Origin of the sequence: Bradyrhizobium sp., assembly GCF_049519115.1 — a bacterium.
In the GTDB taxonomy this organism is placed as follows: Bacteria; Pseudomonadota; Alphaproteobacteria; order Rhizobiales; family Xanthobacteraceae; genus Bradyrhizobium.
The window spans coordinates 1-57,671 of sequence record NZ_JBEKRB010000002.1 but is presented as its reverse complement, the minus strand read 5'-3'; the positions used below and the strand labels follow the sequence as shown (position 1 = coordinate 57,671).

Genomic DNA, 57,671 nt, shown 5'->3' with positions numbered 1-57,671 from the left:
CAGCCCGGTGACATCGATTTCTGGGTAGTGCGGGAAAACACCGAAGGCGAATATTCATCCGTGGGCGGGCGGATGTTCCCGGATACCGAGCGCGAATTCGTTACCCAGCAGACGGTGATGACGCGGACCGGCGTCGATCGGATTCTGAAGTTTGCGTTTGAACTCGCAGCATCCCGGCCGAAAAAGCATCTGACCTCGGCGACGAAATCCAACGGCATCTCGATCACGATGCCCTATTGGGACGAGCGCGTGGAGGCGATGGCCACGAACTATCCCAAGGTGAAGTGGGACAAGTACCACATCGATATTTTGACCGCGAATTTCGTGCTGCATCCGGACTGGTTCGACGTCGTGGTCGGTTCGAACCTGTTCGGCGATATCCTGAGCGATCTCGGCCCGGCCTGTACGGGCACGATCGGCATTGCGCCTTCGGGCAATATCAATCCGGAAGGCAATTTTCCGTCGGTGTTCGAGCCGGTGCATGGTTCGGCGCCGGACATTGCGGGGCAGGGCATTGCCAATCCGATCGGCATGATCTGGTCCGGCGCGATGATGCTGGAGCATCTCGGCGAGAAACAGGCCGCCGACGCCATCGTCAGCGCGATCGAGCGCACGCTCGGCGAACGCACACTGCGCACCCGCGACCTCGGCGGCAATGCCGACACTACGGCTTGCGGCAAAGCGGTCGCGGAGATGGTGGAGTAGGGCGGCCTAGCTACTGCTCTACGTCATGGCCGGGCTTGACCAGCCATCCACGTCTTTCTTTTGCTCTGTCGCGAAGACGTGGATGCCGGCACGAGGCTGGGCATGACGGGTTAAATGTCCAGGTTGCGCTTAGCTCCCCTTCGCGATCCGCCGGCAATGCTCCCACGCCGTATGAATCAGGTTTTCGCTCGCTTCCGGCGTGCGAAACGCCGAATGCGCTGACAGCGTCACGTTCGGGATTTCGGTCAGCGGATGATTGGCAGGTAACGGCTCGGTGTTGAAGACATCGAGCCCGGCGTGGCGGATATGGCCCGATTTGAGCGCCTCGATCATCGCGGCCTCGTCGACCATGGCCGCGCGTGCGGTGTTGACGAGGATGACGCCCGGCTTCATCGCGTGGATGCGCTCGCGCGACAGAAAACCGCGGGTCTCGTCGTTGAGCAGAAGATGCAGCGAGACGACGTCGCTTTGCGCGAGCAGCACCTCGAGCGAAACGAATTCGACGCCGGCAAATTGCTTCGGTGAGCGGTTCCAGGCGATCACTTTCATGCCGCTGCCAACCGCGATGCGTGCGACTTCCGCCGCGATACCGCCGAAGCCGATCAGGCCGAGCGTCTTGCCGGTGAGCTGCATGCCGTCTTCGCGCAGCCAGTTTCCGGCACGCATCTCGCGGTCCATTTTCGCGATCCCGCGCGCCGCCGCCCACATCAGCGCGATCGCGCATTCAGCCACCGCCGTGTCGCCATAGCCTTTGATGAGGTGAACTTCGATACCGAGCTCGGCGAGTTGATCGGGGTTCATGTAGCTGCGCGCACCGGTGCCCAGAAACACCACATGCTTGAGGCCGGTGCAGCGCTTGGCGACATCGGTCGGCAATGATGTGTGATCAATCACTACGATCTCGGCGCCGCCGAGCAGAGCCGGCATGTCTTCCGACTTGATGTCTGCGTTGCGGTTGACATGCACGGCCGGGTCGCCGGCCTTGTTCTGCCGTTCGAAAATATTCGCCAGCGATCCGTTGGCATCGACAAAAACCCCGCGCACGGACATCTCCTTTTGTTTTAGAATTCGGCCGCACCTGGTGCGGTGAATTGAGGTTCCTATCAGTTTCGCGGCAATCTCGTCATAGGAACCTCAAATTCCAAACCGCACTAGAAACTAGTAATTTGCTAGTGCTCCTTTTGATTCCGAAGTTCGCATAAATGGTTGCCGCGGTAGTTTGCGAACTTCGGAATCGGAGCATTAGGACGCGACGCCGGCGAGCGCCAGCACGGTGTGCATCAGAACGTTGGCGCCGGCGGTGCAGTCGGCCTGCGTGGCGTCTTCGAGTTCGTTGTGACTGATGCCGTCCTTGCACGGCACGAAGACCATGGCGGCCGGAATCTTCGTATTGAGATTGCAGGCGTCGTGACCGGCGCCGGAAGTGATGCGACGATGGGAGAAACCGAGCTTCCTGGCGGCGTCTTCCACCGCATCGACCAGTTTGGGATCGAAATGGGTCGGCGGTTTATGCCAGATCAGGTCGAGCGCAACGTCGACCTTGCGCCGGGCCGCGATCTCCTTGACGGCGGCGCGCAAATCCGAGTTCAGCGCGTCCATGATCGCGGCATCCGCGCTGCGGCAGTCGACGGTGAAGGCGATCTCGCCGGGAATGACGTTGCGAGAGGGATTGGTAATCACGGCTTCGCCGATGGTGCCGACCGCCTTGGGGCCGTGTTTTATTGCAATCGCCTCCATCGCCAGCACGATCTCGGACAAGGTCGCGAGCGCATCGCGGCGGAGTTGCATCGGCGTCGAGCCGGCATGGCTCTCGAAACCGGTGATCTTGCCGTCGTACCACAACACGCCCTGGCCGGAATCGACCACGCCGATGGTTTTGCCTTCGGCCTCCAGGATCGGCCCCTGTTCGATGTGCAATTCGACAAAGCCGGAGAATTTCTGGAAGCCGACCGGCTTGTCGCCGCGATAGCCGATGCTGTCGAGCGCTTCGCCGACGCTCACGCCCTCGGCATCCTTGCGCGACAGGATATCGTCGGTGGTGAAATCGCCGACGTAAGCGGCGGACGCCATCATCGCCGGTGCAAAGCGCGAGCCTTCCTCATTGGTCCAGTTGGCGATGCAGATCGGAATTTCGGTCTCGATGCCGGCGTCGTTGAGCGTGCGGACGACTTCGAGCGCAGCGAGAGTGCCGAGCACGCCGTCGAACTTGCCGCCGGTTGGCTGCGTATCCAGATGCGAGCCGAGCCCGATCGGTAGCTTCGACATGTCGCGGCCCTTGCGTAAGCCAAACATCGAGCCGAGCGCATCGACATGCACCTCGAGGCCGGCGGCCTCGCAGGCCTTTCGAAACCAGTCGCGCACCTGCTTGTCCTCAGGCCCCAGGGTCAGTCGCCGCACGCCGCCCTTCGGCGTGGCGCCGAATTTCGCGGTTTCGTGAATCGTGTCCCAGAGCCGGGCGGAATCGATTTGCATGTTGGATGCGGCTGTCGTCATGAAGCTGTTCCGGTGATGATGGTGCGCGCCAGTGGTCCGTCTTAACGGCCACTTTTGCGAATGTTAGAATTGGACCACTGGACGGGGCGCGTCAACGTCAGGGGTCTCCATAATCGCGGCGCTGCCTTGCGCGATTTTGGCAGCGAGATCGACCACACGTTCGACTGCGAGCATGTCGGGCGACTCAAGCCAGCTCGCAGAAAATGTCAAAGGCGGGATTTTGAGGTCGGTCGACAGCAATTGAAGCCGTCCATCCGCCAATTCGTTTTCGACGATTGAGGCAGGAATCACGGCAATGCCCAGCCCTTCGACCGCCATATGGATCACGGTGGCGAGCGAGGCGCTGGCGTGCAATCGGATTGGCGACAGCCCGGGCCGATTGAACAGGGAACGAACGATCTCGTATGGTTGCGACCTGCGCGGGAAGGTGATGATCGGAAACTTTGCGAGATCCTGTACTTTAAGGGTTTTGTAGCCGAGGCCCAGCGAAGGGCTGGCGAGAATGCCGATCGGATAATCGCATAGGACGCGGTTACGTACACCGGATGCCGACAGCGGCCCAACCAGAAAGGCAAGGTCGATTTCCTGCGCGAGCAGGCGCGTGCTGAGATCGGGCGTGATGTCGACTTCGATTTCCAACGACAGATTCGGATGCGCGGTGTTGACGCTCTTGATCAACTGCGGAAGCCAAGTGTGCACGATGGTTTCGGCGACCCCAAGCCTCAGCACGCCGCGCATCGCCGAGCGGTCGCCGACTTCCGCTATCATTTCCGCGCGGAGGCTGATCAGTTTCTCGGCGTAGAGCATCATTTGCCGGCCGCTAGGGGTCGGCGAGACCACGCGATGGTCGCGGTTCAGCAACTTCACCCCCATCTCGCGTTCGAGCTGGGCGATCCGTTGCGAAATCGCCGGTTGGGTGGTGTTGAGGCGCTGGCCGGCCCCACGGAAGCTACCGAGCGTCACCACCCACAGGAACGTCTCGATCGACTTGAAGTCCACCATCTAGTGTTCCGATTCCGAAGTTCGCATCACTGCGCGGCCCCACGTTTGCGAACTTCGGAATCAAAGGAACACTAGTAACTTTATTACTGGGGTGTGGCTTTGGTTCAGAAAGTCCGCTTGACGAACTTGCGGCGGCAGAGGTGCAGACTTTTGAACCGCCACACCACCACCACCATCCAATCGATAAGCTTGGCTTATCCAAACCGATTAAAAAGTAAGATTAGACTTTATAGTACGCGTGGGTTTCACTGATGTCGAGATCGTAGGCAGGACGACATCATGACTATTTCTGCGGCAGTCCCGTCATTCCGAGAGGGTGAAGACGTGCTTCCAAGCCGTCAGGCGAGGCTCGTCTACCGCTCCGGCATGGCGGAGTCCACCGCCGGGGTCGCAGGCGGTTTTGTTCAGGGCAATCTCGCGATCCTGCCGGAGAAGCTCGCGGCATCGTTTCACCGTTTCTGCCAGCTCAACCCCAAACCGTGCCCGATCATCGGCATGTCCGACGTCGGCGATCCCCGAATTCCGTCGCTCGGCTTCGACCTCGATATCCGAACCGATGTGCCGCGCTACCGCGTCTGGCGCGACGGCGAGGTGGTGGAAGAACCGACCGACATCATGTCGCATTGGCGCGACGATCTCGTCGCCTTCGTGCTTGGCTGCTCGTTTTCGTTCGAGGAAGCGCTGATCGCCGAAGGGCTGCCGATCCGCCATATCGAGCGCAAGGTTCGTGTGCCGATGTACCGGACCAATATTGCCTGTAAGCCTTCCGGGCCGTTTTCGGGCCCTATGGTCGTTTCGATGCGCCCTTTCAGACCAGCCCAGGCGATCCGCGCCGTGCAGATCACCTCGCGCTTTCCTTCGGTGCACGGCGCGCCGGTCCATCTCAGCCATCCGCATTCGATCGGCATCGCCGATATCGCCAGGCCCGACTACGGCAATGCGGTCCCGGTTGCCCCCGACGAAATTCCGGTGTTCTGGGCGTGCGGCGTCACACCGCAGGCGGTCATCGCCGCGGCGAAGGTGCCATTTGCTATCACGCATGCGCCGGGCCTGATGCTGGTGACGGACCTGCACAACAAGGATCTTGCCGTGCTGTAATGGGCGGCAGTTTGTGCTGTTCTTTCGGGCTTTACGCTCACCTGTTTCATCGATAGCCGCCGTACAGAGGATTCTCCAATGACCATCTCCCGCCGAAATGTTCTGCTAGGGGCCACCGCGAGTGCGGCGCTGTTGCCGGTAGCAACCCGTGCGCAGACCTCCGAAGTCGTGATCGGTGTGATCTATCCGCTGTCAGGCGCGAGCGCCCAGATCGGCGTCGATGCGCAGAAAGCTTTCGAGACCGCGGCCGAGCTCATCAACAAGAACTTCGACTTCGATCTGCCGCTGGCGCGCGGCGAGGGCCTGCCCGGTCTTGGCGGCGCCAAGGTGCGTCTTGTTTTCGCCGATCACCAGGCCGATCCGCAGAAAGGCCGGGCCGAGGCCGAACGCCTGATCACCCAGGAGAAGGTCTGCGCCATTATCGGCAGCTATCAAAGCGCGGTCGCCGTCACCATCAGCCAGACCTGCGAGCGCTATCAGACCCCGTTCATGTCGGCCGATAATTCTTCGCCGAGCCTGCACCGCCGTGGCCTGAAATTCTATTTCCGCGCATCGCCGCATGATGAGATGTATTCCAAGGCCATGTTCGACTTCTTCGACGCCATGAAGAAGAAGGGCACCAAGATCGAAACCCTGTCGCTGTTCCACGAAGACACGATCTTCGGCACTGACTCCGGCAACGCCCAGTCGAAGTTGGCCGCCGAGCGCAATTACAAGATCGTGTCCGACGTCAAATACCGGGCGAACTCGCCCTCGCTTTCGGCCGAGGTGCAGCAACTCAAGGCCGCCAATGCCGACGTGCTGATGCCCTCGAGCTACACCACCGACGGTATTCTCCTGGTCAAGACCATGGGCGAGCTCGGCTACAAGCCGCCGGCGATCGTTGCGCAGGACGCCGGCTTCTCCGAAAAGGCGCTGTATGACGCGGTCGGCGACAAACTCGAAGGCGTGATCTCGCGCGGTACCTTCTCGCTCGACCTGGCGCAGAAGCGGCCGATGGTTGGCAAGATCAACGACATGTTCAAGGAAAAGTCGGGCAAGGATTTCAACGACTATTCGTCGCGGCAGTTCATGGCGCTGATCCTGATGGCCGATGCCATCAACCGCGCCAAATCCACTGACGGCGAGAAGATCCGCGACGCGCTGGCGGCAACCGACATTCCGGGCGAACAGACCATCATGCCGTGGAAGCGCGTGAAGTACGACGAGACTGGCCAGAACAACGACGCCGATCCGGTGTTGCTGCAATATACCGGCGGCAAGTTCGTCACCATCTTCCCGCCGCAGGCGGCCGTCGCTGAAGCCACATGGCCGATGAAGTAATAGGGAACGGGGGCAGGGGGCGTGACCGCTGAGACCATCATTCAAAGTCTCGCCAGCGGCCTTTTGATGGGGCTGCTCTACGGCTTGATCGCCGTGGGGCTTGCGCTGATCTTCGGGCTGATGGACGTCGTCAATTTCGCCCATGGCGAATTTCTGATGATCGCGATGTATGCGACGTTCTTTCTGTTCGCGTTCTTCGCGATCGATCCCTTGCTGGCCGCGCCGCTGGTGGCGGCGGCGCTGTTCGTATTCGGGGCCGCGGTTTATCTTTTGATCGTGCGGTTTGCCGTCCGCGCCAAGGCCAATGCCGGCATGGTGCAGATCTTTTCGACCTTCGGGCTTGCGATCGTCATGCGCGGGCTCGCGCAATATTTCTTCACGCCGGACTATCGCAGCATCACGCACTCCTGGCTCGGCGGCAAAACCATCTCGATCGGGGGCATCTTTCTGCCGGTGCCGCAGCTGTTCGGCGCACTGGTGGCCATTGCTGCTTTCGTCGCGCTCTATTTCTTCATCAATCGCACGGACTTCGGGCGGGCGCTTGAGGCGACGCGCGAAGATGCCGGCGCGGTGGCGCTGGTTGGCATCGACAAGAACAAGGTGTTTGCGCTCGGTTGGGGCCTCGGCGCCGCGCTGGTCGGGCTCGCCGGCGCGATCATGGCGATCTTCTTCTATATCTACCCGGATGTCGGCGCGTCCTTTGCGCTGATCGCTTACGTCACCGTGGCGCTGGGCGGTTTCGGCAGCGTGTTCGGCGCCTTTGCCGGCGGTCTGGTTGTCGGCCTGGTCGAGGCCACCACCGCCCTGATCCTGCCGCCGTCGCTGAAATCGGTCGGGATTTACGCGGTCTATCTGCTCGTGGTCTTCGTCCGGCCGCGCGGCCTGTTCGGGTCGATGTGATGGATACGGCCTTCGCCCAGCGCCGCCGTCGCGATCTCATCATTGCCGCGATCTTTGCCGCGATCGCGGCGATCGTTCCGCTGTTCGTCAAGGACGTCTACGTCCAGAACATCATGGTGCTGACCCTGATGTACGCGGCCTTGTCGCAAAGCTGGAACATCCTCTCCGGCTATTGCGGGCAGATCTCGCTGGGGCATGCGCTCTATTTCGGGTTAGGGGCCTATACCACCGCGCTTCTCTTCACCAAGTTCGGCGTGCTGCCGTGGTTCGGCATGCTCGGCGGCGGCCTGATCTCGGCGGTGATCGCGATGGCGCTCGGCTATCCCTGCTTCCGTTTGCGGGGGCATTATTTCGTCATCGCCACCATCGTGATTGCCGAGACCGCGCTTTTGTTGTTTCAGAACTGGGATTGGGCCGGCGCTGCGCTTGGCATCGACATTCCCGTGCGCGGCGACAGCTGGCTCAAGTTCCAGTTCGTCCGCAGCAAGCTGCCTTACTTCTATTTTGCGCTCGCGCTTGCCTGCGTCGCCTGGCTCGTGACCTGGTGGCTGGAGGATTCCAAGTGGGGCTACTGGTGGCGCGCGGTAAAGGATAATCCGGATGCCGCCGAAAGCCTGGGCGTGGTGGTGTTCAACTCCAAGATGGGTGCGGCCGCGGTCTCGGCCTTTCTCACCGCGATCGGCGGCAGCTTTTACGCGCAATTCGTCTCTTATATCGACCCCGAAAGCGTCATGGGGTTTCAGTTCTCGCTGTTGATGGCGTTGCCTGCGGTGTTGGGCGGCATCGGCACCCTGTGGGGACCGGTGCTGGGCGCCGTCATCCTCATTCCGCTTACCGAGTTGACGCGCTCCTTCATCGGCGGCTCCGGCCGCGGCGTTGATCTGATCGTCTACGGCACGCTGATCGTTTTGATCTCGCTGGCGCGGCCCGAAGGCCTGGTCGGATTGTTTTCACCGCGGCGCAGGGAAGCGCCCCGATGACCGCGTTGCTCGAAACCCCGCTCCTTGAAACCCGAGGCATCTGGCAGCGCTTCGGTGGCCTTGTCGCCAACAGCGACGTTTCGATCTCGGTCGGGCGCGGCGAGATTGTCGGGCTGATCGGCCCCAACGGCGCCGGCAAGTCGACCTTGTTCAATCTGATCGCCGGGGTGTACACGCCCTCACAAGGCTCGATCATCCTCAATGGCGAGGATGTAACCGGCCTGTCGGCCGCCGAACGCTGCGAACGCGGGGTCGGACGCACCTTTCAGGTGGTGAAGAGCTTCGAGACCATGACGGTGATCGACAACGTCATCGTCGGCGCGCTGATCCGCACCACCGTGATGCGCGAGGCTCGCCGCAAGGCCCATGAGGTCTTGGAATTCTGCGGGCTGGCGGCGCGGGCGGATACGCTGGCGAGCCAGCTCATTCCATCGGAAAAGCGCCGCCTCGAAGTCGCGCGCGCGCTCGCTACCGAACCGAAACTGCTGCTGCTCGACGAAGTCCTCACCGGGCTGACGCCGATCGAGGCCCAGACCGGCGTCGAGCTGGTTCGAAAGGTGCGCGCCACCGGCGTCACGGTACTGATGGTCGAGCATGTCATGGAAATTGTGATGCCGCTGGTCGATCGCGCCATCGTGCTCGATCTCGGCAAGGTCCTGGTCGAGGGCAAGCCCACCGACGTCGTTCGCGATCCGAAAGTGATTAGCGCCTATCTTGGGGATCGTCATGCTGTCAGTGCATGAAGTCACCACCGCCTATCAGGGGCTGGTCGCGATCTCGCAGGTTTCGATCGAGGTCGAGAAGGGCGAAGTCGTCTGTGTTGCCGGCGCCAATGGCGCCGGGAAATCGACGCTACTGAAAACAATTGCGGGCGCCGAGCGGCCGCGTTCCGGCAGTGTCACCTTCGACGGCGACCGCATCGACGGCATGGCGCAGCACATGATCACCGCGCGCGGCATCGCCTATGTGCCGGAAAATCGCCGGCTGTTTCCGCGGCTCTCGGTGCGCGACAATTTGCGGCTTGGCAGCTATCTCTATCGCGGCAAGTCGGATCGTGAACAACCGCTCGAATTGGTGTTCAAGCTGTTTCCGCGGCTTTCCGAGCGGCTCGATCAGCGCGCCGAGACTCTTTCCGGCGGCGAGCAGCAGATGCTCGCGATCGGCCGGGCGCTAATGACCCGGCCACGGCTTCTGATGCTGGATGAGCCCTCGCAGGGCATCATGCCGAAACTCGTCGATGAAATCTTTCAGGCCGTGAGGCGCATCCGCGATACCGGGGTGACCGTCCTGATCGTCGAGCAGCGCATCGCCGAATGTCTCGACATCGCCGACCGCGCCTACATCCTGCAAACCGGCCGCTTGCAGATGCAGGGCACCGCCGACGAGATCAAGAGCAATCCGGACGTGCGCAAGGCGTATCTGGGACTGTAAGTCGCGGATTCTTATTTCTCTGTCATGCCCGGCCTTGTGCCGGGCATCCACGTCTTACTTTTTCTTTTCTGCGCGACAAAGACGTGGATGGCCGGGTCAAGCCCGGCCATGACGAAGTCGTTAGTCGTCGTGCTCCGGCAATGTCACGCCGAACACTTTCGTCAAATCCGCCACCTGCGCCGGCGTGAGGTAACGCGGGTTCAAACCCCGCAACAGCAAATAGAGCTTTGCGGTTTCTTCCAGTTCCTCGACCGCAAACACCGCGGCTTCCAGTGTATCGCCCGAGACCACCGGGCCGTGATTGGCGAGCAGCACGGAAGAATATTTTCCGGCGAGGCCCTTGATGGCTTCCGCCACGGCCGGGTCGCCGGGCCGGTAATAGGGCACGAGTGCGGTCGCACCGCATTTCATCAGGTAATAGGCCGTCATCGGCGGCAGCGCCGCGCGCGGATCGATTTCGGGCAACATCGACAGTGCGACGGAATGGGTGGAATGCAGATGCACGACCGCGCGTGCCGGTGCGCGGGTCTCGTACAGCGCGCTGTGCAGCGGCACTTCCTTGGTCGGAGCGTCGCCGGATAGAAGCCGGCCGGCCGCATCGAGCCGCGACAGCCGTGCCGGGTCGAGGAAACCGAGCGAGGCGTTGGTCGGTGTCACCAGCCAGCCGCCGTCGTCGAGCTTGGCTGAAATATTGCCTGAGGAACCCGGCGTCAGGCCGCGCTCGAACAGCGAGCGGCCGAGGCGGCAGATTTCCTCGCGGATTTTTGTTTCGCTCATGGCGGTATCCTACCAGTGTCCCCGCTCTAACATTCGCACCCCGCCGCGGCGAACTTCTTTCGCGAATGTTAGAGCGAAAGGGACACTGGCAAATATAGGTTCCTAGTACGGTTTTAGATTTGACATTCGCTATGACGGCGGCGGGAGATACTGTAGCGAATGTCAAATCTACCGTACCAGTCGCCTTGTCTCACGCTTTGGCAGCGCGGCCAAGCCGTGATAGGCAGGGACAAATTTCAAGAAGCGTCATAAGGAAACGTCGCATGTCTTCATCCGCCAAACCGCATGTCGCCGTGATCGGGCTCGGCTCGATGGGCTACGGCATGGCCAGCGCGCTCAAGCGCGCCGGATTTGAGGTCACCGGCTGCGACGTGGCGGCAGAGACGGTTCAACGGTTCGTGTCCGAAGGCGGGAAGGGCGCCACGACTCCGGCTGAGGCTGCCGAAGAAGCCGATATTGTCGTCAGCGTCGTCGTCAACGCCGCCCAGACCGAAACCATCCTGTTCGGCAAGGACGGCGTCGCCGAGACACTTGCCAAGGACGCCGTGTTTGTTTCGTCCGCGACCATGGATCCCGAGATCGCAAGACGGCTTGCCAAACAACTGGAAGCAACCGGGCGGCATTATCTCGACGCACCGATTTCCGGCGGCGCGCAGCGCGCGGCGCAGGGCGAACTGACGATCCTCGCCTCGGGCAGTGCGGCCGCTTTCGCCAAGGCGCGACCGGCGCTCGATGCGATGGCAGCCAAACTCTATGAACTCGGCGATGCCGCCGGCCAGGGCGCGGCTTTTAAGATGATCAACCAGTTGCTCGCCGGCGTTCATATCGCGGCCGCATCCGAAGCGATCGCCTTTGCCGCCAAGCAGGGCCTCGATATCCGTAAAGTCTATGAGGTGATCACGGCTTCCGCCGGCAATTCCTGGATGTTCGAAAACCGCATTCCCCACGTCCTCGACGGCGACTATACCCCGCGCAGCGCGGTCGAGATTTTTGTCAAGGATTTGGGCATCATCCAGGACATGGCGCGATCGGCGAAATTTCCGGTGCCGGTCTCAGCCGCGGCCCTGCAAATGTTCCTGATGACGGCGGCTTCCGGCATGGGCCGCGACGACGATGCCTCGGTGGCGCGAATGTATGCGCGCGTGACCGGCACGCATTTGCCCGGCGAGCCGAAGTAACATCCCATAACAAGAGGACATCGGATGCCCCGTTTTGCCGCCAATCTCACTTTGATGTTCAACGAGGTGCCGTTCCTCGACCGCTTCGAAGCGGCGGCGAAAGCTGGCTTCACCGCGGTCGAGTTCCTGTTTCCCTACGCATACCCGGTCGAAGAGATCGGCAAGCGGCTGCATGGTAACGGCCTGACGCAGGCGCTGTTCAATCTGCCGCCCGGCGATTGGGACGCGGGTGAAAAGGGGTTTGCGGCGCTGCCCGAGCGTTTTTCCGATTTGCAGGAAAGTCTGCGTACCGCTTTGCCTTATGCGCAGGCGACCGGCGTCAAGCGCCTGCATTTGATGTCGGGGCTGGCCGATCGTCACGATCGGCGCGCGGTGGATGCGTTTCGTAAATCGGTGACATGGGCGACGGAGTTCGTCGCGCCTCACGGCATCGACATCGTGCTCGAGCCGCTCAATGCGCGCAACACGCCGAATTATTTTCTGAACGACTTCGGCTTTGCGCGCGATCAAATCCAGGAATTGAACATTCCGAACCTGAAACTGCAATTCGACATCTACCACTGCCAGATCCTGCACGGCGACGTCACCATGCGGCTGCGCGAAATGATGCCCATCATTGGCCATATCCAGATTGCGAGCGTTCCCTCGCGCCACGAGCCCGATGAGGAAGAGCTGAACTATCCGTTCCTGTTCGCTGAACTCGATCGTCTTGGCTACGGCGGCTTCGTCGGCTGCGAATATAATCCGCGCGGCAAGACCACCGATGGGCTCGCCTGGTTCAAACCCTATGCGGGAGCGAAGTCGTGAAACTGGCGCTGGGCTGCATCGCCGACGATTACACCGGCGCCTCCGATCTCGCCAACACGCTGACGCGCGCCGGCCTGCGCACGGTGCAGACGATCGGCGTTCCCGCAGACGGACTCGACCTGCCTGACGTCGACGCCGTCGTCGTATCGCTGAAGAGCCGTTCGATCGAAGCACGCCTTGCGGTGTCGCGGTCGCGCGCGGCCGACAAATGGCTGCGCGGCCGCGGCGCGGACCATGTGTTGTTCAAGATCTGCTCGACCTTCGATTCCACCGACGCCGGCAATATCGGTCCGGTGATGGATGCGTTACGGGCCGATTCCGGCGATGCCATCGTTTTGGTGACGCCAGCTTTTCCCGAGACCGGCCGCACCGTCTATCAGGGCAATCTGTTCGTCGGCTCCGTGCCACTGAATGAGAGTCCGCTCAAGGATCATCCGCTCAACCCGATGCACGATTCAAACCTCGTGCGGGTGCTGGCGCGCCAGAGCCAAACCGAAGTCGGTCTTGTCGGTCTTGCCACGGTCGTTCGCGGACCGGAGGCGGTGCGGGCGCGCCTGACCGATCTGTCGGACAAGGGCGTTGGCGCGGCCATCATCGATGCGGTGTTCGATCGCGATCTGGAGACGATCGGTGACGTTGCGCTCGATCAACGGTTGTCGGTTGGCGCTTCCGGCATTGGGCTCGGCCTGGCGCGGGCCCTCGTGGCAGCCGGAAAAGCCAAAGCGGGCATCTCCGGCGCCGTATCCGAAGCGGCGATCGGCGGACCGGCGGCCTGCCTCGCCGGCAGTTGTTCGCAGGCTACGTTGCAGCAGATTGCCAATGCCGAATCCGAGATGGCGGTGCTTCACCTCGATCCCCAGCAGATTGTTGCTGGCAACGGCGAGGTTCGGCGCGCGCTCGCCTGGGCCGCGCAAAGAATCACGGAAGGGCCCATCCTGATCGCCTCCAGCTCAACGCCGGAGGAAGTCGTAGCTCTGCAATCCCGTCATGGCCGCGATGCAGCCGGGCATGCCATCGAGCAGGCGATGGCCGATATCGCGGAAGGTCTGGTGCAATCGGGTGTGCGCCGTCTAGTGATCGCCGGTGGTGAAACTTCAGGCGCGGTGGTGGATCGTTTAGGCATCCCTGGTTTCCTTGTCGGCGCGGAAATAGCGGCCGGCGTGCCTGTACTGCGCGCCGTCGGCGCAAAGGAAGGCGAGATGATTCTTGCCCTCAAATCAGGCAACTTCGGCGGTCCTGATTTCTTTTCCGACGCACTTGATCTGATGCGTTAACGGAAAACTGGCATTCTGCTGCCGGCATGTTTTGCAGGAAATCTTAACGTTCTCGCGGAAGTGAAGGGATTTGACAGGTCTGACGTTAGCCATTTTGCGGTATTTCAGGTAAATGCCGCACTGCATCATGCTCATCGTGTAACGCCCGACCCAGGAATGCCTGTGCCATGACTGAACTGGTCCGTATTGCCCTCAACCGGCCATACACGTTCGTCGTGCTGGCGCTGCTGCTCCTGATCATCGGGCCGCTGTCGGCCATGCGGACGCCGGTCGATATTTTCCCGGATATCCGGATCCCGGTCATCGGCGTGATCTGGCAGTACACCGGCCTGCCGCCGGATCAGATGTCCGGCCGCATCGTCACGCCCTACCAGCGCATTCTGACGACGACCGTCAACGATATCGAGCATATCACCGCGAATTCCTACAACGGCGTCGGCATCGTCAAGATCTTCTTCCAGCCGAACGCGGATATCCGCACCGCCAATGCGCAGGTCACCGCCGTCTCGCAGACCGTTCTCAAGCAGATGCCGCCGGGCGCGACGCCGCCGCTGATCCTCAACTACAGCGCCTCGACGGTTCCGATCATCCAGCTTGCATTGTCGGGCGAAGGACTCACCGAACAGATTCTCGGCGACATCGCCCTTAATCAGTTGCGCACCCCGTTGGTCACCGTGCCCGGCGCCGCGATCCCGTATCCTTATGGCGGCAAGACGCGTCAGATCCAGATCGACGTCGATCCACAGAAGCTGCAATCGCTGGGACTGTCCGGACAGGACGTCGCCAATGCGCTGGCCGCGCAAAACCTGATTCAGCCGGCGGGTACGTCGAAGATCGGCAGCTTCGAATACGTCATTCAGGTCAATAACTCGCCACTGAAGTCGGGCGAACTCGGCGACTTGCCCATCAAGGTCGTCAACGGCGCGACCGTTTATGTGCGCGATGTCGCATCCGTGCGCGACGGCAATCCGCCGCAAACCAATGTCGTGCACGTCAACGGCAACCGCTCTGTGCTGATGATGGTGCTGAAGTCGGGCTATACCTCGACGCTCGACATCATCGCCGGCGTCAAGGCGAAGATCGCGGCCTACAAGGATTCACTGCCGGATTCCCTGAAGGTCGGATTCGTCGGCGACCAGGGTGTGTTCGTGGCGGCCTCGATTGAGGGCGTCGTGCGTGAAGGCGTCATTGCGGCGGTGCTGACCAGCGTCATGATCCTGCTGTTCCTGGGAAGCTGGCGTTCGACGATCATCATCGCGACGTCGATTCCGCTGGCGGTGTTCGGCTCGATCATCATGCTGGCCGCCTTCGGCGAGACGCTGAACATCATGACGCTGGGCGGTCTGGCGCTCGCGGTCGGTATTCTCGTCGACGAAGCAACGGTGACGATCGAGAACATCAACTGGCATCTGGAGCAGGGCAAGGAAGTCCGCCCGGCCATTCTCGACGGCGCGCAGCAGATCGTGGTGCCGGCCTTCGTGTCGTTACTCTGCATCTGCATCGTGTTCATTCCGATGTTCTTCCTTCAGGGCATTCCCCGCTTCCTGTTCGTGCCGATGGCCGAAGCGGTGATCTTCGCGATGATCTGGTCGTTCATCCTGTCGCGTACGCTGGTACCGACCATGGCGATGTATCTGTTGAAACCGCATCAGCACGAGCATGGCGCGACGTTGCCGCCCACACGTAATCCGCTGGTCTGGTTCCAGCGCGGCTTCGAACACCGGTTCGAGCAGTTTCGTAACGGACATCGCGACCTGCTGATGCTCGCGCTGCGCCACCGGCCGACCTTTGTGATCGGCTTCCTTGCCTTTGTCGGCGCTTCGTTCGTGATGGTGCCCTATCTCGGGCAGAACTTCTTCCCCTCGGTTGATGCCGGCCAGATCCTGATGCATGCGCGCGTGCAGGTCGGCACGCGGCTTGAGGAAAGCGCCAATCAGTTTGCCGACATTCAAAAGGCGATCCGCAAGATCATCCCGCCCGATCAGATTGAGACCATGACCGACAACATCGGTCTGCCGAACTCGGGCATCAACCTGACGTATAACAATACCGGCGTGATGGGTCCGCAGGACGGTGATATTCAGATCAAGCTGAAGGAGGATCATCCTCCGACCGCAAATTATGTAAAGGCGATGCGCGAACAGCTTCCGCGCCTTTTCCCTGGAACAAGTTTTGCTTTTCTCCCTGCCGATATTGTCAACCAGATCCTGAACTTCGGCTCACCCGCGCCGATCGATCTGCAGGTCCGGGGCAACAACTTGAAGGCCAATATTGCCTACGCCACGCAGTTGCTGAAGCGCATTCGCCAGATTCCCGGCGCTGCTGACGTGCGCATCCAGCAATCGGTGAGCGAGCCGACCTTCAACATCGACGTGGACCGGACGCGCGCCCAATATGTCGGCCTGACCGAGCGCGACGTCGTCAACAGCCTCACCGTCAACCTCTCCGGCAGCGGGCAGGTCGCGCCAACCTACTACCTCAATCCCGATAACGGTGTGTCCTATTCTGTCGTGATGCAGACGCCGCAATATCAGCTCGATTCGTTGAGCGCGCTGGAAACGTTGCCGATCACGGCGACCGGGCGCGCCAACACGCCGATTCTCGGCGGCGTTGCCAATCTGACGCGGACGACGTCGAGTGCGATTGTGTCGCAATATGACATTCAGCCCACGCTCCAGATCTTTGCGGCGACGCAGGGACGCGACCTTGGAGGTCTTGCGACCGACGTCAAGAAGATCGTCGCGGATACTGCCAAGGATGTGCCGAAGGGCTCGACCGTCGTGCTGTCGGGCCAGATTCAGACCATGAACAGCTCGTTTTCCGGTCTGCTCTTCGGTCTGCTCGGAGCGATCGTTCTGGTTTATTTCCTGATCGTCGTGAACTTCCAGTCGTGGTCGGATCCATTTGTGATCATCACCGCACTGCCGGCGGCGCTGGCCGGTATCGTCTGGATGCTATTCCTGACCCATACGACCATATCCGTCCCGGCATTGACCGGCGCTATCATGTGCATGGGCGTGGCCACCGCCAACAGCGTGCTCGTGATCAGCTTTGCCCGCGAGCGCTATGAGGAACTGGGTGACCCGGTCGCCGCCGCCATCGAAGCAGGCTTTGTGCGTATCCGCCCGGTCCTCATGACGGCGCTCGCGATGGTCATCGGCATGCTGCCGATGTCGCTCGGTCTGGGTGAGGGCGGCGAGGCCAACGCGCCGCTGGGCCGCGCCGTGATCGGCGGTCTGATGTTCTCAACCGTCGCGACATTGATGTTTGTTCCCGTCGTTTTTAGTATGCTGCACAAGAAGCAGGACGCCAAAGCCGCCGTCCTATCGGAGAGAGATAATGTCCACTGAACCTAAGCCGGCTGGTTCCCGCCGGAAACTGGGCATCGTAGGCGTCGTCGCAGTCGCCGGTGCGCTGACCCTGGTCGTAACCGGTATCCGGGCGCGGGAAGACGCCGACGTCAAGCTGAAGGAATGGACGGAGGACCAGTCGGTGCCGTCGGTTGCGGTGATTTACGCAAATCCCGGCGCGCTGACCTCAACGATCGACCTGCCGGGTCGGCTGGAAGCCTATTACCGGGCGCCGATTTTCGCCCGCGTCAACGGTTATGTGAAGAGCTGGAGCGCTGACATTGGCGCCCGCGTCAAGGCCGGTGACGTGATCGCCGAAATCGAAGCGCCGGATCTCGATCAGCAATTGCTGCAAGCCCGCGCTGATCTCACCAACCAGCAGGCGAGCGCCAAGCTTTCCGAAGTCACGCTGGCCCGCCGCAAGACCTTGATCGCGTCGAACTTCGTTTCGATGCAGGAGATCGACGAACGTACCGCGGATCTCTCCAACAAGAACGCGGCCGTGAATTCCAGTCAGGCCAATGTTGAACGGCTCGAAGCGCTCGCCGGTTACAAGAAGATTACGGTTCCGTTCGATGGCATCGTGACGGCGCGCAACACCGACGTCGGGGCGCTGATCAACGCCGGCGGCACCAGCAGTCCGCCGATGTTCATCATCTCCGACATCAAGAAACTGCGTGTCTATGTCAACGTCCCGCAGAATTACGTGCCGTCGCTGAAGATCGGGGCCAAGGGGACGATTTCGGTGCCGGAATATCCGACGCGGGCATTTGAAGCGACCATCGAGGCCTCGGCCCAGGCTGTCGATGTCAACTCGGGCACCACGCAGATGCAACTCGGCCTCGACAACTCCTCGGGCGCGCTGATGCCGGGCGGCTTTGCCAACGTGAAGCTGGTCCTGCAAAGCGAGGATGCACCGCTGCACATCCCCTCCAGCGCACTCGTTTTTGATCAGAAGGGGCTCCGCGTCGCGACGGTGACGTCCGACAACAAGATTCTGTTCAAGCCGGTGACGATTGCGCGCGATCTCGGGCGCGAGATCGAGCTTGCCGGTGGCATTACGCTTGATGACCGCGTCATCAGCACTCCGCCGGATGGCGTCGTCGATGGCGATCCGGTTCGTGTCGTGAGCACCAAGGGCCGTCCGGCGACCGCGACGGCCACACAGGGCGGCAAGGGCTAAGATCCAGGGATCAGAGGTTCTGTTCTTCGTGATGGCCGGCCGGGCATTCATTGCCCGGCCATTTGCGTTTGATGGCCCGCTAAAGAAGACGATGGGTGCGGGCGGGCGTGACTTTATCCCACCTGCCACTCCAGCATCCCGTCCAGCGCTTTGACGATATCGCCGGATGAGCCGACCGGGCTACGGTCCATATCCAATAGATGCGCAAATGTAGCCCGGTCGTGAGCCGGCACCCGCGCCAGCGCGCGCGAATGGTCTGACGTTCGCAGCATCACCACGCCATGTTCGACCACGTTGTCGCGGCCGTAGATCGCGGTAAAGCTTTCCACGGTCGCTTGGCCAGTGGCCTCGGTCACGAAAGCCGGGACCGGGCCGCGGCGGCGGTCGGCCTCGCTCTGGACGCTGGTTTCCTGCGCCAGCGGCTCCGATCGCGCGTGCCGCGACAATACCAGCGCGTGGTGTTTGGTGACGAAGCCACCCTGGCCATACAACAGGCCGAGGCTAACGCCATCGCGGAGTTTGTGCACCATCGCGCAGGCCGCATGCGTCATATAGGTGTTGAGCGGCGCACCGAAGAACGTCAGGCCGCCGGTGACGGTAGGCGCGATATTCGCTCCCAGTCGCAACGTCCGTCGCGCCATCTTCGGCACGCAGGGAAAACAACTGTAAAGCTCGATCGCGTCAAACGCCGCCGCGCTGCCGCCGGCCAGATCCGTTACCGCCTCAAGCACCGCATTCTGGGCGTGACTTTCGACGAACTGATCGCGCTCGAGATAGTCGCGCGGTTCTTCCGCCGAGGCTCCGCCAACCACGTAGGCGAGCTTGTGCTCGGCGATGCCGACCGCGCGCGCGTGGGCAAGGCTCGTCAGCAAAAGTGCAGCCCCCATGTTGACGGTCGGATTGGCGACCATGAGTTTCGTATAGGGCCACGCGATCAACCGGTTGTCGCGCGAAGGCGTTGTGATCTTTTCCGGCGTGAAGCACCGCTTGATCCAGGCGTTGGGATTCTCCGTGGCGGCTTGCGAATAGGCCGACCACAGCGCTCCGGATTCGGCCATCGCCTCGCGCGGGGTCTGGCCCCAATGCGCGGACGCAGCCGTCTCGTAAAACGGATAGACGCTGACCGGGCGGAACACGCCGAGCCTGACTGCCATCGGCTTCTGAAATGCCGCGCCGCGTTTGGGCTCCTCGACATCGTGCGCGAATGGCGTCCACGGCAAGGTGATGCCGGCGCGCTCGGCTCTCGTCGCGGTGCTTTGCGCTTCCGCGCCGCAGACCGCTGCCACATTGCATTCGCCGCGCGCGATGCGTTGGGCCGCCTCATGCAGATAGCGGATCGGACTTTCGCCGCCGACCGGTCCGTAATAAGCGTGCTTGGGGTGGATGCCGAGGCGCGATGAAAGCAGTTTTTCCGGATCGTGGTAGCGCCAACTCAGGAAATTGACGACGTCGAGTGAATCGATCCCGCCAAGCAAGGCCGCGCCACTGTCGGCTTCCGCCCGCTTGAGCGCCTCGACCAATAGCGCCAGCGGCTCCAACCCATCGCTGATCTCGCCGGGCCGGTCGGTGATCTCGCCGATACCGACAATGACGGGGATACGATCGGCCGGGGGTGTTCTCATTTTTTGTTTCCTCGCCAGTAGCATCTATCACGTCATCGCGCGGCCAAGAAGGTGACGCATCCCGCGGCAGAGAATATCCGCCCGTGATATCTGCGGGTTTTCTCCTTGCGCTTTTCGGCGACCGGGAGAATGCTCTGTTCAACAAGAGAGGTTCGGGGAAACGCCTTGATGTCCGTCGCGCCGTCCATTCCGGATGCCGGTCAGAAGCGGGCCTTCGACGTTGTCGTGGTCGGCGCCGGCTTTGCCGGGTTGTATATGCTCCACCGGTTGCGCCGGCTTGGATTTTCCGTCCGTGTGTACGAACAGGGCGGCGGCTTGGGTGGCACCTGGTACTGGAACCGGTATCCCGGCGCGCGATGTGACATCGAGAGCATGCAGTATTCCTATTCCTTCTCCGAGGAATTGCAGCAGGAGTGGAACTGGAGCGAGCGTTACGCGTCTCAGCCGGAGATCCTGGAATACGCCAACCATGTCGCCGATCGTTTCGACCTGCGCCGCGAAATCTCGCTCGACGCCCGTGTCGAGCGGGCCGATTTCGATGAGGCTGCCAGGACGTGGAACGTCGCGATTTCCCACGGCCGGTTGGTGCAAGCGAAATTTGTCGTGTTGGCGACCGGCTGTCTCTCCAACGCCAGGATGCCGGACATCGAGGGCCTGTCAGACTTTCGAGGCCAAGTGTACCACACCGGACAGTGGCCCCACGAGCGGGTGGATTTTGCGGACAAGCGCGTCGGTGTGATCGGCACGGGTTCCTCGGCCATTCAGTCGGTCCCGATGATCGCAGGCGAGGCGCGCCATCTCTTTGTGTTCCAGCGTACGCCCAATTTTTCGATTCCGGCTCGTAATGCAGCGTTGACGGATGAGGCGCGCGAAGCCTTTCGCAAGAATTATCCGGAAATCAGACGCTTTGCGCGTGAGGATACGCGCAATGGCATCTATACCGAACTTCCCGATCGCGGCGCGTTCGACGATGGCGAGAATGCCAGGCGCGCCCGATATGAAGATCGGTGGACCAAGGGCGGACTGGCTTTCCTGCTCACCTACAACAATCTCATTCTTGAAAAGGCCGCCAACGATACGGCGGCCGATTTCGTCCGCGGCAAGATCGCCGAAATTGTCAGCGATCCCGGCACCGCAAAACGCCTGCAGCCGGAAAACTATCCGTTCGGCTCCAAACGCCTTTGCGTCGACAGTGATTATTACGCGACCTTCAACCGGCCGAATGTGACGCTGGTCGATATCCGCCCCCATGGCATCGAGAAAATCCTCACCAGCGCCGTGCGTGCGGGTGGCCAGGACTATGAAATCGATGCGCTGGTGCTGGCGACCGGTTTCGATGCGATGACGGGATCGGTGGCTAAAATCGATATTTATGGGCGTGGCCGGCACACGCTGAACCAGAAGTGGGCCGCGGGCCCGAAAACCTATCTCGGCCTGATGAGCGAGGGTTTTCCCAATCTCTTTCTCATCACCGGTCCCGGCAGCCCGTCCGTTCTCTCCAACATGATCGTCTCGATCGAGCAACATGTGGACTGGATCGCCGATTGCCTCACCTTCGTGCGCGATCGCGGCCACGCGATGATCGAAGCCACGACAGAAGCGGAAGAGAAATGGGTCGCGCATGTCAATGAGGTCGCCAATATGACGCTCTACCCGCAGGCCAACTCCTGGTACATGGGCGCCAACATTCCGGGCAAGCCGCGCATCTTTATGCCCTATATCGGCGGCGTCGGCGCTTATCGTCAGATCTGCGATGAAGTCGCAGCGAAGGGCTATCGGGGATTTGCAATGACGGCAGGCGAGGTCGAGCCGGAGACCTCCTGAGCGTCACTCCACCTGAATGCCGGTATCCTCGATCACTCGCTTCCAGTCGCGGGCCTGCTCGTCGAGCACGGCGGCGAACTCTTCCGGCGTCCCGATCCTCGCATCGACCCCGATGCCATCGAGGCTGGCGCGGACTTCCGCCGACTGAATCGCCTCGTTGACGGCGCCGTTAAGCTGCGTGACGATCCCTTTGGGCGTCCCGGCCGGCGCCAGCAGTCCGAACAGGACCTCCTGCGGGAATCCGAGAATACCCACTTCGCGCATGGTCGGGGTTTGAGGCAACTCCGGCCATCGCTTCTCGCTGGTAACCGCAAGCGCCCTCAATTTGCCGTCCTTGAACTGCGGCAGGAGGTTCGACTTGTTGTTGACGACCATCTCGATGTGGCCGCCCAGCGCATCGGTCACGGCAGGCGCGCCGCCTTTATAGGGCACGAACAGGATATCGGTGCCGGTCTTCAGCTTGAAATATTCGCCGGCGAATTGCGTGTAGATGCCGGGCGAGGCGCCGTATTTCAGTTGGCCGGGATGATCCTTGGCGTAGGCGACAAATTCCTTGAAGTTCTTCGTGGGCAGCCGCGGCGAGATGGCAATGGCCAGAGAATCGACGCAGACGATCGCGATCGGCGCAAAGGATTTGACCGGGTCAAAGCCGAGGTCGCTAAAGATCGCCCCGATCGCGTTGACGTTGGTCCCGCCGAGCAACAACGTGTAGCCGTCCGGCGTGGCGGTTGCGACCAGCTTGGCGCCGATCCGGCCTCCGGCGCCGGGATGGTTCTCGACCACGACGCCCTTGCCGAATTTCGTCGCCAGCGATTGCGCGATCAGCCGGGCCGCTACGTCGGTCGGACCGCCGGCCGGAAAAGGGACGACGATCTTGATCGTCCGTTCCGGATATTCTCCGGCAAAACCGGCGCTCCAGGGCAAAACGATCAGCAGCAGAGCAAGGAAGCAGAGCCGACGTCCCAACCGCCTCCGGCCAACAACCGGGCCAAGACCTTGCATTCCTCATCCTCCCGGCTTCTTGAAGTTCCTGGGTTGAATCCGCCGCTTGCGGTGCAGGAACTTCAATAGGCGGCATTAGCCGATGTTATTGGTGCCTTACCCGCGCGCGGCGCGGTCTTTTTCGTTCTGCGCCTTGATCTGCTCTTTGGCGTTGTTCCAGTCGGCGTCGGTCCAGTCGCGCAACTGATAGAAGTTGCCGCCCATCGCAAGCGCCTGGCCGCCATCCATCGCAATGGTCTCGCCGTTGATCCAGTCGCAGCCGCCTGAAATCAGGAATACCGCGAGATTTTGCAGCTCTTCCATGGTTCCGACCCGGCCCATCGGATTTGCCGCGCGGGTGCGGGCGCCTGCCTCATCGCCCGGCTTGATGCGTTTGCTCATGCCTTCGGTCGGAATTTCGCCTGGCGCAATCGTATTCAGCCGGATGCCGTAGTGGCCCCATTCGGCGGCCAGCGACATCGTCATGGCATGGATCGCCGACTTGCTCATGGCAGAGGGCACCACATAGGGACTGCCGTTGCGGACCCAGGTGACGGTGATCGACACCACATTGCCGCGAAGCTTGTTGGCGATCCAGCGCCGTCCGACGGCATGGGTGACATAGAACGTGCCGTGCATGACGATATTGGCGACCGCGTCGAAACCGCGCGTCGAAAGGTCTTCGGTGCGCGCGATGAAATTGCCGGCCGCGTTGTTGATCAGGTCGGTCAGCGGGGCGTCCAGGAAGATCGCGTCCACCATTTCATCGACGGCCTGCGCGTTGCGGATATCGACGCCATGACTGGTCACGCGGCCGCCATAGAGGTCCATCAATTCCGTCGCGGTTTCGTCGCAAACGATCTTCCGGCGTCCGCAGATGTGGACCTCCGCGCCCAGTTCAAGAAAGCGGGCGGCCATCGATTTGCCGAGCCCTGTGCCGCCTCCCGTGACAAGAATTCGCCGGCCTGAGAGAAGCTTTTCGCTGAACATGACGGGTCCCCGTTCTTGTCTTGCCGCCGCCGCGACTAAAACCGGACGGGGCTGTGGTGTAAAGCGCTTATCGCGGGGGGAAAGGGGACCCTTGGGCGAAGCGCGCCGGATGGACTACCCTGGCTGGATGGGCCGGACGGCCCGGCTGTCCCTTGCTGTTTTCTTGCTCTTTTCTTTCTCTTGCGCTGCGCCGCAAAAATTGCGACTCAAGGAATGCCGGCAGCTCTGGAGCATTTTAGCGATGGTCCCCCAGATCATGCTTTCTGAAAACGGACTGGAACCTGATCGCGGCGAGGAAAACGCGGCGCTTGAAGAAGATTTGCGGCTGCGGAACGACATCCGCCTGCTTGGCCGCATCCTGGGCGATACCGTCCGCGACCAGGAAGGTGCCGACGTCTTCGATCTGGTCGAGCGCATCCGCCAGACCTCGATCCGGTTTCATCGCGGCGACGACAAGGCGGCGAGGGGCGAACTCGAGCTCATTCTCGACAGCATGTCGATCAGCCAGACGGTGCGCATCGTGCGTGCCTTCAGCTATTTCTCGCACCTCGCCAACATCGCCGAAGACCAGAACAATATCCGCCGGATGCGCTTGAGTTCCAAGGCAGACGAGGCGCCGCGCTCGGGAACGCTGGCGCAGACCTTGCTGCATGCGCGTACCGCCGGCCTCAACGCAACGACCTTGCGAAAATTCTTTGCCTCCGCGCTGGTAAGCCCAGTGTTGACCGCGCATCCGACCGAAGTCCGCCGCAAGAGCACCATCGACCGCGAAATGGAGATCGCGGCGGTTCTGGACCAGCGCGAGCGGCTGCAATTGACGCCGGAGGAACTGACCGGAAGCGACGAGCAATTGCGGCGCGCGGTCCTGACGTTGTGGCAAACCAACCTGTTGCGCCGCACCCGCCTCACCGTGCTCGACGAAGTCGCCAATGGCCTGTCCTTCTATGATTACACCTTCCTATATGAGGTTCCCCGGCTGCATTGCCGGCTCGAAGATCGCCTGAACGAGGGCGAGGGGAGCACCCAGGGCGAACTCGCATCCTTCCTGAAGATGGGAAGCTGGATCGGCGGCGACCGTGACGGCAATCCCTTTGTCACCGCCGACGTGATGCGAGGCACGCTGAAGATGCAGTCCGGTCGGGTCATACGTTTTTACCTCGACGAATTACATGTGCTCGGCTCCGAGCTTTCGCTCGCGGCACATCTGACTGACGTCTCGAAGGATCTGCGCGCGCTGGCCGAGCGTTCGCCCGACAAGTCGCCGCATCGCAGTGGCGAGCCCTATCGTCTCGCGGTATCGGGCATCTTTGCCCGGCTCACCGCTACCGCCGCGCGGCTCGAGGTCGAGACCACGCGGGCGGCGGTTGGCGAAGCCACGCCTTATGCCAATGTCGCTGAATTCAAGGCCGATCTCGATATTATTTATCGCTCGCTGATCACAAATAATTCGCGCGTGATCGCGCGCGGGAGGCTGCGCCATCTGCGGCGCGCTGTCGATTGTTTCGGCTTTCATTTGGCGAGCCTCGATATCCGGCAGAATTCGGCCGTTCATGAGCGCACGATCGCCGAATTGATCGACGCGGCGATGCCCGGCAAATCCTATCTGGCGATGAACGAGGAGGCGCGCATCGCGCTTCTGACCGACGAATTGCACAATACCCGCCCGCTGACATCGGCCTTTGTCAAATACAGCGAAGAGACGATGGGCGAGCTTGCGGTGTTCCGCGCCGCTGCCGAAGCCCACGCCAGGTTCGGCGTGGAGGCTATTCCCCAATGCATCATCTCGATGTGCCAGGGAATTTCCGACATGCTGGAGGTCGCGGTATTGCTGAAGGAGGTCGGCCTGGTCGACCCCTCAGGCCGCAGCGCGATCAATATCGTGCCGTTGTTCGAGACGATCGGAGACTTGCAGGCTTCGAGCCGCATCATGGACCGGATCCTGTCGATGCACGATTACCGCAGGCTGGTAGACAGCCGCGGCTCGGTGCAGGAGGTGATGCTCGGCTATTCCGACAGCAACAAGGACGGGGGCTTCGTTACGTCGGGCTGGGAACTCTACAAGGCCGAGATCGGCCTGGTCGAAGTGTTCGAGCGCCATCATGTGCGGCTGCGGCTGTTCCACGGCCGCGGCGGCTCGGTCGGCCGGGGCGGCGGCCCGAGCTATGATGCGATCATCGCGCAGCCGGGCGGGGCCGTGAACGGCCAAATCCGGATCACCGAGCAGGGCGAGATCATCTCCAGCAAATACGCCAATTCGGAAGTCGGTCTCGACAATCTTGAAGTCCTGGCGGCGGCGACGCTGGAGGCGAGCCTGTTGCATCCGAAGCAAAGTGCGCCGCGCGCGGAATATCTGCAGGCAATGGAGAAGCTGTCGGCCTATGCCTTCAAGGCCTATCGCGGGCTGGTCTACGAAACCGAGGGGTTTGCCGACTACTTCTGGGCCTCTACCGTGATCACCGAGATCGCGACCCTGAACATCGGCAGCCGGCCGGCCTCGCGCAAAAAGACCCGCGAGATCGAGGACCTGCGTGCCATTCCCTGGGTGTTCAGCTGGGCGCAATGCCGGCTGATGCTGCCGGGCTGGTATGGGTTTGGCAGCGCGGTTGATGCGTGGCTCAAGGAAAACCCCGATACCGGCATGGCCTTCCTGAAGGAGCTCTATCGGGACTGGCCGTTCTTCCGCACGCTATTGTCGAACATGGACATGGTGCTGGCCAAGAGTTCGATCGCGATCGCCTCACGCTACGCCGAACTGGTGCCCGACGTCACGCTTCGTGAAAACATCTTCGAGCGCATCCGGCGCGAGTGGCAAGGCTCGATCGACAGGTTGTTGGAGATCATGGGGCAGGAACGCCTGCTCGAAAGCAACCCGTCGCTCGAGCGATCGATCCGCAACCGTTTTCCCTATATGGACCCGCTGAACCACGTCCAAGTCGAACTCCTGAAGGAGCACCGGGCGCAAAACACCGACGAACAGGTGCTGCGCGGCATCCAGATCACGATCAACGGCATTTCCGCAGGCTTGCGTAATAGTGGTTAGGTTTGTCATTCGGGGCGCAAGACGCGTCCCGAATGACGAGACGAAGGTAACGCGCGTCTTAGCAGTTGTGGGCGCCCTGGGTCTCGACATAGACCGCATAGAGCGATTGGCTCGCGGTCATGAACAGGCGGTTTCGCTTCTTGCCGCCGAAGCAGACATTGGCGCAGGTTTCCGGCAGACGGATCTGCCCGATCCTTTGGCCGTCGGGCGCAAAGATCTGGACGCCGTCATAGCCATCGCCGACCCATCCGGCACCGACCCAGACGTTGCCCTCGGTATCGACCCGCATGCCATCCGGAAATCCGGATTTCCCATCCAACGTCATGTCGATCAGGGTGCGCGGGTTCGACAGCTTGTCGCCGTTGAGATCGTACTGCCAGACGATGTTCTTGGCCTGCGGGTAGTGCGTGATACCGGTGTCGCAGACATAGACTTTCTTGTAGTCGTGGCTGAAGGCGATGCCGTTCGGCTTGAAGGGGTCTTCGGCGACTTTGGTCACCTCGCCTGTCTTGCCGTCGAGCCGGTAGACCGCCTCTTTCTGATAGGGCTGGACCGAGCCGGTATTGGCCTTCTGGCCCTCATAGATACTGATCGCTCCGTAACCGGGGTCGGTGAACCAGATCGAACCGTCATTGGGGTGCACGACGACATCGTTCGGTCCGTTGAGCTGTTTGCCGTTGGCTTGTTCCGCCAGCACGGTGAGCGCGCCGTCGTGTTCGTAGCGCACCAGCCGTGTCCGCTCGCAGGTAATTTGCCGGCCCTCGAAGTCGAAGGTGTTGCCATTGCCCTCGTTGGACGGCTTGTGGAATTGCTCGGAGATATGGCCGTCATCGTCGAGATAACGAAGCTGACGATTGGCCGGAATGTCGCTCCATACGAGATACTGCCCCTGCGCATTCCACGCCGGTCCCTCGGCCCACAGACAGCCGGTGTAAAGACGCTTGATGGCGGTGTTGCCGACCTTGGCCTTGAAGCGCTTGGGGTCGATCACGACAATGTCGGGATCCGGATAACGCTGAGGTTCGGCGCCGCGGCCGAAGTCCCGCGCAGAGGCGCTGGTCGCTGCGACCGTTGTGGCGATGGCGGCCGCACCGCGCAGCAGGCTACGGCGATCGAGGCCGTGATTGGCTTGAGACGGTAATGTGTTTGTCATGTTTCCCTCCTGATTTTTTTGTTGGGGGGAAATCATCCGATCAAATTTCGGCGCAATACGGGCGGCGTTGCCCAGACAACCACAGGTCGAAGGGATGGCGGCCATGCAGTTCGGCATCGCCCTTCCGGCCGTTGAGAGCCGGAACGACGATGCCGGTGTCAAATCAGCTTCAACAAATATGGGCGCCCTGGGTTTCGACGTAGACCGCATAGAGCGATTGGCTCGCGGTCATGAACAGGCGGTTTCGCTTCTTGCCGCCGAAACAGAGATTGGCACAGCATTCCGGCAAACGAATCTGACCGATCCTTTGGCCGTCGGCGGGTGCGAAGACCTGCACACCGTCATAACCTTCTCCGACCCAGCCGGCGCCAACCCAGATGTTGCCTTCAGTATCGACCCGCAGGCCATCCGGAAAACCCGTTCTGCCGTTCAGTTCCATGTCGATCAGCGGGCGCGGGTTCGAGAGCTTGTCGCCGTTTAGATCGTATTGCCAGACAATGTTCTTGGCATCCGGGTAGTGGGTGATCCCGCTGTCGGCGATATAGACCTTCTTGTAATCGGGGCTGAAGGCGAGGCCGTTCGGCTTGAAAGGTTCGTCGGCGACCTTGCTGAGCTGACCGGTTTTAGCATCGAGCCGATAGACCGCTTCCTTTTGATAGGGCTGGGTCGCCCCAGTCTCGGACCGCTGTCCCTCGTAGAGGATGATGGCGCCGTAGCCGGGATCGGTAAACCAGATCGAGCCGTCCGGATGAACGACGACGTCGTTGGGGCTATTCAACGGTTTGCCGTTGGCTTGGTCGGCGAGCACGGTGACCGACCCGTTATGTTCGTAGCGAACCAGCCGCGTCCGTTCGCAGGCGATTTGCCGTCCCTCGAAATCGAAGGTGTTGCCGTTGGCTTCGTTGGACGGCTTGTGGAACTGTTCGGAAATGTGGCCGTCATTGTCGAGATAGAGAAGCTGGCGGTTGTTCGGAATATCGCTCCAGACGAGATATTGTCCCTGTGCATTCCAGGCAGGTCCTTCGGCCCACAGGCAGCCGGTATACAGCCGCTTGATCGCGGTGTTGCCGACCTTGGCCTTGAAACGCTTGGGATCGATCACGACGATATCCGGATCGGGATAGCGCTGGGGTTCGGCGTTGGCGCCGAAGTCACGTTTGGAAGTCAATTATTCCTCCAGGCTTTGGGGCTCGTATCCGTCAGACCGGATCCCAATTGAAAATGTCCGCCGAACGGTCGAGTTTGTAGAACGACGATTTCAGTGCCGGCATGCCGTGCTCGGCCAGGCTCTCCACCGTCCATCCTTCGCCGCGATGGATCGAACGAAGCGGCCGGGACTGGCTCATCAGGAAAATTTCGTTCATTCGCACCGCAAAGATCTGCCCCGTGACGTCCTTGGCGGCATCGCTGAGCAGGAACGCGACCACGGGGGCGATCTTCTCCGGCCCCATCTGCTGGATCTTCGCCACGCGCGCCTTCTCGGATTCGGTCTCGGTCGGAATCGAGCCGATCATGCGGCTCCAGGCGAAGGGCGAAGCGCAGTTCGAGCGCACATTGAACCTGTTCATGTCGAGCGCGATCGATTTGGAAAGGCCGACGATGCCGAGCTTGGCTGCGGCATAGTTTGCCTGACCGAAATTGCCGACCAGCCCCGAGGTCGATGTGAAGTGCACAAACGATCCGCTCTCCTGCTCGCGAAACAGCCGCGCGGCTGCATGCGAGACATAGAACGAGCCCATCAGATGCACCTTGATCACGGACTCGAAAGCATCGATGCTCATGCGGTGAAAGATCGCATCGCGCAAGGTGCCGGCATTGTTGACGACCCCATCGAGCTTGCCGAAATGATCGACCGCCGCCTTGACGATCCGGCTTGCGGGGACGGCCTCGGCAACGCTCTCGAAATTGGCAACCGCGGTGCCGCCAAGCTTCTTGATTTCCTCGACGACCTCTTCCGCAGGTGAGGCGCTCGCTCCCGAGCCGTCCGCAGCCACGCCGGGATCGTTGACGACGACCTTGGCGCCCTCGGCGGCGCACAACAGCGCGATTTCGCGCCCGATGCCTCGTCCGGCGCCGGTGACGATGATGGATTTGCCGTCGAGGGATTTTGTCATGAATGGATTTCCTAACGTTGCGGATCGCCGCTTTGCCGGGGGTATGTTCTCTTTGAGCCGGGTCGTTCGACTTGGCTGTTCTGATCTTGATGCGACAGGGGAGGGCATGCCGTCAACGGCAGCGCCGGCCGACCCTTAAGTGCCTTTTTTCCTTATATTTATTGCCTAGACCTTACCTGGACGTGGGCGCTTGTATCCCGGTAACCGCCCGGGCTATGGTCCGCCCGAAATAAGAAAAGTTGGGAGGACGGTATGTTGAGGGTGATGGGTGCGGCGCTTGCTGGGTTGGCTTTTGCGACCCAAGCCTATGCTGCCGATGTGCCGACGGAGATCAAGATCGGTACCCTTTACGCCTCGTCCGGGCGCTACGCCTCGATTTCGATGCCGGTTTTCAGCGGGCTGAAGCTGTGGACCGACCTCAAGAATGCCGATGGCGGGGTCTATGTGAAGGCCTTCGACAAGAAGCTGCCGGTCAAGCTCGTCGGCTACGACGATCAGAGCAATACCGCTACGGCCTCCACCCTTTATAACCAGCTCATCACCCAGGATAAGGTCGACCTGCTGGTCGCCGATTCCGGCTCGGTCCTGACCGCGCCGGCAGTCGCGATCGCCCGCGACCGCAAGATGTTCCTGTTCGACCAGACCGGCACTGGCGCCAGCTTCTTTTCAAAGGACAATCCCTACATCGCGCTGATGGCCGATCCGGTCTCGACCGTCTGGCCCAAGCCGGTCGCGGATTTCATCACCCATGACGGGCCGGCGCTTGGCATCAAGAAAATCGCGATCCTCTACTCGACGAACGAATTCACGGGCACGCAGGCCAACGCCTTCCGCAAATTCGTCAAGGATTCCGGCGCGCCGATCGAGATCGTCTACGATCAGGGCGTCCCGACCGAAACGACCAATTACACCGTCATCATCAACAACATCAGCAACACGCAGCCGGATGCGGTGATCCATTTCGGCTACGCGCCGAACGACATTGCCTTCCTGCGCAACGTCGCCGACGTCGGCGTCAAGTTCAAAATGCTGTTTTCGATCTATGCCGGTCTGGAGAAAGAACTTCTCGAGAAGAATGTCGGCGCCAAGGGGCTTGAGCATGTATTTACCTACGTGCCGCCCTCAGACCTCGAATATCCCGTCAATTTCGGCATGAACCTCACCGCCTACAAGGCAGCCTGGGACAAGAAGTATACGGACGGGAAGCTCGAATTCGGTCTCAATGCCGTTGCCGGCTATACGACCGGCCTTGTCATCGAGAAGGCGCTGTCGGTGGCGACAAACCTTGATCAGATGGAGTTGCACCGCGCGGTGTTCAGCCTGTCCGGAGAACTCAAGACGCTGTGCGGGCCCTTCGTGCTGGACGAAATGGGTGGCCAGATCGGCGAATTGACTCCGCTCGGCCAGCTTGAACTGGACGAGCACGGGCACGTCAAATTCGTGTCGATCTATCCGCACGAGGTCGCCAACGGCAAGCCGGTCTATCCGCGCCCATGAGCTTGATGTCTTCTGAACGGCCGCCGGGAGCAACGGCTAGCGCCCACTTTCCGAAGTCCGTGTTACGTCTCAGCGTGCACCTTTCACGGACTTCGGAAAGCTATGGGCACTAGAAAACTTATTGATTCTAGTGCCGCTTCTCTATTTGAAGTTCCTGAATAGGGGTCGCGGCTTGTGGTGCAGGAACTTCAAATAGGCGGCACTCGATGCTAGTTTACGCGCTGGTCGCAGGCGTTCTCTTCGGATTGTATTTCAGCCTGGTCGGCATCGGTCTCAATCTGGTGTTCGGCGTCATGCGCATCGTCAATCTGGCGCATGGCGATTTCCTGATGCTGGGCGCGTTCGTGGCGGTCGGCGTCGTCACCGTGATCGGGATTGATCCGTTGTTTGCGGTGCCTCTGGCATTCGTGATTTTCCTGATCGCGGGCATGCTGCTGTACTGGGTGCTGGTGCCGCGGCTTCAGGGGTCGGCGAACCCGGAAATGCTGTCGATCATCCTGTTCTTCGGCCTGTCGCAGGTCATCGAAGCCGTCACCACGATCTTTCTCGGCACCAGCGAACGCTCGATACAAAGCCGCGCGCTGGGCACGGTGTTTTCCACGATCAAGGTCAAGTTGTTCGGCGGCACGGCCGATAGCGGTGGGCCTGTGCAGATCTTCGGGCAGGGGTTTCCGGCGTCCTGGGTGGTCGCCGCCGCCACCAGCCTGATCGCGATCGGATGTGTCTATGTCTATCTCTACCAGACTCGTTTGGGCACGCTGACGCGCGCGGTGATGTCGCGGCGTGATGAAGCCTTCGCAACCGGCATCGACGTCGATCGCGTATCAGCCGCGGCCTTCGGCATCGGGCTGGGACTGGCGGCCGTTGCCGGCATCTTTGCACCCTTCATGTTCGGCTCGGTAACGCCGGCCTTTGGCGCCGATGCCACCGTCACCTCCTTCACCATCGTCGTGCTGGGCTCGCTCGGCAATCCGCTGGGCACTGCGCTCGGCGGCGTCGTCTACGGCATCTGCTACATGGTGGTGCAGACCTATTTGAGTTCATGGGCCGACCTGTTGCCCTATGTGCTCCTGATTTTCATTTTGCTGTTGCGTCCGAGCGGTCTGCTCGGAAGGCGGGTGCGCGTTGCCTAACGCCGTCAAGCATTTGCTCTTCATCGCCGTGCCGCTGCTCGCCGTCTTTGCGGTGCTGCCGGGCGTTTATCAAAACCATCTGCTGCTGTTCAACTTCGTGATCTTCCTGATCCTCACCCAGGGCGTGAACATCATCTACGGCTTCACCGGTTATCTGCCGTTCGGTTATGTCGGATTCTTTGGAGCCGGCGCCTACGGCTTTGCCATCCTGGTGATGCATTTTCAGGCCCCCGCCGTCGTCGCGGTGTTTGCCGGCGGCCTGGTCGGCGTCGCGCTTGGGCTGTTGCTCACGCCGCTGTTGCGCCTTTCGGGTGCCTATTTTGCCATCGCCAATCTTGCGGCGTCGCTGGCAGTGCTGCATTTCATCGCCAACCCGGCACTTGAGCCGATCACGCGCGGCCCTTATGGCGTCTCGCTCACCGGCACGTTCGATCCGACCTATGCCTATGCAGCCGCGCTCGTCGTGCTGGCGTTGACGCTAGGCGTGGTGATTTTTCTGAAAAACTCCCGCTTCGGCCTGGCGCTGCAGGCGGTGCGGGAAGATGCCGTCAGCGCCTCGATGGCGGGCGTCAATGTCGTGCGGATGCGCATGATCGCCTGGCTCGCGTCGGCGCTGGTCGCGGGCCTCGCCGGTGGCGTCTATGCCTGGTACGTCTCGGTGTTCTATCCCGATAACGTCTTCAGCGGCGAGTTCAGTATTTTTGCGATCGTGTTCGCTTTGTTCGGCGGCGTCGCCTCGATCACCGGTCCGATTGTCGGTGTCGTCATCCTGTACGGCATCTACAACCTGATCGGATTCACGACGCCGCAATACTTTCAGCTGATCTACGGCTTCTTGATCATGGGGCTGGTGCTGTTTCTGCCCGCGGGGCTGGTATCGCTTGCAACACGCAGGGGCTGGCATGTCCCTTGAAAGCGCGCCCCTTCTTCAAGTCTCCAAACTCGTGAAGCGCTTTGGCGGCTTTTACGCGCTGGACGGTCTAAGCTTTCACGTTTCGTCCGGAGAGATTTTGGGGCTGGTCGGTCCCAACGGCTCCGGCAAGACCACGGCGATCAACGTGATCTCCGGTCTTTACGCCCCTGACGGCGGCGAGATCGTCCTGGAGGGTGCCTCGATCGGCGCCGTCGCCTCGCACAAGCTCGTCCATCTCGGTGTCAACCGCACCTTCCAGATTCCAAAACCGTTTTTGTCGCTGACGGTCCGCCAGAATGTCGAAGTGGCGCTCGCTTATGGCGGCGCGGCGGAAGCGCCAGACATGGCCGACCTGCTGGACGAATACCGGCTGGCCGAGGTCGCTGACCGTGCGGCGGCCGATCTCAATAATGCGCAACAGAAGATGCTCGATCTCGTGCGTGCGCTCGCCACCCGTCCGCGGCTCCTGCTGCTCGACGAACTCGCGGCCGGCCTCAACCCAGCTGAACTCGACTGGATCGCCGAGCGCATCAAGGCCCTTGCCAAAAATGGCATGGCGATCATCGTGGTCGAGCATCTCATGGGCTTCATCGAGCACATCACCGACCGCGTCATTGTTATGAACGCGGGCAAGGAGATTTTCGAGGGCAAGCTCGCGGTTGCGGTCAAGGTCCCGCAGGTGATCGAGGTGTTCCTGGGAGGCGAGCATGCCGCCTGAGGCCACTTCGCTGCTGATGGCTCAAGGCGTCGATGCCGGCTACGGCACGATGCAGGTGTTGTGGGGCGTCGACCTCGACGTCCGCGCCGGTGAGACCGTGCTGCTGCTCGGCACCAACGGCGCCGGCAAGACCACCTTCCTGAAATCGCTGGTCGGCCTGATCGAGGCGCGGCATGGCAGCATCAGGCTCGGGGGAGCGGACGTGACACGGATGCGTTCCAGCGAGCGGATGCGGCTGGGGATGACCTATATGTCGGAACTGGCGGTTTTTCCCGACCTGTCGATTGAGGAAAATATCCGCATCGGCGCGCAGGCGCTTGGGCATGCCAACCCCCGGATCGACGATCTCTACGACACCTTTCCAGTGCTGCGCGATAAACGCCGCGCGCCCGCATCGAGCCTTTCCGGCGGTCAGCGAAAAATGCTGGGTATCGCCAAGGCCTTGGCGGCCGAACCTCGGCTTCTGGTGATGGACGAGCCATCGGCCGGGTTGTCGCCTTTGTTCGTCAAGGAGGTGATCCGGATCCTGAGCGAGCTTCGCGGAAGAGGGCTTGCTTTGCTGATTGCCGAGCAGAATATCGGCTTCCTTGAGGTCGCGACCCGCGTGTTCGTGCTCGAAGGTGGCCGTATCCGCTTTTCCGGAACGGTGGCCGAGATGACCGACAATGAGGCGCTGCGGCGGGCGTATTTCGGACTGAAGTGATGCGAACCATCCGGATCGGGTCAGGCGCGGGCTATTCGGGCGATCGCATCGAACCGGCGCTGGAACTTGCTGAAAAGGGCGACATTCAGTATCTGGTGTTCGAATGTCTCGGCGAGCGCACCGTCGCTCTCGCCCAGCAAGCCCGCCTGAAGAATCCGGAAACCGGCTACGACCCGCTGCTCGAAGAGCGGATGCGTGCGGTGCTGCCGGTCTGCGCCGCGAAAGGCATCAAGATCGTCACCAATATGGGCGCGGCCAATCCGCTCGCCGCCGCACGGAAAACCGCAAGCCTGGCGCGGTCAATGGGGCTTTCCCTGAAGGTCGCGGCGGTCACCGGCGACGGCGTCCTTGCCGCCTGCCGGCAAAGCGATCTTCCGATCATGGAATTCGCGGGCGGAATCAGCCAGCTCGGCAATCGCCTGATCTCCGCCAATGCCTATCTCGGCGCCGGGCCAATGGCAGAGGCGCTTAATGGCGGCGCCGACGTCGTGATCACCGGTCGGGCGTCCGATCCGGCATTGTTCCTCGCGCCGCTCATCCACGCCTTTGGCTGGCCGATGGATGACTGGAACCTGCTCGGCAAGGGCATCGTTGCCGGTCATTTGCTGGAATGCGCCGGCCAGGTCACCGGCGGTTACTTCGCCGATCCGCATTTCAAGGACGTGGAAAATCTCGCGCGGCTCGGTTTTCCCATCGGCGAGGTCGGCGAGGACGGCAGCCTTGTTATCACCAAGGTCGAAAGCTCCGGCGGCGCCGTCACCGCACAGACCTGCAAGGAGCAACTGCTCTACGAGGTGCACGATCCCGTCCGGTATCTCCAGCCGGATGTGACCGCGGATTTCTCGCAAGTGGCGATCGAAGAGATAGGCAAGGATCGCGTGCGGATCAGCGGCGGCCGCGGCAGCGAACGCCCGGCGACGCTCAAGGTGTCGGTCGGCTATGTCGATAGCTTCATCGGCGAGGGCCAGATGTCCTATGCTGGCCCCGGAGCGCTGGCGCGAGGGCGTCTGGCGCTTGAGATCGTCCGCGAGCGGTTGAAGCTCACGGGCGTGGCGGCAAATGAATTGCGTTTCGATCTGATCGGCGTCGATTCCCTGCATGGCGGCCAAGTCTCGGCGCATGCCAACGAGCCCTATGAGGTGCGCGTTCGCGTCACCGGGCGCACCGACAACCTGCGCGATGCGATCCGGATCGGCAACGAGGTCGAAACGCTCTACACCAACGGCCCGGCCGGCGGCGGCGGCGCTTTCAAATCCGCGCGCGATGTCGTGGCCGTGGCCTCCGTGCTGTTGCCGCGCGAACTGGCGCAGCCGGTCGTGCAATTCGTCGGAGACAAATAGCGATGAAGCTGCGCGAGATCGCCCATTCCCGCACCGGCGACAAGGGAAATATCTCCAATATTTCCGTGATCGCCTATGACGCCAAACATTACCCATTGCTGCTCGCCCAGGTCACGCCTGCGCGCGTCAAGGCGCATTTCGCCGGCGTGGTCGAAGGCGAGGTGGTCCGCTATGAGCTGCCCAATATTTTTGCGCTCAACTTCGTGATGGATCAGGCACTGGGGGGCGGCGTGACGCGGTCGCTGGCGTTGGACGCGCATGGCAAATCGCTGAGCTCTGCCTTGCTCGATCTGGAGATCGATGCCGTTCCGGATAGATTGTAAGGTAGTCCACGAGGCGACAACGACCATGTCCAATACCCCGACACTGACGGCTCTCGCAGCCGATCTCGAAAGCGGCCGCACCAACGCGCGAAAACTGGTCGACGAGTGCCTTGCCAAAATTTCCGACAAATCCGGTGAGGGGGCGCGCGCGTTCGTGCATGTCGATGTCGAGGCGGCGATCGAGGCGGCCAAGGCGATGGATCGGCTCCGCGAAGTCAAGGCGGCGCCGTCGGTCTTTGCCGGCATTCCAATCTCGATCAAGGATTTGTTCGACATCAAGGGCCAGGTCACGCGGGCCGGTTCGCGGGCGCTGGACGATTCACCGCCGGCCGAAACCGATGCGCCGGTGGTCTCGCGCTTGCGGCGCGCCGGTTTTATCCTGATCGGCCGCACCAATATGACCGAATTCGCCTATTCGGGCATCGGCATCAATCCCCATTACGGCACGCCCAAGAGCGTCTGGCAGCGCGAGGTCGGACATGTGCCCGGCGGATCGTCGTCGGGAGCGGCGGTGTCGGTCGCCGACGGCATGGCGCATGGCGCGCTCGGTTCGGACACCGGCGGATCGTGCCGGATTCCGGCCGCCTATAACGGCATCGTCGGTTTCAAACCGACGCAACAACGCATCCCGCGCGACGGCGGCGTGCCGTTGTCATTCACGCTCGACAGTTTTGGGCCGCTGGCGCGCACTGTCGAGTGCTGCGCGGTGCTGGATGCGGTGCTCGCCGACGAACCGGTTCGACCCATACAACCGCGCACTGTCAAGGGAATGCGGCTGGCGGTCGCCACGACGGTGGCGCTCGACGATGTCGACGACCAGGTGGCGCGAAGCTTCGAGCGGACGCTTGAAAAACTGTCACGCCAGGGCGCATCGATCGAACGGATCGAGGTGCCGGAATTTCTCGATGTCGCCGTCATGAACAGCAAGGGCGGATTTGCCGCCGCGGAAAGCTACGCCTGGCATCGCTATCTGATCGAGAACCACGGCGACATCTATGATCCCCGCGTCGTCTCGCGCATCTCACGCGGTGAAACCATTACGGCCGCCGACTACATCGACATTCTCGAAGCGCGAAAATCGATGATCGCGCGTGCGAGGGTTCGGCTTGCTCCCTATGATGCCATTGCGATGCCGACCTGCGCGATCACGCCGCCGCGAATCTCGGATCTTGCCGACGACCATGCGTTCACGAAAGCCAATCTGCTGTCGTTGCGCAATTGCACGCTGATCAACATGATGGATGGCTGTTCCATTTCGCTGCCGTGCCATCGTGACGGCGAAGCGCCGGTCGGCTTCATGCTGAGCGCGGCGGGTGGTCACGATCGCCGCATCTTCGAACTGGCGGCCGGCGTGGAGGCTGCGATCCATGTTTGATCTGACTTTCACTATCGAAACCAAAGACGGCACGACACCGCTGACCTTGGCGATCGACCAGGCCGTGATCGCCGGCTGGACCGGGCGCGATCCAGTAGCGCGCGACAAGCATATCGCCGAGCTCGAGGCGATCGGGATCGCGCGGCCGGCCGCAACGCCGATCTACTACCGTTGCTCGGCGCGGCGGCTGACCACGGAAGACGAGATCGAAGTTTGCGGCGGAAATTCCAGCGGCGAGGTCGAGTTCGTGCTGATCGGCTGGCAGGGGCGCATCTTCGTCGGCCTCGGCTCCGACCATACCGACCGCAAGGTCGAGGGCTACAGCGTCACGGTCTCCAAGCAGATGTGCGACAAGCCGATGGCGTCGACGCTGTGGGAACTCGAGGAGGTCATTGGTCACTGGGACCGGATGATCCTGCGTTCTTACGCCTGGATTGGCGGCAAGCGGGAGCTCTATCAGGAGGGAACGCTGGACGCGATGCTGCCCGTCTCGGAACTGCTCGCGCGCGGCTTTGCCGACGGAAAGCTGCCCGACGGCTGCGCCATGTTTGGCGGGACGTTCGCGGCCAAGGGCGGCATCCGCCCCGCAAGCCGGTTCGAGTTTGAGCTGGAGGATCCCGTCCGCAAACGCACGATCCGCCATGCCTATGACGTGATCGAGTTGCCGGTGCTGGGGTAGCCGGAAATCGGGTGGTCGTGCGGGTCCCGATTTGCGACGGTCGCGCGCATGAAAACATCAGCGCAACAAACGATCACGCATTCCGAATCCGATACCGCCGCCCGTGTGGCGGCGATCGATTGGACCAAAGCCATCAACGATCTCGACGGGCAAGGCTGCGCCGTGCTGAAGGGCCTGCTCACGGCGGAGGAATGCCGCGCACTGGTGACGCTCTATCCCGAAGGCAAGATATTTCGCAGCCGGATCGTGATGGGCCGCCACGGCTTCGGACGCGGCGAATACAAATATTTCGCCTATCCGCTCCCACAGCCGATTGCGGAATTGCGCACCGCTCTCTATGCGCGCCTTCAGCCCATCGCTGTCAGGTGGAATGAGACGATGGATATCGATATCCGCTACCCCGAAAGCCACGAGGCGTTCCTGGCCCGGTGTCACAATGCCGGCCAGCTTCGGCCGACACCACTTCTGCTCCAATATGGCGAAGGCGATTATAACTGTCTGCATCAGGACCTCTACGGCGAGCATGTGTTTCCGTTGCAGGTCGCGATCCTATTGTCGGAACCCGGCCGTGATTTCGAGGGTGGTGAGTTCGTGCTGACCGAACAGCGCCCACGAATGCAGTCACGGGCGGAAGTGGTGCCGCTTCGCCAGGGCGACGGTGTAGCGTTTGCCGTGCATGTCCGCCCGGTGAAGGGGACGCGCGGTTTCTATCGTGTCAATATGCGCCATGGCGTAAGTCGGCTTCGATCGGGCCGCCGTCACACGGTCGGTGTGATCTTTCACGATGCCAGATGAGGGTTTGTTGCGTTGACGGCGGATTTGTTTGCATGTTTCCCAGAAGCGCGGGCTTCGCGGGAGGAGATGGCCGAAGGTGCGGTGCTCCTGCGCGGGTTCGTCGGCGCGTATGAAGCGGAACTGGTTACCGCCTTGCGCGACATCGTGGCCGCGGCGCCGTTTCGTCGAATGTTCACCCCGGGCGGTCATCAGATGTCGGTGGCGATGACCAATTGCGGCAACGCCGGCTGGGTCACCGATCGGACCGGCTATCGCTATAGCCCCGACGATCCCGAAACCGGCAAGCCATGGCCCGCGATGCCGCCGCTCTTTCGCGAGCTGGCAGACCGCGCCGCCGAGCACGCCGGCTTTGCCGGATTTGCGCCCGACGTCTGTTTGATCAACCGCTATGAGCCCGGCGCGCGGATGTCGTTGCACCAGGACAAGGACGAGCTCGACTTCCGCGCACCGATCGTTTCGGTGTCGCTGGGACTGCCCGCGATTTTCATGTTCGGCGGATCGAAGCGCAGCGACAAGCCGCGCCGGTTTCGTCTCGAGCATGGCGACATAGCGGTGTGGGGTGGCCCGTCGCGGCTGTTCTTTCACGGCGTCGCACCGCTGGCCGACGGCGATCACCCGGTGATGGGACCACAACGTCTCAACCTCACGTTCCGCAAGATTAAATAACGAAAGCGCTTACGGCTTGGCCGGATGAATGAACGTCCAGGGGCTTACCTCGGAATCCCGGGGCACCTCGATGTCAATCAGGGTGGGACCTCCGTGCGCCAGCGCCTTCTCCAGCGCCGGCCGGAAATGATCCGGCGATGTGACTCGCGTAGCGCCGACGCCGAAGGACTCCGCGAGCTTGATAAAATCCGGATTGACCAGATCGGACGCCACGATCCGGCCGTCAAAACGCTCGCGCTGGTCGCGCCGCACATTGCCGTAGGAATTGTTATTGAAGACGAGCACGACAACGCCGATGTTGAATTGCGCGGCGGTAGCGAGCTCCTGCACGCCGAACATGAAGCCGCCGTCGCCCGTGATCGCAACCACTGGCCGGTCGGGATGCGCGACCTTGGCGCCAAGCGCGGTGGGAAATCCGGATCCGAGCGTGCCTTGATATCCGGAACTGATGAAGGTTCGCGGTTCGTAGACGGGAAAGCCGTACCAGGAGGCGAAGCCGACTTGCGACAGTTCATCCGTGACGATCGCATTCGACGGCAGCACCTCGCGCAGGATGTTCAGGTAAGCCATCTGCGGCTGGATCTTCTGAATCTCTTTCAGCGCGGCCGCGGAGGCCTCAACGATCGCGGCGCGGCGGCCGCGGGTCTTGGCGTAGCCGGCTTTTTGCACCGTTGCTAATAACTCTGATGTGCCGGGCTTGGCGTCGGCAACGATCGCAGCATTCGGCACATAGCGTCGCATTTCCACCGGATCGATATCGATGCGGATGGATTTCAAACCTTCGGGGCGGAACGGCCAGCGCGTCATCGCCGGCAATTCCAGCCGCGTGCCGATGCCAATCATCAGGTCGGTTTGCGGCCACAACCGATAGGCGGCCGCCATGGTCAACCCAAGCTCGTGGGCATTCGAGACGATGCCGCGACCGCTACGGAACGCCACCACCGGCGCATCGATGAGTTCGGCGAGTTCGAGGATTTCATCGCCGGCCTCGATCGCGCCTGAGCCGACGAAGATCATCGGCGCCTTGCTCGCCGCGATCAAAGCGGCCGCAGACTTGACCCGATCGGGATCCTGTTGAGGCGCCGGAAAGCGGTCGAATATTTCGGCCGCGCCGACGTCGACCCTTTGCGTGAAGACGTCCCACGGCATTTCCAGCGACGCCGGGCCGCGGCGTCCCGACAGCATTTCCTGAAACGCGCGTGCGACCAAAGCAGGGGCGTTGGCCGGATATTCGATACGGTCGGCCCATTTCACGAAGGTGCGCAGTGTGGCGAGCTGGTCCGGCATTTCATGCAGGTGGCCGCGACCCTTGCCGAGAAAGTCGGTCGGCACCTGTCCGGTCAGGCAGAGCACAGGTTCGTTGCCGCCAAAGGCCGTCAACAAGGCGGCGCCCGCGTTGAGCACGCCAGGGCCGGGAACCACGCTGAAGACGCCGGGTCTGCCGGTCGATCGTGCATAGCCAAAGGCCATGTAGCCGCAAGCCTGCTCGTGCCGCGCGCCGATCACCTTGAGCTGCGCTTGATGGAAGGCGTCGAACAGGCCGTAGATCTGCGCGCCGGGCAACCCGAACACGGTGTCGACGCCGTGCGCGACCAGACCGCTGACGATGGCTTCGCCGCCGGAGCTTACGGGCATGGCAAGGTCCAATCAGCTCGCATCACTGGTACTCCGATTCCGAAGTTCGCAAATCATCGCGGCGACCTCTGATGCGAACTTCCGGATCAAAGGAGTACCAGCAAGTTAGTATTCTAGTGCGGTCTTTGAATTCGAAGTTCCTATGATGAGATTGCGGCCCCACCGATAGGAACTTCGAATTCACCGCACTAGGCCTCATCAATCACGCCGTTGCGCAACACGCCGATATTTTCAGCTTCCACTTCGATGACATCGCCGGGTTTCAGGTAACGCGGCGGATCGAACCGCGCGCCCGCTCCGGTCGGAGTGCCCGTGACGATGACGTCGCCGGGCACCAGCGTCGTGAAGGTCGAGATGTAATGGATCAGGTAACGGAAGCCGAAGATCAGGCGTGAGGTGCGATCGTCCTGCCGAATCTCGGCATTGACCTTCGTCGTCAGTCTGACGTCGGCGATCTGCGATTCATTCGTGTAGGGAATGAGCCATGGGCCGAGGCTTCCGGTGGAATCGAAGTTCTTGCCCTGCGTGACGTTGAACTTGGCATGTCGCACCCAATCGCGGATGGTGCCTTCGTTGCAGAGCGTGATCGCCGCGATGTGATCGAGCGCCTCACGCTCGGCGATATGCCGCCCGGCCTTGCCGATCACCAGCACCAATTCCCCTTCATAGTCGAGCTGGGCGGATGCCTTCGGGCGTACGAGCGGTGTTTCGTGACCGACAAACGAGCGCGGCGTACGGAAGAACATGCTCGGATATTTTGGCGCGTCCGAGCCGTCCTTGTATTCGGCGTTGCGGTCGGGGTAATTGACGCCGATACAAATAATTTTTTCGGGTGCCGGAATCGGCGGCAGCCATGTGATGGTCTCGAGCCCATGACCCGCCGGAAGGCGCGCGGCGTCTTCCGCAAGTCTGGTCAATGCGCCAGCGGCGATGACCTCTCGCAAGGTTGGAAATTCCTTGCTCCAGCGCGGGTAGAGGTCGACCACTCCGCGATCGGTCACGCAACCGTATCTGGCGGAGCCATCGACAGCGAAGGTGGCGATGCGGGGCGCAACCATGAATGCTCCGGGGAGGGCGGCGCTTAGCCTTTGCCGGGGGTCATGCCCTTGGACTTGATGACGGCAATGGCCGCGGGCGACATCAGGAAATCGATAAAGGCTTTGGCGGCTTCTTTTTGTTTGGTGTCGACCGCAAGTGCCGCCGGGAACACCAGCTCCTGCTGCAATCCCGGCGGGAACGGTCCGACGATGTCGACGCCCGGTGCGGTCAGGACGTTGTTCACAAAGACGGCCAGCTCCGCCTGGCCGCTGACCACGGCCGGGATGATTCCGGTCGGTTGCGCCTGCGCGATGGTCTTGGCCTTCATCGCCTCTTCGATGCCGAGCCGCTCGAACAGTCTGAGGATATAGGAGCCTGCTGCACTCTCCGGCAGGAACGTGATCGACCTCGCGTCGAGCAGCGTCTTCTTGAAAGCCTGTTTTGTGCTGATGTCAGGTCTGGGCGCACCGGCTTTCACCGCGACGCCATAGCCGACGCGTGCAAATTCGACCGGCGGCGTGAAATGGGCCTTGGCGGCAGCGTCATAGAAAACGTCGATCGGTACGACGCCGAGGTCGAACGGCTCGCCGGATGTCGCCGCCTTGATCAGGTTGGGGGTGGTGTCGAAGTCGATGACAAGCTTGTGGCCGGAGGCGTGCTCGAATTGCGGGGCGAGTTCGGTCAGCAGGCTTCTGAGCGAGCCGCCCGCCAGCACTTTCAGTTCGGCGGCCTGCGCGCCGCCCGTCGGGGACACGACGGGCGCCAGGCCGAGCAGCGAAGCGGCCGCGATCATCAAGGACATCTTCATAAAGTCTCCGTGTTCTAGTGTCCTGGTTCAGGTCCGTTGACGAATGTTAGAACCAAAGGGACGCCGGCAATTATAAAATTCTGGTGTGGTCGCTCGATTTTGCGTTCGGGTGAGAATTCGTGGTCATCCCCGGGTGAATGTCAAATCCACCGCACTAATCGGCAATCGTGACATCGGCGACAAATTGCGGTTCGCGGACGGCCTGATCTGTGAAGGGTGATCCCTGCTCGAACCAGGAGCGCGGGGCGGGCGCCCCCCACAGTGTCTGCCGGCGCGGGTCATTCAGCAACCAGCGCATCGGTGCATGGTCGTGATCGCCGGTGAAGTAATCGCTGGTGTAAAGTTCAAGGCGGTGACCATCCGGATCGCGGACGTAAAGGAAGAACGCGTTTGAAATACCATGCCGCCCGGGGCCGCGCTCGATATTCTTGAGATATCCGCTTGAGGCCATCACATCGCACAGATGCAGGATGTTCATGGCGGTCGGCACCCAGTAGGCGAAATGGTGCAGGCGAGGGCCTTTGCCGTTGGTGATCGCGAAATCGTGTACATTGCCTTTGCGATGCAACCAGGCGGCGGCGATCCGCCCCTGCGGTCCGTCTTCTTCGGCATATTCGGTCAGGCGGAAGCCAAGCCGTGCATAGAAATCGACGGTGTCCTGAACCTCGGCGGCAAAGACATTGAAATGGTCGAGCCGCTGCGGGTGGCAGCCTTTGTAGAGGTCGTAGCGGCGCAACAGATGCGGACGCTTGTCCATCGCCGCGTAGAGTTCGATCGCAAAGCCGAACGGATCGGTAAATTGCAGTGTTTTGCCCTGGAACGGCCGATCCGTAAAAGCGTGAGCGATTTCATTCCGTGAAAAGAAAGCCGCCGCCTTATCGAGATCCCCTTTATCGCCGACCTTGAAGCCGAGACGATGGCAGGCGGCGTGCGGCGCTTTACGCAACACCAGCGAGTGGTGCTGATGCTCCTCGCTGCCGCGCAGATAGATCGCGGTGGTATCGCGGTCCTCGACATGCAGTCCGACCGCATTTTCGTAGAATTCAGAGCTCGCCTTCAGATCCACCACGTCGAGCACGACATGGCTGCTTCGGATGATGTTGAAGGGCGGATCGAATACGTGTTGCGGAACAGGCATCGCGGCTAAATTCCCAGTCTCTGAATCTTGTGCGTGCCGCGCGCCAGCGAAACGTGTTTTGTTTCCATGTAGAAATCAAAAGAATAGTCGCCGCCGTCACGGCCAATGCCGGAAGCTTTCATGCCGCCGAACGGCGTCGGCAAGTGGCGGACGTTTTCCGAGTTGAGCCAGATCATGCCTGCTTCCAGTGCATCCGAAACGCGCAACGCCCGGCCCATATCCGAGGTCCAGACGTAGCCGGTGAGACCGTATCTCACGTCATTGGCGATTTCGACCGCCTCGGCCTCGTCGCGGAACGGAATGACGGTCAGGAACGGCCCGAACACTTCCTCCTGCGCCACCCGCATATGGCGGGTCGCCCCTAGGACCAGTGTCGGTTGCACGTAATGTCCGCCGCCGGGGCCATCATGCGGCGCACCGCCGACGGCGATCACCGCGCCGTCTTTTCGCGCGACGTCGAAATAGCCGCGGACCTTGGCGAGGTGCCGCTCATGGATCAGGGGTCCGATTTCGGTGGCGGGATCGAGCGGATGACCGACCTTGAGCGCCCTTACGCGAGCGGCAAGCTTTTCGATGAATTTGTCGGCAATGCTCTCTTGAATGAGGAGCCGACTGGAGGACGTGCAGCGTTCGCCATTGAGCGAATAGATCATGAAGACGACCGCATCCAGCGCGCGATCGAGTTCGGCGTCGTCGAATACGATCACCGGATTTTTGCCGCCAAGTTCGAAATGCACCCGTTTCAAGGTCGGCGCGCCCTGCGCCATGATCGCCGAACCGGTGGCGCTTTCGCCGACAAATCCGATCGCCTTGATTGCGGGGTGTTCCGTCAGCGCCTTGCCGGCTTCTTCGCCGAGGCCGTGCACCGTATTGAGGACGCCGTCGGGCACGCCGGCCTGCTTGACGAGCTTCGCCAAAAGGTCGGCGGTGACCGGGGACCATTCGGCAGGCTTGTGCACCACCGTGCAACCGGCAGCGAGTGCGGGCGCGATCTTCCAGGTCGAGAGCATGAAGGGCGTATTCCACTGTGTGATCACTCCCACGGGGCCAATCGGCACGCGCGTCGACACATTCCAATGTTCTTCGCCGGGCATATTCAGCCCGTCGCGGGCGTCCGAGCACTTGTCGGCAAAGAAGCGGAAGTTTTCCGCGGCCCGGATCGCCGCTTTTGCCATGAAGCGATGAGCCTGCCCGGTATCGATACATTCGAGCACGGCGATGTCATCGGCGTGATCCTCGATGGCGTCGGCCACGCGTTGCAACAGCTTGCGCCGCATCGTAGCGCCGATATCGCGCCAGGCTCTGAAGGCGAGGCTGGCTGCGGTTGCGGCACGGTCGATGTCTTCGGTGTTGCCGCGCGCCACGTTGGCGAGTACGGCGCCGTCGATCGGCGACCGGGTCTCGAATTGAGCGCCGGAAATCGACGGCACGCTCTCGCCGCCGATCATATGCGAGATGCCTTCGGCGTTCAGTTTCGCAAGCAGGGGCGCCGCACGCTCGAGGTTGGCTTGAAGCAGGTCTGACTTGGGTGTCAGGCTATTGGGCGTCACTCTATCCATGCGCGGCCTCTGTCTTCAAAGCCTCATGGATATTGTTGCGCTTCCAACTGGTTTCCTTGTCGTTGATCTGCATGTCGAACGACAGAGCGAGTTTGCCTTTTGCAAAAACAGGATCGAGATAGGCCGATAGCGCGCCGAAGATGTGCTCGCCGGCGCTCTTACGGGTTTGCAGGTCGCGGCCTTCGCCGAGCCGCAGCAGCATGTCGAGGAAGGCAAAGTCGGGATTGCCGTCGCCGATCGCGTAATGCTCGCATTGCACTGCGCGCACGCGGATGCCGCCAAGCGGAAAGATCCCGCTCTCGACCGCCGCCTTGCGAACGACCTCCACCACATCAGCCATGTCGACGCGCGCGTCGAGGTTGGCGGAATATTCGATGGTGAAATGCGGCATGGCTACTCCAGTCAGATGGCTACTCCAGTTCAGCGCTTTCGATCGGGCGAATAGCGGCTCACAGGGTGAGAGGCGTCATCATCGGCATGGATTATGTCGCCCGTAGCAAAGGCCCCTTGAAAATCGAGATGCTGGCATATGATTAACATGTTAAATTAAGCCGGCAAACCGGTTGGGGAATTTGTGCAACGCAAACAAGCCGGTAGCAGATCAAGCGCGCTGGGCTTAGTGGACAGGGCGATGAGACCCAAAAAATCGACCGGCAGCGACGGCGTGCATCCGGTCGAGCGTCAAATTCCAATGCGTGATTTTTCCCGCTCGCTGCCGATGTCGCTGTTGCGCGCGCGCGAGGCGGTGATGAAGCAGTTCCGTCCATCGCTGCGCCGTCACGGATTGACCGAACAGCAATGGCGCATCTTGCGGGCGCTTGCGGGGGTCGACGCCATCGAAGTGACTGAATTGGCCCGCGTCGCCTTTCTGCTCGGCCCAAGCCTGTCGCGGATCCTGCGCGATCTCGAGGCGCGCGGGTTGATCGAACGCCAGACGGCGAAGGTCGATCTGCGGCGCGGCGTCGTCTCGATTTCTCCAAAAGGATTGAAACTGATCGAACTCGTCGCTCCCACCTCGGAGTCTATCTACGCTAGAATTACGCAGCGCTATGGCGCGCAAAAGCTTGCCGAGCTTCAGACCATGCTGGCCGCGTTGGAACACAGTCTGGCGGCGCTTGAGGTGACGGAAGCGGCTCCTTCTGAAGGTGAACGATAGGTAAGGCGTCATTGGCCGCCGTGCCGTTTTTCGGTGCTGACGAAATAGGCAGCGGATGGTTGCCGCATCGCGGCACCGAGGCGTGCCATCGTGTCGCTCCGAGGGCTTGAGCCGCAGGCTCAAATCGCTGCAATATCAATTTACTCGCGCTTCAAGAGTTCGTAAGTACAAACGGCGTGCAGTGCGTTCCGCGTGCAGCGCGATAGACCAATAAGAGCCGGCGAAAAAGCACGGTTCCAGGGAGGGATGAATGAAACTGACGAGACGCGAATTCGCGGCGGGCATCGCAGCCGGCGTCGCAGCGCCCTATGTCATCACCGGTGCCAACGCGCAAGGCGCTACCATCAAGATTGGCATGTGCGTTCCGGTCACGGGGCCTGCGGCCGAGCAGGGGCTTTGGGCGCAAAACGGCGCCAAGCTGGCGCTCGCAGCCGTCAACAAGGCCGGCGGCGTGCTCGGCAAACAGGTCGAACTGGTGATCGAGGACGACCAGACCACCAACCCCGGCATCGTGCTGGCATTCTCGAAACTGGCCGCGCAATCCGACATCGTCGGTTTCCTCGGCTCGATCCGTTCGACCCAGGTTCATGCGATGGCGCCGGACGTGCTCAAGCTCGGCAAGCCAGTGATGATCGGTGGCACCGATCCGACCCTGACGCACATGGGTAACCAATGGCTGTTTCGCTTTCGCCCCAACGACAGCTATTCCGGCCGCGTGATCGCCGATTTCGGCGTCACCACGCTCGGCAAGAAGAAGTGGGCGATCGTGCATTCGACCGATGCGTTCGGAACGGCGGGCGGCAAGGCGTTGTCGGCCGCACTGGAAAAGTTGGGCACGCCGCCGGTGCTCGATCAGGGCTATGCCAACCAGAGTCAGGACTTCACGCCGGTCGTCCTTGCAGTAAAACAATCGGGTGCGGATGTGCTCGGCACGTATTTCACCTTCGAAAACGATATCGGGATTTTTGCCCGCCAGTTACGTCAGCTCGGCGTCAACATTCCCTGGGTCGGATCGCCCTCGACGGTTGCAGTGTCCTCGACCAAGCTGGCGGGAGCCGCGCTTTACGGAACCTATGGCGTGGCCGACTATGCCGAGGAATCCAGCGAGACCTCGAAGGCCTTCGGCAAAACCTATCGTGACGCCTACAAGTTCGCGCCGGACAACCAGAGCGCCTGGCCTTACGACGCCATCACCGTTCTATCGGCAGCGATCAACAAAGCGGGCTCGACCGATCCCGGCAAGATCCGCGAAGCTATTCTGGCGTTGAAGAAATTCCCCGGCGCGGAAGGCGAATATAATTTCGACGCAAACGGCGACGGCCTGCACGGCTACAATGTCGTAAAGAACGAGAAGGGGACGATCGTCTTCGACAAGCATATCGAATTCGACGACTGATCGCTTGACGCGGCCTCTCCGGCGACGGGGAGGCCGCGTCATTTTCGTCATTGCCCGCATGCGCCGTTGCTGATGGCGCAGCAGCTCAAGATCCAGACCCGGCACCTTCATGGACCTCGTACTGCAACTGCTCTTTACCGGCATCGGGATCGGCGCCGTCTATGCGCTGGTGGCGCTCGGTTTTGTGCTGATCTTCCGTGCCACCAATGTCGTGAACTTCGCCCAAGGCGAGTTCTCGATGGTCGCCGCCTATCTGATGGTGGTGTTTGCGGTCGATCTCGGCTGGCCGTACTGGCTGTCGTTCCTGCTGGCGCTGGCGGGCATGGCGCTGCTGGGCGTGATCTTCAATCTCGGGGTCTATTATCCGCTGCGTCACCGCAGCTTTCTGCCTGTCATCATCGCGACCATCGGCGCTTCGATCCTGATGGCCAATTCGGTGCTGGCGATCTACGGGCCGCAGCCGCAGGTGCTGGAAGGCTGGTTCGAGACGCCGGGCATTCAGCTCGGCCCGGTTTATCTCGACAGCCAGTATCTTCTGATCATCGCGGTGACGATTGTCCTCGTCATCTTCAATTACTGGTTCTTCGAGCACACCATGCTGGGCAAGAAATTGCAGGCGACCTCGCAGGACAAGGAAATGGCCTCGCTGCTCGGCATTTCCGTGTCCACCATGATCATGATCACCTTCATCTATTCAGCCGTGCTCGGCGGACTGGCCGGTATCCTGGTGGCGCCGGTGCTGTTCGTGTCGATCCAGATGGGATCGACGATTGCGCTGAAAGCTTTCGCGGCCACGATCATCGGCGGATTTGGCGATGTCACTGGTGCGATCATCGGCGGGCTTGCGCTCGGCATCATCGAGACCTTCGGCGCAGCCTATATATCGGTGCCCTATAAAGACGGCTTTGCCTTTCTGGTGCTGGTCGCTTTCCTGGTGTTCCGGCCGCAAGGCATCTTCGGCGAGCGCGTGGCGGAGAAGGCATGAGCGCGCCGAGCGACAACCTGGCCGCGATCGCGGCCGTGCCTCGCGCCAAACCGCTGTTGCTGCGGCACCTGCCGTATTTTGTCGGCTGCGCCATTCTCGTCGCGTTGGCCGCCACGGTTCAGTTCGACGGTTACATCCATAACATTTTGATGCAGGCGACGACATTTGCGATCGCCGTGTTTGGTCTTTCGGTCGTGCTCGGCCTGTGTGGCCAGATCAATCTGGCGCAGGCGGCGTTTTTTGGCGTCGGGGCTTACGCAGTCGGGCTCGGCACGTCGGATTATCATGTGAGTTATTGGCTCTGTCTCGCTGGCGGCTGCGTCATCGCCCTTTTGGCAGGCGCCTTTCTCGGCATGTCGACGCTGCGGCTCGGCGGGCATTATCTGGCCATGGTGACGATCTCGTTTCAGCAGATCGTCACGCTTGTGATGATCAACTCGATCTGGCTCACCCACGGCCCCGATGGCGTCTCGCGCATCGGCCGGCCGGTGCTGTTTGAATCCTCGCAGTCATATCTGGCGTTCTGCGTCGCCATGCTAGCGCTGGTGGGTTATGCCGTCTGGCATCTGCCGGATACGAGGCTTGGCCGCGCAATGCGCGCGGTGCGTGACAATGAGCTCGCGGCCGGCGTCGTCGGCATCGATGTGTTCCGCACCAAGGTGTCGGCCTTTGCGCTCTGCGCGGTGCTCGGCGGTCTCGCCGGCGGGTTGTTCGCCGGCGGTTTTGCCTATGTCAGCCCGGATCAATTCTCCTTCGCCGAGTCCGTGGTGTTCCTCACGATGTCGCTGCTTGGTGGTGTGGCCTCGCCCATCGGGTCGGCGATCGGCACCGGCCTGTTGATCCTGATTCCGGAATGGTTGCGCTTCCTCAAGAGTGTCCCCGGGCTTTATCTAGCCATCTACGGCCTTTCGGTGATCCTCATCATCCGCTACATGCCGGATGGCATTTGGGGTTTCGTCAATATTGCAACCGAGCGCTGGCGGGCGAAGGCGAAGGTGCGTGACGCCGGTCCGGCGCTGCAACTGGCGCCGGCGACCGTCGGCGGCGACATCGTTCTTTCCGTGCGCGGCCTCTCCAAGCATTTCGGCGGCCTCAAGGCCGTCGATAACGTCGATATCGATGTGCGGCGCGGCGGCGTTCACGCGCTGATCGGACCGAACGGTTCCGGCAAGACCACGACGCTCAACGTGCTCTCCGGTCTCTACAAAGCGACATCCGGCACGGTGACGCTCGACGGCACCGATATCACCGACATGCCGCCGCACCAGCGCGCGGCCGCCGGCCTTGGGCGCACGTTCCAGAACATTCGCCTGTTCCGTTCGATGACGGCACTCGAGAACGTCGTGATCGGCGCGGAGCGGCCGGGCAATAAGCTGGCCGGTCAGCGCGACGACGATGCCCTCAACGTGCGCGCGATGTCGGCGTTGACCTTTGTAGGCCTTGGCGCGCGCGCCAACGAGTTGATCTCGAGTTTCTCTTACGGGCATCAACGCCTGATCGAGATTGCGCGCGCGCTTGCGGCCAATCCGACGCTGTTGTTGCTCGACGAGCCGGCCGCAGGACTGAATTCCACCGAGAAGCTCGAATTGCACGCGCTGCTCAAGCGCATCGCCGCACAAGGGCTCACCATCCTGATCATCGATCACGACATGACGCTGGTCAGCGAAGCCGCGCAACACATCACGGTGCTCAATTTCGGCAAACGCATTGCCGACGGTGAATCGCTCGCGGTTCTGCGTCATCCCGACGTCGTCTCCGCCTATCTCGGAACCGAATAATGGCGCTGCTTCACATCAACGGTCTGGTCGTGCGCTATGGCGAGATCGAAGCCTTGCGTGGCGTCTCGATCGCGGTCGACGAAGGCCAGGTCGTGACGTTGCTCGGCGCCAACGGCGCCGGAAAATCGACCACGCTCCGGGCGATTTCCGGACTGACAAAACCCGCTTCAGGGGAAATCCTGTTCGACGGCAAGCCGATCGCAGGACTCGGCCCCGAGGCGATCGTGCGGCTTGGAATTTCGCACGTCCCGGAGGGCAGGCGGGTATTTCCTGGTCTTTCCGTCAAGGAAAACATCATGCTCGGCGGGTCGAACCGACGCGCCGGCAAAGCCGAATTGTCGCGCGAAGCCGACGCCATGTTCGATTTGTTTCCCGACATACGAAGCTTTGCCAATGCACTCGGCTGGACCTTGTCGGGCGGTCAGTTGCAGATGGTCGCGGTCGCGCGCGGGCTCATGGCCAAGCCGCGGCTGTTGCTTCTGGACGAGCCGTCGCTGGGGCTCGCGCCTGTCATTGTCCAGGCCGTGTTCCGGATCATCTCGGAAATCAGGCGCAACACCACGGTCTTGCTTGTCGAGCAAAACGCGCGCATGGGATTGTCGGTCGCCGACCACGGCTACGTCCTGGAAACGGGGCGGATCGTGCTCGGCGGCAAGCCCGATGAATTGTGGGGCAACGAAGCCATCCGCGCCGCCTATCTCGGCGGTCATGCCAAGGTGAGCGCGTAGCGCCTTACGAGAAAATAATCGCCAAAACCAACAAGAGCGACATCTGAAATGGTCACGATCAAGGTTCCCTATCTCATCGATTTTGTGGCGGACATCTTTGGTCACGCCGAGTCCTCGCCGGAAGAGGCGCGTCGTGTTGCGACTTATCTGACGACCGCCAATCTCACCGGGCACGACAGTCACGGCGTGATCCGCGTGCCTGTCTATATGCGATGGAAGAAGATGGGTTCGGTGGTTCCGAACCAGACCGCCGAGGTTGTCGTTGACACGCCGTCGCTCGCCGTCGTGGATGGCAAGTTCGGCTATGGGCAGACGGTCGCGCCGGTCGCCGTCAAGCTCGGGATTGAGAAATGCAAGAAGGTGGGACTAGCCGCCGTCGCCTTGCGCAATGCCGGCCATATCGGCCGGGTCGGCGATTGGGCGGAGATGGCGGCCGCCGAGGGCCTTGTCTCGGTGCATTTCGTCAATGCGGCCGGCTCGCTTCTGGTCGCGCCTTATGGTGGGGTCGAGAAGCGGCTATCGACCGCGCCTTATTGCGTTGGCGTTCCGCGCGAGGGCCAGGATCCCATCGTGCTCGATTTCGCCACCTCGATCGTCGCCGAAGGCAAGGTGCTGGTCTCGAGCCGCGGCGGCAAGAAACTGCCCAGGGGCGCGCTGATCGATGGCGACGGCACCTTGAGCGAGGATCCGCACGTGCTCTACGGCCCCTATACGTCGGATGGTCCGCGCGATCATACCAAGGGGTCAGGTGCAATCCGCGCCTTCGGCGAGCACAAGGGCTCGGGTCTGGCGTTCATCTGTGAACTGCTCGGCGGCGCGCTGACCGGGACGGGCGCAACCGCGCCCAACCGCCGCTTTGCCAACGGCATGCTCGCCTTCTACATCGACCCCAAGGTCGTGGACCCCGCGCATTTCTTCGATGGCGAGATCTCCCGCTACGTCGATTTCATCCGCGAAACGAAGCCGATTACCAGCGGTGATCCCGTCATGATCCCCGGCGATGCCGAGCGCAAGACGCGCGTTGATCGCACCAAAAACGGCATTCCGCTGCCGGACGATACCTGGGCGGCGATCGTCAACACCGCGCGCGAGGTTGGGGTCAGCGAGGCAAGCATTCAGAGGGCAACCCAGTAGGGCAACCCAGTAATGCGCGATCTCGCGAGCCAAGGGCGGCATTCGGCGCTACAAGCGGGATGAGGTTTGCCGAAAAGGCCTCACGGCCGACCGGCATGTTTGAGATGATTTGAAACGCAAGGAAGGAACGATGGCAAACAAGGTCAAGGAAATTTGGGCGTCGGGCAAAGTGGTCGTCAACGCCTGGCTTGCGATTCCTTCCGGCTTCTCGGCCGAAGTGATCGCGCAATGCGGCTTCGACAGCGTGACCGTCGATATGCAGCATGGCGTGCAGGACTATCTCTCGATGGTCCAGTGTTTCCAGGCCATGAACGCCCATCCAGTGACGCCAATGGTGCGGGTGCCGTGGAACGAGCCCGGCATCATCGGCAAGGTACTCGATGGCGGCGCCTATGGCGTGATCTGCCCGATGATCAACACGCCGGAAGAGGGTAAGAATCTCGTCGCCTACAGCAAGTATCCGCCGATGGGGTCGCGTTCGAATGGTCCGATCCGCGCCGGCCTGTACGGCACGGCTGGCAGCTATCAGAAGACGGCCAATGACGAGACGGTGCTGCTTCCGATGATGGAGACCAAGACGGCGATCGCGAACATGGAAGCGATCCTCGACGTCGAAGGCATCAACGGCGTCTATATCGGGCCGTCCGACCTCGGCTTTTCCTACGGGCTGGCGCCGAAGCTCGATCGCGACGAGCCGGAAATTCTCAAGATCTACGAAAAGATCGTCAAGGAATGCGGCAAGCGCGGGCTCTATCCCGGTATCCATTGCTCGGGCGCCGATGGCGCGCTGCGCGCGATCAACATGGGATTCAAGATGGTGACCCTGTTCAACGAAGTCGGCTTGATGGCGACTTACGCGAAGATGCAGGTCGCGCAGACCCGGAAGGACTCAGACGGCAAGGCCTAAGGACCTCGTGTCCCGGACGCGGTGCAGCGCTCCTTCAGCGTTGAACCGCTGATCCGGGACCCATTTAAATCGCGCTCGCTCTGGACCCCGGATCAGCAGCGCATCGCCACAGCGCGTCGAAGACGCGCGAAAACGCGCTTTTGGCGCTGCGCAGCATCCGGGGCACGATGCTGAAGGAATGGAGATACTGATGACCCCGGCACCCGTCATTCGTCTGCACCCCGACGACGGCGTGTTGATCGCGCGCTCGAGCCTGCCGGCAGGCCTCGTGGTGGCCGAGGGCGTGACCACGGTCGAGCGCATTCCGGCCGGCCACAAGGTGGCGATCCGTCCCATCGCAGTTGGCGAACCCATCCACCGTTACGGACAGATCATCGGCTTTGCGACGAAGCCGATTTCGCCGGGTCAGCACGTTCACACCCAGAACTGCGGCATGGGCGATTTCGCCAAGGATTATGCGTTCGGCGTCGATGTGAAGCCGGTGCCGAACTTCGATCTCCCTGCGACGTTCGACGGCATTCGCCGTCCTGACGGGCGGGTCGCGACCCGCAACTATATCGGCATTCTCACGTCCGTGAATTGCAGCGCGCATGTGGCCGGCATGGTCGCCGATGTCTTCAAGAAAAACCCGTTCAGCGGCGACAATCCGCTCGCCGACTTTCCCAACGTCGATGGCGTGGTCGCGCTCACCCACAAGACCGGCTGCGGCATGACGCAAAACGAGCCGCTGACGCTGCTGCGCCGGACGCTCGGTGGCTATGCGCGGCACGTCAATTTTTCCGCCGTGGTCGTGCTGGGCCTGGGTTGCGAAGTCAACCAGATCGGCGGGTTGATGGCCGAGCAGAAACTCGCGGGCCGCCTGCGCGAACTCGAAATTCAGGAAATCGGGGGCACCCGCAAGACGGTCGAGGCCGGTGTTGCATTTGTGCGGGAGGCGCTCACCGATGCGAACAAGGTCAAGCGCGAGGCTGTTTCGGCGAGTGAACTGACGGTGGCGCTGCAATGCGGCGGCTCGGACGGCTATTCCGGCATTTCGGCGAACCCGGCGCTCGGCGCTGCCAGCGATCTTCTGGTGCGCCATGGCGGCACGGTCATCCTGTCGGAGACGCCGGAAACTTACGGCGCCGAACATCTGTTGACCCGGCGGGCGGTCAGCCGCGAGGTTGGCGAAAAGCTCGTAGGGCTGATGCGCTGGTGGGAGGAATACACCGCGCGTGAGGGCGCCGAGATGGATGCCAATCCGAGCCCCGGCAACAAGGCCGGTGGCCTCACCACGATCCTCGAAAAATCGCTCGGCGCGATGGCGAAAGCCGGCAGCACCAACCTCGTCGATGTTCTCAATTATGCGGAAGCCGTCACCAAGAAGGGCTTTGTCTTCATGGACACGCCCGGCTATGACCCGGTCGCGGCCACGGGGCAGGTGGCCGGCGGTGCCAATCTCGTCTGCTTCACCACCGGGCGCGGCAGCGTGTTCGGCTGCAAGCCCGCGCCCTCGATCAAGCTTGCGACCAACACGCCGATGTACAAGCGCATGGAAGACGACATGGACGTCAATTGCGGCACCATCCTCGACGGCGAGGAGACGGTACAGCAATGCGGCCAGCGGATTTTCGACCTGATGCTGAAAACCGCTTCCGGTCAGTCGACCAAGAGCGAGAGCTTCGATTTCGGCGGCGCCGAATTCGCGCCCTGGGTGCTCGGCGCCACGATGTAGGCCGGGCACCGGGTTGTTAGTCTCCGTCATGCCCGGCCTCGGGCCGGGCATCCACGTCTTCTCTTTAGTTGTGCCGGGAGAAGCAAGACGTGGATGGCCGGGACAAGCCCGGCCATGACGAGAGTGTGCCCTACGGATCTGCGATGGTGACGAGTACTCTGTATTTATTTCCGCTTTCCGCGGCGTAGCAGACATGGGTGGACTCGCTGCTGGGTCGACCCGGTCGCAAATGACCCGAAGGCGACATTGGCTGCGCCGCTATCTGGACGGTCATGCAACGGCCAACACAAATCGACGAGAGGCGAGACTTTCTGTGAACTATAACCGCCGTCTGACACAGTGTTCCTAACGTGGAACATTTAATAAATGTGTATAAATCGGAACACTATTTTTGGTTGAACGTTATCCTCTTCCGTACGAGGAGCAATCAATGCGAATTTTTACAGAGAAAATTCCGCCGCCCCGAAACTCTGAAGTATTCGATGACAGCATCAAAGTTGATGCGACCTTGCAAAAACAGGAGGATCGTTGGGTTAAGGATATTGTAGCCAATCTTGCGGGCTTCTCTCCGAAGACCGATAAGTAGGAAGCAAGGCCGCCTCGGTTGGCGGCCTCTTTCATTTCCAGCGTGTGCACCATGTTGCCTATCTCGAAGCTGAGCTGGACCTGCGCTATCGAACGCAGTAGCTTCGTCAGCGCGAATTAAATGTCAACGGAGGCCCTCCGTGGAACATCGCGGCATCAGTTTCTTGGTCGTCGAAATGAGCTTTCCGCACAGTTGGCAATGGACCGTAGGAAAGGGCAAGACGGTTACGGTGGGCGTTTGCGCCACCAGACTGGATGCGATCCGTCAGGCTCAAACGTTTATAGACGCAGTTATAGATTGGGCAGCATAAACCACCACAGGGCAGGTCGCTCTGGTCTATGATCTACTGCTGCCTATAAAATCGTCTTGAACAATTGGCTTCTGCGGTCTTCCATCTAAGAGCATGGTCCTTGAGGAGCCACCGAGCGTAAGAAAGCTCGCCGCTTTTCATCCACATGCTTATGCCCCTGTCGGGTGATACCGGCAGGGGTTTGTTTTTTGTCTCCGGGATCATCCCTCGTCAGATGCATTTTCCACGCCCCCTTTTTCTTTGCGACGCGATGACCGATGGCATTTTGCGATACGCCGAATAACCCTGCGGATGTCCGCTGGTCGGGGAGGACCGGAGTGCGCCGGGAGACCGGCAAGGAGTAGATGGTGCAAGTCCATCACGATGAAGGAGTAGCGAACCGCATCGACCCCGAGTCATGCGCAGATACCCGTGAGGGTATTGGCGAAGCGT

50 protein-coding genes (1 of these 50 running past the window's edge) are annotated in these 57,671 nt (G+C 61.4%); 34 read left to right on the top strand and 16 right to left on the bottom strand.

What is annotated here, in order from left to right; genetic code table 11:
• Positions 1–705, top strand: partial view of a tartrate dehydrogenase gene (locus tag ABSE61_RS02115; protein ID WP_423869412.1) — the 3' portion only. 375 nt of this gene lie to the left of the window's left edge; the window shows 705 of its 1,080 coding nt (coding positions 376–1,080); the start codon falls outside the window, past its left edge; its stop codon occupies positions 703–705.
• A gap of 129 nt (positions 706–834) precedes the next feature.
• On the opposite strand, the gene ABSE61_RS02110 is transcribed toward ABSE61_RS02115, so the two are convergent.
• The 3 genes from ABSE61_RS02110 to ABSE61_RS02100 form a co-directional block, all read right to left on the bottom strand.
• The gene (locus tag ABSE61_RS02110; protein WP_423869411.1) at positions 835–1,749 is read right to left on the bottom strand and encodes an NAD(P)-dependent oxidoreductase; all 915 of its coding nucleotides are present in this window, start codon (positions 1,747–1,749) and stop codon (positions 835–837) included.
• Between the two features lie 198 nt (positions 1,750–1,947).
• Positions 1,948–3,198: a Zn-dependent hydrolase gene (locus ABSE61_RS02105; RefSeq protein WP_423869410.1), complete on the bottom strand. Its 1,251-nt coding sequence runs from the start codon at positions 3,196–3,198 to the stop codon at positions 1,948–1,950.
• Positions 3,199–3,261: 63 nt separating this feature from the next.
• Positions 3,262–4,200, bottom strand: coding sequence for a LysR family transcriptional regulator (locus ABSE61_RS02100; RefSeq protein ID WP_423869409.1), 939 nt, complete (start codon positions 4,198–4,200; stop codon positions 3,262–3,264).
• A gap of 279 nt (positions 4,201–4,479) precedes the next feature.
• On the opposite strand from ABSE61_RS02100, the gene ABSE61_RS02095 reads away from it, so the two are divergent.
• The 6 genes from ABSE61_RS02095 to ABSE61_RS02070 all read left to right on the top strand — a co-directional run bounded on the left by ABSE61_RS02095 (position 4,480) and on the right by ABSE61_RS02070 (position 9,932).
• Positions 4,480–5,298 carry a putative hydro-lyase gene (locus tag ABSE61_RS02095; protein ID WP_423869408.1) on the top strand — a complete coding sequence of 273 codons (819 nt, stop codon included), beginning with the start codon at positions 4,480–4,482 and terminating at the stop codon, positions 5,296–5,298.
• Between the two features lie 78 nt (positions 5,299–5,376).
• The gene (locus tag ABSE61_RS02090) at positions 5,377–6,621 is read left to right on the top strand and encodes an ABC transporter substrate-binding protein (protein WP_423869407.1); all 1,245 of its coding nucleotides are present in this window, start codon (positions 5,377–5,379) and stop codon (positions 6,619–6,621) included.
• 21 nt (positions 6,622–6,642) lie between these two features.
• Positions 6,643–7,521 (top strand): branched-chain amino acid ABC transporter permease, encoded by an 879-nt coding sequence (locus ABSE61_RS02085; RefSeq protein WP_423869406.1) that lies wholly within the window; start codon positions 6,643–6,645, stop codon positions 7,519–7,521.
• Positions 7,521–8,501, top strand: coding sequence for a branched-chain amino acid ABC transporter permease (locus ABSE61_RS02080; protein WP_423869405.1), 981 nt, complete (start codon positions 7,521–7,523; stop codon positions 8,499–8,501). Before ABSE61_RS02085 ends, ABSE61_RS02080 begins: the two co-directional genes overlap by 1 nt.
• Positions 8,498–9,244, top strand: coding sequence for an ABC transporter ATP-binding protein (locus ABSE61_RS02075; RefSeq protein WP_423869404.1), 747 nt, complete (start codon positions 8,498–8,500; stop codon positions 9,242–9,244). Before ABSE61_RS02080 ends, ABSE61_RS02075 begins: the two co-directional genes overlap by 4 nt.
• Positions 9,228–9,932, top strand: coding sequence for an ABC transporter ATP-binding protein (locus ABSE61_RS02070; protein WP_423869403.1), 705 nt, complete (start codon positions 9,228–9,230; stop codon positions 9,930–9,932). The genes ABSE61_RS02075 and ABSE61_RS02070 overlap by 17 nt, the downstream gene beginning before the upstream one ends.
• 120 nt (positions 9,933–10,052) lie before the next feature.
• Here ABSE61_RS02070 and otnC read toward each other — a convergent pair whose 3' ends face one another.
• On the bottom strand, positions 10,053–10,709 hold the full coding sequence (otnC, locus tag ABSE61_RS02065) for a 3-oxo-tetronate 4-phosphate decarboxylase (protein WP_423869402.1): 657 nt from the start codon (positions 10,707–10,709) through the stop codon (positions 10,053–10,055).
• A 263-nt stretch (positions 10,710–10,972) separates the two neighbouring features.
• Between otnC and ltnD the strand changes: the two genes are divergently transcribed.
• The 5 genes from ltnD (at position 10,973) to ABSE61_RS02040 (ending at position 18,501) form a co-directional block, all read left to right on the top strand.
• Positions 10,973–11,887, top strand: a complete 915-nt coding sequence (gene ltnD / locus ABSE61_RS02060; RefSeq protein ID WP_490338363.1) for an L-threonate dehydrogenase — start codon at positions 10,973–10,975, stop codon at positions 11,885–11,887.
• A 24-nt stretch (positions 11,888–11,911) separates the two neighbouring features.
• Positions 11,912–12,694, top strand: a complete 783-nt coding sequence (gene otnI, locus ABSE61_RS02055; RefSeq protein WP_423869400.1) for a 2-oxo-tetronate isomerase — start codon at positions 11,912–11,914, stop codon at positions 12,692–12,694.
• Positions 12,691–13,968 carry a 3-oxo-tetronate kinase gene (gene otnK, locus ABSE61_RS02050; protein WP_423869399.1) on the top strand — a complete coding sequence of 426 codons (1,278 nt, stop codon included), beginning with the start codon at positions 12,691–12,693 and terminating at the stop codon, positions 13,966–13,968. Before otnI ends, otnK begins: the two co-directional genes overlap by 4 nt.
• A gap of 167 nt (positions 13,969–14,135) precedes the next feature.
• The gene (locus ABSE61_RS02045) at positions 14,136–17,318 is read left to right on the top strand and encodes an efflux RND transporter permease subunit (RefSeq protein ID WP_423869398.1); all 3,183 of its coding nucleotides are present in this window, start codon (positions 14,136–14,138) and stop codon (positions 17,316–17,318) included.
• A complete protein-coding gene (locus tag ABSE61_RS02040; protein ID WP_423869646.1) occupies positions 17,305–18,501 on the top strand; it encodes an efflux RND transporter periplasmic adaptor subunit in 1,197 nt (398 codons plus the stop codon). The genes ABSE61_RS02045 and ABSE61_RS02040 overlap by 14 nt, the downstream gene beginning before the upstream one ends.
• 113 nt (positions 18,502–18,614) lie before the next feature.
• Here ABSE61_RS02040 and ABSE61_RS02035 read toward each other — a convergent pair whose 3' ends face one another.
• Positions 18,615–20,123, bottom strand: a complete 1,509-nt coding sequence (locus tag ABSE61_RS02035) for an acetyl-CoA acetyltransferase (protein ID WP_423869397.1) — start codon at positions 20,121–20,123, stop codon at positions 18,615–18,617.
• Between the two features lie 168 nt (positions 20,124–20,291).
• Between ABSE61_RS02035 and ABSE61_RS02030 the strand changes: the two genes are divergently transcribed.
• Positions 20,292–21,947: a flavin-containing monooxygenase gene (locus tag ABSE61_RS02030; RefSeq protein ID WP_423869396.1), complete on the top strand. Its 1,656-nt coding sequence runs from the start codon at positions 20,292–20,294 to the stop codon at positions 21,945–21,947.
• Between the two features lie 3 nt (positions 21,948–21,950).
• Here ABSE61_RS02030 and ABSE61_RS02025 read toward each other — a convergent pair whose 3' ends face one another.
• Complete coding sequence (locus ABSE61_RS02025; protein ID WP_423869395.1) at positions 21,951–22,949, bottom strand: Bug family tripartite tricarboxylate transporter substrate binding protein; 999 nt, start codon at positions 22,947–22,949, stop codon at positions 21,951–21,953.
• Positions 22,950–23,045: 96 nt separating this feature from the next.
• Positions 23,046–23,918, bottom strand: coding sequence for an SDR family oxidoreductase (locus ABSE61_RS02020; RefSeq protein ID WP_423869394.1), 873 nt, complete (start codon positions 23,916–23,918; stop codon positions 23,046–23,048).
• A 241-nt stretch (positions 23,919–24,159) separates the two neighbouring features.
• Between ABSE61_RS02020 and ppc the strand changes: the two genes are divergently transcribed.
• On the top strand, positions 24,160–26,958 hold the full coding sequence (ppc, locus tag ABSE61_RS02015) for a phosphoenolpyruvate carboxylase (RefSeq protein WP_423869393.1): 2,799 nt from the start codon (positions 24,160–24,162) through the stop codon (positions 26,956–26,958).
• A 58-nt stretch (positions 26,959–27,016) separates the two neighbouring features.
• Here the strand turns inward: ppc and ABSE61_RS02010 are convergent, their stop codons facing one another.
• The 3 genes from ABSE61_RS02010 to ABSE61_RS02000 form a co-directional block, all read right to left on the bottom strand.
• A complete protein-coding gene (locus ABSE61_RS02010) occupies positions 27,017–28,111 on the bottom strand; it encodes an SMP-30/gluconolactonase/LRE family protein (RefSeq protein ID WP_423869392.1) in 1,095 nt (364 codons plus the stop codon).
• 169 nt (positions 28,112–28,280) lie between these two features.
• Positions 28,281–29,279 (bottom strand): SMP-30/gluconolactonase/LRE family protein, encoded by a 999-nt coding sequence (locus tag ABSE61_RS02005; RefSeq protein WP_423869391.1) that lies wholly within the window; start codon positions 29,277–29,279, stop codon positions 28,281–28,283.
• Between the two features lie 31 nt (positions 29,280–29,310).
• Entirely contained in the window at positions 29,311–30,225 is a 915-nt protein-coding gene (locus tag ABSE61_RS02000; RefSeq protein ID WP_423869390.1) for an SDR family NAD(P)-dependent oxidoreductase, read from the bottom strand.
• Positions 30,226–30,477: 252 nt separating this feature from the next.
• On the opposite strand from ABSE61_RS02000, the gene ABSE61_RS01995 reads away from it, so the two are divergent.
• The 11 genes from ABSE61_RS01995 to alkB all read left to right on the top strand — a co-directional run bounded on the left by ABSE61_RS01995 (position 30,478) and on the right by alkB (position 40,367).
• Positions 30,478–31,722: an amino acid ABC transporter substrate-binding protein gene (locus ABSE61_RS01995; protein WP_423869389.1), complete on the top strand. Its 1,245-nt coding sequence runs from the start codon at positions 30,478–30,480 to the stop codon at positions 31,720–31,722.
• Positions 31,723–31,928: 206 nt separating this feature from the next.
• Entirely contained in the window at positions 31,929–32,855 is a 927-nt protein-coding gene (locus ABSE61_RS01990) for a branched-chain amino acid ABC transporter permease (protein WP_423869388.1), read from the top strand.
• Positions 32,848–33,768: a branched-chain amino acid ABC transporter permease gene (locus tag ABSE61_RS01985; protein ID WP_423869387.1), complete on the top strand. Its 921-nt coding sequence runs from the start codon at positions 32,848–32,850 to the stop codon at positions 33,766–33,768. The genes ABSE61_RS01990 and ABSE61_RS01985 overlap by 8 nt, the downstream gene beginning before the upstream one ends.
• Positions 33,758–34,486, top strand: coding sequence for an ABC transporter ATP-binding protein (locus ABSE61_RS01980; RefSeq protein ID WP_423869386.1), 729 nt, complete (start codon positions 33,758–33,760; stop codon positions 34,484–34,486). The genes ABSE61_RS01985 and ABSE61_RS01980 overlap by 11 nt, the downstream gene beginning before the upstream one ends.
• The gene (locus tag ABSE61_RS01975) at positions 34,476–35,189 is read left to right on the top strand and encodes an ABC transporter ATP-binding protein (RefSeq protein WP_423869385.1); all 714 of its coding nucleotides are present in this window, start codon (positions 34,476–34,478) and stop codon (positions 35,187–35,189) included. Before ABSE61_RS01980 ends, ABSE61_RS01975 begins: the two co-directional genes overlap by 11 nt.
• On the top strand, positions 35,189–36,529 hold the full coding sequence (locus ABSE61_RS01970; protein ID WP_423869384.1) for an acyclic terpene utilization AtuA family protein: 1,341 nt from the start codon (positions 35,189–35,191) through the stop codon (positions 36,527–36,529). The genes ABSE61_RS01975 and ABSE61_RS01970 overlap by 1 nt, the downstream gene beginning before the upstream one ends.
• Positions 36,530–36,531: 2 nt before the next feature.
• Positions 36,532–36,852: an AtuA-related protein gene (locus tag ABSE61_RS01965; RefSeq protein WP_423869383.1), complete on the top strand. Its 321-nt coding sequence runs from the start codon at positions 36,532–36,534 to the stop codon at positions 36,850–36,852.
• Between the two features lie 25 nt (positions 36,853–36,877).
• Positions 36,878–38,227: an amidase gene (locus tag ABSE61_RS01960; protein WP_423869382.1), complete on the top strand. Its 1,350-nt coding sequence runs from the start codon at positions 36,878–36,880 to the stop codon at positions 38,225–38,227.
• Entirely contained in the window at positions 38,220–38,906 is a 687-nt protein-coding gene (locus ABSE61_RS01955) for a DUF2848 domain-containing protein (RefSeq protein ID WP_423869381.1), read from the top strand. Before ABSE61_RS01960 ends, ABSE61_RS01955 begins: the two co-directional genes overlap by 8 nt.
• A gap of 48 nt (positions 38,907–38,954) precedes the next feature.
• The gene (locus ABSE61_RS01950; protein ID WP_423869380.1) at positions 38,955–39,701 is read left to right on the top strand and encodes a 2OG-Fe(II) oxygenase; all 747 of its coding nucleotides are present in this window, start codon (positions 38,955–38,957) and stop codon (positions 39,699–39,701) included.
• Positions 39,702–39,713: 12 nt separating this feature from the next.
• The gene (gene alkB / locus ABSE61_RS01945) at positions 39,714–40,367 is read left to right on the top strand and encodes a DNA oxidative demethylase AlkB (RefSeq protein WP_423869379.1); all 654 of its coding nucleotides are present in this window, start codon (positions 39,714–39,716) and stop codon (positions 40,365–40,367) included.
• 9 nt (positions 40,368–40,376) lie between these two features.
• Here alkB and ABSE61_RS01940 read toward each other — a convergent pair whose 3' ends face one another.
• The 6 genes from ABSE61_RS01940 to ABSE61_RS01915 form a co-directional block, all read right to left on the bottom strand.
• The gene (locus tag ABSE61_RS01940; RefSeq protein WP_423869378.1) at positions 40,377–42,002 is read right to left on the bottom strand and encodes a thiamine pyrophosphate-dependent enzyme; all 1,626 of its coding nucleotides are present in this window, start codon (positions 42,000–42,002) and stop codon (positions 40,377–40,379) included.
• A gap of 188 nt (positions 42,003–42,190) precedes the next feature.
• Entirely contained in the window at positions 42,191–43,060 is an 870-nt protein-coding gene (locus ABSE61_RS01935) for a fumarylacetoacetate hydrolase family protein (protein WP_423869377.1), read from the bottom strand.
• Between the two features lie 23 nt (positions 43,061–43,083).
• On the bottom strand, positions 43,084–43,848 hold the full coding sequence (locus tag ABSE61_RS01930) for a molybdate ABC transporter substrate-binding protein (RefSeq protein WP_423869376.1): 765 nt from the start codon (positions 43,846–43,848) through the stop codon (positions 43,084–43,086).
• Between the two features lie 154 nt (positions 43,849–44,002).
• Positions 44,003–44,986, bottom strand: a complete 984-nt coding sequence (hpaD, locus tag ABSE61_RS01925) for a 3,4-dihydroxyphenylacetate 2,3-dioxygenase (protein WP_423869375.1) — start codon at positions 44,984–44,986, stop codon at positions 44,003–44,005.
• Between the two features lie 5 nt (positions 44,987–44,991).
• The gene (gene hpaE, locus ABSE61_RS01920; RefSeq protein WP_423869374.1) at positions 44,992–46,545 is read right to left on the bottom strand and encodes a 5-carboxymethyl-2-hydroxymuconate semialdehyde dehydrogenase; all 1,554 of its coding nucleotides are present in this window, start codon (positions 46,543–46,545) and stop codon (positions 44,992–44,994) included.
• Positions 46,538–46,936: a 5-carboxymethyl-2-hydroxymuconate Delta-isomerase gene (locus ABSE61_RS01915; RefSeq protein ID WP_423869373.1), complete on the bottom strand. Its 399-nt coding sequence runs from the start codon at positions 46,934–46,936 to the stop codon at positions 46,538–46,540. The genes hpaE and ABSE61_RS01915 overlap by 8 nt, the downstream gene beginning before the upstream one ends.
• Positions 46,937–47,176: 240 nt before the next feature.
• Here ABSE61_RS01915 and hpaR point away from each other — a divergent pair, with 240 nt between their 5' ends.
• The 9 genes from hpaR to ABSE61_RS01870 all read left to right on the top strand — a co-directional run bounded on the left by hpaR (position 47,177) and on the right by ABSE61_RS01870 (position 56,929).
• Entirely contained in the window at positions 47,177–47,701 is a 525-nt protein-coding gene (gene hpaR / locus ABSE61_RS01910) for a homoprotocatechuate degradation operon regulator HpaR (RefSeq protein ID WP_423869372.1), read from the top strand.
• Between the two features lie 250 nt (positions 47,702–47,951).
• Complete coding sequence (locus tag ABSE61_RS01905) at positions 47,952–49,097, top strand: ABC transporter substrate-binding protein (protein ID WP_423869371.1); 1,146 nt, start codon at positions 47,952–47,954, stop codon at positions 49,095–49,097.
• Positions 49,098–49,206: 109 nt separating this feature from the next.
• A complete protein-coding gene (locus ABSE61_RS01900) occupies positions 49,207–50,082 on the top strand; it encodes a branched-chain amino acid ABC transporter permease (RefSeq protein WP_423869370.1) in 876 nt (291 codons plus the stop codon).
• On the top strand, positions 50,079–51,860 hold the full coding sequence (locus ABSE61_RS01895; RefSeq protein WP_423869369.1) for a branched-chain amino acid ABC transporter ATP-binding protein/permease: 1,782 nt from the start codon (positions 50,079–50,081) through the stop codon (positions 51,858–51,860). The genes ABSE61_RS01900 and ABSE61_RS01895 overlap by 4 nt, the downstream gene beginning before the upstream one ends.
• The gene (locus tag ABSE61_RS01890; RefSeq protein ID WP_423869368.1) at positions 51,860–52,588 is read left to right on the top strand and encodes an ABC transporter ATP-binding protein; all 729 of its coding nucleotides are present in this window, start codon (positions 51,860–51,862) and stop codon (positions 52,586–52,588) included. The genes ABSE61_RS01895 and ABSE61_RS01890 overlap by 1 nt, the downstream gene beginning before the upstream one ends.
• Before the next feature lie 48 nt (positions 52,589–52,636).
• The gene (locus ABSE61_RS01885; RefSeq protein ID WP_423869367.1) at positions 52,637–53,722 is read left to right on the top strand and encodes a malate/lactate/ureidoglycolate dehydrogenase; all 1,086 of its coding nucleotides are present in this window, start codon (positions 52,637–52,639) and stop codon (positions 53,720–53,722) included.
• Between the two features lie 130 nt (positions 53,723–53,852).
• On the top strand, positions 53,853–54,629 hold the full coding sequence (locus ABSE61_RS01880) for an HpcH/HpaI aldolase family protein (protein WP_423869366.1): 777 nt from the start codon (positions 53,853–53,855) through the stop codon (positions 54,627–54,629).
• Between the two features lie 190 nt (positions 54,630–54,819).
• Positions 54,820–56,343 (top strand): UxaA family hydrolase, encoded by a 1,524-nt coding sequence (locus tag ABSE61_RS01875; protein WP_423869365.1) that lies wholly within the window; start codon positions 54,820–54,822, stop codon positions 56,341–56,343.
• A gap of 430 nt (positions 56,344–56,773) precedes the next feature.
• On the top strand, positions 56,774–56,929 hold the full coding sequence (locus tag ABSE61_RS01870) for a hypothetical protein (protein ID WP_423869364.1): 156 nt from the start codon (positions 56,774–56,776) through the stop codon (positions 56,927–56,929).
• The last annotated feature ends 742 nt before the right edge of the window (positions 56,930–57,671 follow it).

Coding starts and splice junctions, on each gene's coding strand:
- ABSE61_RS02105 (WP_423869410.1), bottom strand. CDS start 3,198: ATGACGACAGCCGCATCCAACATGCAAATCGATTCCGCCCGGCTCTGG.
- ABSE61_RS02100 (WP_423869409.1), bottom strand. CDS start 4,200: ATGGTGGACTTCAAGTCGATCGAGACGTTCCTGTGGGTGGTGACGCTC.
- ABSE61_RS02095 (WP_423869408.1), top strand. CDS start 4,480: ATGACTATTTCTGCGGCAGTCCCGTCATTCCGAGAGGGTGAAGACGTG.
- ABSE61_RS02090 (WP_423869407.1), top strand. CDS start 5,377: ATGACCATCTCCCGCCGAAATGTTCTGCTAGGGGCCACCGCGAGTGCG.
- ABSE61_RS02080 (WP_423869405.1), top strand. CDS start 7,521: ATGGATACGGCCTTCGCCCAGCGCCGCCGTCGCGATCTCATCATTGCC.
- ABSE61_RS02075 (WP_423869404.1), top strand. CDS start 8,498: ATGACCGCGTTGCTCGAAACCCCGCTCCTTGAAACCCGAGGCATCTGG.
- ABSE61_RS02070 (WP_423869403.1), top strand. CDS start 9,228: ATGCTGTCAGTGCATGAAGTCACCACCGCCTATCAGGGGCTGGTCGCG.
- otnC (WP_423869402.1), bottom strand. CDS start 10,709: ATGAGCGAAACAAAAATCCGCGAGGAAATCTGCCGCCTCGGCCGCTCG.
- ltnD (WP_490338363.1), top strand. CDS start 10,973: ATGTCTTCATCCGCCAAACCGCATGTCGCCGTGATCGGGCTCGGCTCG.
- otnI (WP_423869400.1), top strand. CDS start 11,912: ATGCCCCGTTTTGCCGCCAATCTCACTTTGATGTTCAACGAGGTGCCG.
- ABSE61_RS02045 (WP_423869398.1), top strand. CDS start 14,136: ATGACTGAACTGGTCCGTATTGCCCTCAACCGGCCATACACGTTCGTC.
- ABSE61_RS02035 (WP_423869397.1), bottom strand. CDS start 20,123: ATGAGAACACCCCCGGCCGATCGTATCCCCGTCATTGTCGGTATCGGC.
- ABSE61_RS02030 (WP_423869396.1), top strand. CDS start 20,292: ATGTCCGTCGCGCCGTCCATTCCGGATGCCGGTCAGAAGCGGGCCTTC.
- ABSE61_RS02025 (WP_423869395.1), bottom strand. CDS start 22,949: ATGCAAGGTCTTGGCCCGGTTGTTGGCCGGAGGCGGTTGGGACGTCGG.
- ABSE61_RS02020 (WP_423869394.1), bottom strand. CDS start 23,918: ATGTTCAGCGAAAAGCTTCTCTCAGGCCGGCGAATTCTTGTCACGGGA.
- ppc (WP_423869393.1), top strand. CDS start 24,160: ATGGTCCCCCAGATCATGCTTTCTGAAAACGGACTGGAACCTGATCGC.
- ABSE61_RS02010 (WP_423869392.1), bottom strand. CDS start 28,111: ATGACAAACACATTACCGTCTCAAGCCAATCACGGCCTCGATCGCCGT.
- ABSE61_RS02000 (WP_423869390.1), bottom strand. CDS start 30,225: ATGACAAAATCCCTCGACGGCAAATCCATCATCGTCACCGGCGCCGGA.
- ABSE61_RS01995 (WP_423869389.1), top strand. CDS start 30,478: ATGTTGAGGGTGATGGGTGCGGCGCTTGCTGGGTTGGCTTTTGCGACC.
- ABSE61_RS01990 (WP_423869388.1), top strand. CDS start 31,929: ATGCTAGTTTACGCGCTGGTCGCAGGCGTTCTCTTCGGATTGTATTTC.
- ABSE61_RS01980 (WP_423869386.1), top strand. CDS start 33,758: ATGTCCCTTGAAAGCGCGCCCCTTCTTCAAGTCTCCAAACTCGTGAAG.
- ABSE61_RS01975 (WP_423869385.1), top strand. CDS start 34,476: ATGCCGCCTGAGGCCACTTCGCTGCTGATGGCTCAAGGCGTCGATGCC.
- ABSE61_RS01970 (WP_423869384.1), top strand. CDS start 35,189: ATGCGAACCATCCGGATCGGGTCAGGCGCGGGCTATTCGGGCGATCGC.
- ABSE61_RS01965 (WP_423869383.1), top strand. CDS start 36,532: ATGAAGCTGCGCGAGATCGCCCATTCCCGCACCGGCGACAAGGGAAAT.
- ABSE61_RS01960 (WP_423869382.1), top strand. CDS start 36,878: ATGTCCAATACCCCGACACTGACGGCTCTCGCAGCCGATCTCGAAAGC.
- ABSE61_RS01955 (WP_423869381.1), top strand. CDS start 38,220: ATGTTTGATCTGACTTTCACTATCGAAACCAAAGACGGCACGACACCG.
- ABSE61_RS01950 (WP_423869380.1), top strand. CDS start 38,955: ATGAAAACATCAGCGCAACAAACGATCACGCATTCCGAATCCGATACC.
- ABSE61_RS01940 (WP_423869378.1), bottom strand. CDS start 42,002: ATGCCCGTAAGCTCCGGCGGCGAAGCCATCGTCAGCGGTCTGGTCGCG.
- ABSE61_RS01935 (WP_423869377.1), bottom strand. CDS start 43,060: ATGGTTGCGCCCCGCATCGCCACCTTCGCTGTCGATGGCTCCGCCAGA.
- ABSE61_RS01930 (WP_423869376.1), bottom strand. CDS start 43,848: ATGAAGATGTCCTTGATGATCGCGGCCGCTTCGCTGCTCGGCCTGGCG.
- hpaD (WP_423869375.1), bottom strand. CDS start 44,986: ATGCCTGTTCCGCAACACGTATTCGATCCGCCCTTCAACATCATCCGA.
- hpaE (WP_423869374.1), bottom strand. CDS start 46,545: ATGGATAGAGTGACGCCCAATAGCCTGACACCCAAGTCAGACCTGCTT.
- ABSE61_RS01915 (WP_423869373.1), bottom strand. CDS start 46,936: ATGCCGCATTTCACCATCGAATATTCCGCCAACCTCGACGCGCGCGTC.
- hpaR (WP_423869372.1), top strand. CDS start 47,177: ATGAGACCCAAAAAATCGACCGGCAGCGACGGCGTGCATCCGGTCGAG.
- ABSE61_RS01905 (WP_423869371.1), top strand. CDS start 47,952: ATGAAACTGACGAGACGCGAATTCGCGGCGGGCATCGCAGCCGGCGTC.
- ABSE61_RS01900 (WP_423869370.1), top strand. CDS start 49,207: ATGGACCTCGTACTGCAACTGCTCTTTACCGGCATCGGGATCGGCGCC.
- ABSE61_RS01895 (WP_423869369.1), top strand. CDS start 50,079: ATGAGCGCGCCGAGCGACAACCTGGCCGCGATCGCGGCCGTGCCTCGC.
- ABSE61_RS01890 (WP_423869368.1), top strand. CDS start 51,860: ATGGCGCTGCTTCACATCAACGGTCTGGTCGTGCGCTATGGCGAGATC.
- ABSE61_RS01885 (WP_423869367.1), top strand. CDS start 52,637: ATGGTCACGATCAAGGTTCCCTATCTCATCGATTTTGTGGCGGACATC.
- ABSE61_RS01880 (WP_423869366.1), top strand. CDS start 53,853: ATGGCAAACAAGGTCAAGGAAATTTGGGCGTCGGGCAAAGTGGTCGTC.
- ABSE61_RS01875 (WP_423869365.1), top strand. CDS start 54,820: ATGACCCCGGCACCCGTCATTCGTCTGCACCCCGACGACGGCGTGTTG.
- ABSE61_RS01870 (WP_423869364.1), top strand. CDS start 56,774: ATGCGAATTTTTACAGAGAAAATTCCGCCGCCCCGAAACTCTGAAGTA.